This is a genomic window from Fibrobacter sp. UWT3 (assembly GCF_900230125.1).
Taxonomy (GTDB): Bacteria; Fibrobacterota; Fibrobacteria; order Fibrobacterales; family Fibrobacteraceae; genus Fibrobacter.
On record NZ_OCSS01000002.1, the window covers coordinates 169468 to 227138 of the forward strand.

Consider the following 57671-nt stretch of genomic DNA (forward strand, 5'->3'; position numbering starts at 1 on the left):
CTGTTGCTCAATTTGTTCACGATCCTCTTTGCCATAATTATGGTGATAATATAAGAGTTTGGATTTGTAGTTTTTTTAATAGTGGGTTCATGAACGACCATATTCATTACCGGTTAAGTTAAAATATATCCTTTTTTCTTGTTAAGTGGTATACCCTTGTGGTCTAGGCAGCCTGTTTTGACAGCCTATATTCCACCGGTGTCATGTAACCGAGCGAACTATGGAGCCGTTTCCGGTTGTAGAACAGCTCGATGTACCTGAAAACGGCCTCCCGCACGTCTTCGATGTCCTTGAAGTCACGCCTGTAGGCCATCTCCTTCTTGAAGCTAGCGAAGAAGCTTTCCATGCAGGCGTTGTCGTAGGGGCAGCCCGGTGCGCTCATCGAGGGCGTTATCCCGTTCTCCGAGAGCATCGTGCGGTAACCCATGCTACTGTACTGCACGCCGCGGTCGGAATGGAAGATTAGTCCGTCGTGATGGCCGCGTTGCATGATGGCATTGGACAACGCGCGCTTGACAAGTTCCGTGTCGATGTTCTTGCTCACGGCATAACCCACCGCCTCCTTGTTGCATAGGTCAAGTACCACGGCAAGGTACACCCAGCCAAGCGTAGTCTTGACGTAGGTGATGTCGCCGGCCCAGACGGCGTTCAGACTGTCGGGATCGAACTTCCGCTGCACCAGGTTCTCGCTGTACATGGAGTCACATTTGCCCTTGCGGTAGGGTTTCCATTTCTTGAGCGTGACCGGATAGAGACCGTTCTCGCGCATGATGCGGCGCAGTTTCCACACCTTTACCTCGTCACCCTTGTCATGGAGTGCCGCCTGCATCTTCGGGCAACCGTACACGCGGTGGTTTTCTTCGAAGGTGTCGCGGACCTTCTGGACAAGCCGTTCTTCGCGGGCCTTCTTCTCGGCACGTTTTTCCTGCTGGCGCGACCACTGGTAGTAGGAACACTGCGGTATTCCTAGGGCTCTGCACATCTTCCTGACTGAGTATTTCTTGCGGTTCACGTGTATCGCCTCGCATTTCAGTCGTGTGGTCGCATAAAGATGTGCAGGGATTTTTTTAGGATCTCTACCGTCTCCTTCTCGTCCGCAAGCTCCTTTTCACGCTTCTTCAGGAGTTTTTCCAGTTCCCTGTTCTTGGCGGCGAGTTCCTCGACGGACACCTTGCGGATTCGCCGTTCCTCGCGGTAGCTCGGCAGGTTGTGTTCCTTGCGGTACTCGTTTACCCACCGACCGACTGTATTGGGCCCGATTCCGAGTTCCTTGGCTATTTGGTTTGCTGACTTTTCGCCTTTCAGGACCAGCTTGATGACCTGTTCCCTTGTCTCGGAGCTATAGTTGATTTTTGCCATTGTTTTACCTTTTGGGGGTTGCGCAATGAATATAGTAGCTTATGCTACCCTCTTATTAAACTCCTGCATGGTCCAGTTTTATTGGTTCCCTATACTCATCATTCATGTAGGCTTCAAAATTTCTCTTATTTTTTTTGTAACCAAAGCCTTGACCGGGAGCAATTGGCACCCTTGATTTCTTTTGAAGTTCATTTAATTGCCGTTTACTAAACTTAGAAAGGCCATCTAATTCAAAATCCTTTATAACATCGTCTATATTGAATTTTTCATCTCTGATATATACCGCAAATTCCAATAGGCCATTTTCACCAAGAGCGTTATCTGATAAATTTGCGGAACCAATAATTACGCCACGCCCTTCCGCCCAATATATTTTAGCATGCAATTTTTCTTTGAAATATACATTTGCCCCCTTCTCATTTAATGCAACTATTCCATCCGGATTTGTCGCATGGGGCAAAGGCCAGCAGTATATTTCCAAATTATCACGTCTTGGAATATATTCAGCAGCATTACCACCAACAAAGCCGACAATGGCAACTTTTCGTTCATCTGTTTCAAAGAGCCATTCTAACTTATCTTTAATACTTTTTGAATCGGTTAAATATTGGATTCCTTTTTTTATTAATGGTTTTGTCATCTTCATTTCTTTTACTCCTCATTAAAAATGAATTTCACAATTCTGTTTGCGACTTTAGTAGTCGCCATTTCAATATCTTTTTTCTCCCACTTTTTACTTGGATAATCAGCTAAAGACAGAGCTATACCAAATTTGCTGTCCTTATAACCAGTTTTTTCCTTAACGGAGGTTCTCTTTTTTGTTTCAAACCATTCCTTACCAATAGATTTGTTGATATTCTCTTCCAGAAGGATCTTATTTCCAAGAAGATTAACAATATCGTCAAATTCGTCTTTAGACTCAATGCCAGCATCCTTTCGAATAGCCTCCAGATTGTGGCCGCTAGCAGGCATAATATGTTCAACATTCACATTATCGGTGAAATCAAATGGAATACCCTTTGATTTTGCATAAAGATATTCGTTTAAGAATACAAGAATGTTCTTGTCATATTCCATTAACTCTTGTAAAATATTTTCCTTCTTCCAAGTATCTGCAATATGTTTGTTAAAATTATTGATAATTTCTTCTACAGAAATATTCGAATCAACAAGTTTTACATTTTCTCCAAACAGGAATGTTTTAAAGTCGGTACTAGAATATCCAGCCTCAACAAGTTCCAATATAGAGAACAAACGAATTAGAGTTTCGCAAACACCTATCAAATATTCTTCGGGAATACTAATCAAATACAGCATATCGCCATTCTTTTCGTCAATGGCCTTTTGCATTTCAACTCTGTATAAGTACGAAATCAAATACAATTTAGCATTCTCATTAAATTTCAGAAGTAATTTGACAACCGGGTAATCCTTCACAGCATCCCAAATTTTAGCGATTTTCATAAAGTTTTCGCACAATTCTATGGGATTGTCCAACAAATCTTTTTTATATCGGTATAGTAATTTCTTAAACCAGGAGTAGTTACATCTGGTTTATCTGTTTTCATATAATCTTTATCTGCGGCTCGGCGAATATACATGTATTGCTGTAATACAGAATTTATGTCAATGATATTCCGATTATTCAAATCATTCGTCAGAACATTAATTTTTTCCCAAAGTTTATTGAATATTTCTTTCTTTTCACCAGCATTAGAATACAACTTTGCCGAAATAATGTCTGCATCAGAAAGAGGCAATCCTGTTGAATTCAAGGAATTAAACATCGTAATAGCCTGCTCAAACGAAGATGCCCCAAAGTTAGTTGAAATTTCTGCAACCAAAAAGAAAAAGGTGGTCTCCAACTTGTAAATTTGAAGATGCCCCAAAGTTAGTTGAAATTTCTGCAACCAAAAAGAAAAAGGTGGTCTCCAACTTGTAAATTTGGTTCAGCAAAAAAACACCAAGCAAGAGGATAACCACCATGATGAAAAGTACAAAAAGAACCCCCAAACTGTCAATCGTCCGCCGCGAAGAAATCGACATTTCGACCAGTGTCGGGGTGGTTCTGGCCGACCTTGCCGAACAGGGGAAAAGCTGCCTTGACGCGCTGTCGAGGGAGATGGGCGCAAGGCTCGTGGAGGCGATACTCCTGGCCGAAAGGGAACAGCTCGGCGGTGCAGCATACCACCCCAGGAAGGGCTTCAAGAAGTGGTCCAGCCAGGGTGGTTCCGTGTACATCGCGGGTGGCAAGGCGAAGGTGCGCGTACCCAGGCTCAGGGACGAAAACGGCGAGGTCAAATCGCGTATCTACGCCCGTCTGAAAGACCCCGACGCGTTCTCCGAGCACCTGCTGCACGCATGCCTCTCAGGCCTGTCCGGGAGGCGTTACGAGGATGTGTTCTCGACTGCCGGGGAGGCGTTCGGCGTAAGCAAGTCGTCGGTGTCGCGCAAGGTCGTTGCCGCATGCACAAGGAAACTGAAGGAACTGAACGAGCGCAGGCTGGAGGACTTCGAGGCGGTTGCCGTCTTCATGGACGCAATGCATCGCTGCGGCGAGGTCGTGATGGCCGCCATAGGCGTTGACGCGGAAGGCTACAAGCGCGTGCTTGGCCTCTGGCAGGGCAGTTCGGAAAACACCGAAATGTGCCGTTCGTTCCTTTCCGACATGGAGAGCAGGGGCCTCGCCCTGCACCCCGACATCATCTTCGTGACCGACGGCGGGACGGGCCTCAACCGCGCCCTCAAGGACCGCTTCGGCAAGGACCTCAAGCACCAGCGCTGCGTGATCCACAAGAGGCGCAACGTCGAGTCCCATCTGCCCGAGATGTACCGGGCCGAGTTCGACAGGCGCTACAACAACGCCATCGGGATGGTGGGCTACGAGGACGCGAGAAGGGAACTTCTCAAGGTCCACGAGTGGCTCGAAGGCATAAACACGAGTGCCGCCAAATCGCTTTCCGAGGGCGGCGAGAGGCTGCTTACGGTCCACCGGCTGGGCATCCCCGCGCTCCTGCGCAAGTCGCTCATAACGACCAACATAATCGAGTCCACCTTCAACGGTCTCGACGCCATCGAGAAGAACGTGAAGCGCTACAGGGACATTGGAATGTTCAAACGCTGGATGGCCGCTGAGGTCCTCCACCGCGAAAAGAACTGGAGACGGTTGGACGGCTATGCGGAAATCCCCGAACTTGTCGAAAAACTTCGGGAAAAGAGCATGAAATTACTTGACAATGAAGCGCTAATAGCCTAGATTTACACCAGTTGGAGACCTGGATTTTCAACTAAAAAAGGGACAAATTCTGTAAATTTGGTTCAGCAAAAAAACACCAAGCAAGAGGATAACCACCATGATGAAAAGTACAAAAAGAACCCCCAAACTGTCAATCGTCCGCCGCGAAGAAATCGACATTTCGACCAGTGTCGGGGTGGTTCTGGCCGACCTTGCCGAACAGGGGAAAAGCTGCCTTGACGCGCTGTCGAGGGAGATGGGCGCAAGGCTCGTGGAGGCGATACTCCTGGCCGAAAGGGAACAGCTCGGCGGTGCAGCATACCACCCCAGGAAGGGCTTCAAGAAGTGGTCCAGCCAGGGTGGTTCCGTGTACATCGCGGGTGGCAAGGCGAAGGTGCGCGTACCCAGGCTCAGGGACGAAAACGGCGAGGTCAAATCGCGTATCTACGCCCGTCTGAAAGACCCCGACGCGTTCTCCGAGCACCTGCTGCACGCATGCCTCTCAGGCCTGTCCGGGAGGCGTTACGAGGATGTGTTCTCGACTGCCGGGGAGGCGTTCGGCGTAAGCAAGTCGTCGGTGTCGCGCAAGGTCGTTGCCGCATGCACAAGGAAACTGAAGGAACTGAACGAGCGCAGGCTGGAGGACTTCGAGGCGGTTGCCGTCTTCATGGACGCAATGCATCGCTGCGGCGAGGTCGTGATGGCCGCCATAGGCGTTGACGCGGAAGGCTACAAGCGCGTGCTTGGCCTCTGGCAGGGCAGTTCGGAAAACACCGAAATGTGCCGTTCGTTCCTTTCCGACATGGAGAGCAGGGGCCTCGCCCTGCACCCCGACATCATCTTCGTGACCGACGGCGGGACGGGCCTCAACCGCGCCCTCAAGGACCGCTTCGGCAAGGACCTCAAGCACCAGCGCTGCGTGATCCACAAGAGGCGCAACGTCGAGTCCCATCTGCCCGAGATGTACCGGGCCGAGTTCGACAGGCGCTACAACAACGCCATCGGGATGGTGGGCTACGAGGACGCGAGAAGGGAACTTCTCAAGGTCCACGAGTGGCTCGAAGGCATAAACACGAGTGCCGCCAAATCGCTTTCCGAGGGCGGCGAGAGGCTGCTTACGGTCCACCGGCTGGGCATCCCCGCGCTCCTGCGCAAGTCGCTCATAACGACCAACATAATCGAGTCCACCTTCAACGGTCTCGACGCCATCGAGAAGAACGTGAAGCGCTACAGGGACATTGGAATGTTCAAACGCTGGATGGCCGCTGAGGTCCTCCACCGCGAAAAGAACTGGAGACGGTTGGACGGCTATGCGGAAATCCCCGAACTTGTCGAAAAACTTCGGGAAAAGAGCATGAAATTACTTGACAATGAAGCGCTAATAGCCTAGATTTACACCAGTTGGAGACCTGGATTTTCAACTAAAAAAGGGACAAATTCTGCTCAAACTGCCAACTTCTAATTTCGATTACCTGACATTTTTTCAAAAATATTTTCGCAAAGGTATTAAGTCTTGATTCGGAATAATCAGAAAGTTTTTCGTAAAAGAATTTGAAATTCTTAAAGAAACTCGTGTACTTGTTGTCTTTTTTCTTTTTATATAATGTTGTAACAGAATTTGCAGCCTCGTCATAATCTTTTGCAGCAAGAATATTGTGCAAATCACTTTTATATGGTTCATTTATAGACTTGTTCTCGAGAAAAACATAATCTTTAACTAATTCCCAGTTTTTCAATATTTTATTTCTATCATCAGATTCTTCAGCTTTATAAAGAATCGCAATAACTTTATTTCGATACTCCTTTAAACTTTCCTCCAGATCTTCCGAAGATTCGTCACGCTTAAAAACTTTCAACACTTCCTGCAAACGAATAAGCAGAGCCTTCAAAAGAATCAAAAAAGTCGTCGTCCTCTGTTGTCCGTCAATCAGACTATACTGGTTATCATTAGAGCAATCTACAATGACTGTCCCAAAAAAATATGGCTCATTCGCATCTGAATTAGTAAAATTCTCAACATCTTGCCATAATTTATCGCACTGGGTTAGCGTCCATGAATAGCCACGTTGATATTCAGGAATGACAAATTTATCATCCTTTCCCAGCGTGAGATATTCACTTATCAGTTTCAGTTTCGGTTCAATTTCTTTTGCCATAAAGCAAGCCTCTTTTTTTACGTTTTTTAATTTTAACACCTAATACCTGCGGCATCCTTTATCATAAGATCTCCGCTATTTAATGCCTCGATTTTCTGTTCAATAACTAATGCAGATAGCACATCTTCCACAAGACTAATTCTCGCATCAATATTCATTGAAGATAATAATTTATTTATTCTTTCTACAATATAATCTGGATTTGTAGGTTTTTTAATAGTGGGTTCATGAACGACCATATTCATTACCGGTTAAGTTAAAATATATCCTTTTTTCTTGTTAAGTGGTATACCCTTGTGGTCTAGGCAGCCTGTTTTGACAGCCTATATTCCACCGGTGTCATGTAACCGAGCGAACTATGGAGCCGTTTCCGGTTGTAGAACAGCTCGATGTACCTGAAAACGGCCTCCCGCACGTCTTCGATGTCCTTGAAGTCACGCCTGTAGGCCATCTCCTTCTTGAAGCTAGCGAAGAAGCTTTCCATGCAGGCGTTGTCGTAGGGGCAGCCCGGTGCGCTCATCGAGGGCGTTATCCCGTTCTCCGAGAGCATCGTGCGGTAACCCATGCTACTGTACTGCACGCCGCGGTCGGAATGGAAGATTAGTCCGTCGTGATGGCCGCGTTGCATGATGGCATTGGACAACGCGCGCTTGACAAGTTCCGTGTCGATGTTCTTGCTTACGGCGTAGCCCACCGCCTCCTTGTTACACAGGTCCAACACCACGGCAAGGTACACCCAGCCAAGCGTAGTCTTGACGTAGGTGATGTCGCCGGCCCAGACGGCGTTCAGGCTGTCGGGATCGAACTTACGCTGCACCAGGTTCTCGCTGTACATGGCGTCGCATTTGCCCTTGCGGTAGGGTTTCCACTTCCTGAGTGTGACTGGATAGAGCCCGTTCTCGCGCATGATGCGGCGCAGTTTCCACACCTTTACCTCGACACCCTTGTCTTGGAGTGCCGCCAGCATCTTCGGGCAACCGTACACGCGGTGGTTTTCTTCGAAGGTGTCGCGGACCTTCTGGACAAGCCGTTCTTCACGGGCCTTGCGTTCGGCCCTTGCCGTTTCCTGTTTTGACCACTGGTAGTAGGAACACTGCGGTATTCCTAGAGCTCTGCACATCTTCCTGACTGAGTATTTCTTGCGGTTCACGTGTATCGCCTCGCATTTCAGTCGTGTGGTCGCATAAAGATGTGCAGGGATTTTTTTAGGATCTCTACCGTCTCCTTCTCGTCCGCGAGTTCCTTTTCGCGTTTCTTCAGGAGCTTCTCCAGTTCCCTGTTCTTGGCGGCGAGTTCCTCGACGGACACCTTGCGGATGCGCCGTTCCTCGCGATAGCTCGGCAGGTTGTGTTCCTTGCGGTACTCGTTTACCCACCTACCGACCGTATTTGGCCCTATTCCGAGTTCCTTGGCTATCTGATTTGCGGACTTTTCGCCTTTCAGGACCAGTTTGATGACTTGTTCCCTTGTCTCGGAGTTGTAGTTGACTTTTGCCATTGTTTTACCTTTTTGGGGTTGCGCAATGAATATAGTAGCTTATGCTACCCTCTTATTAAACTCCTGCATAGTCCAAAAATGGTGCAGCGGTCTTCGCCAATCTGGTGGCTGAGCGCCATGAGCAAGGTTCCGGTGCCTGCACTGGGGTCGTAACATTCTACGTTGTGCAGGTCGGCGTTGTCGCCCACCAAGAGACGCGCCATGATTTTCGCGATGGCCTTAGGCGTATAATATTCAGCATACTTGCCTCCGCCTGCGGTGTTATAATCCTTGAGCAGGTATTCAAAGATGTCCGAGAAAAAGTCGTAATGTTCGGCGAAGGCGTCTTCAAAACTGAAGTTCACCAGTTTATCGACAAGGGCTCGGGCGAAGTTTGCACGCTGGGCATCGTCGGTCACAAAGATGGTCAACTTTTCGAAGATGGGGATTTTCGTTTCTTGCGCGGTCTTGGTGTAGAACACGTCCAGGTTGTCCCTGGCGATGGCGACCATGGTCTCGTCGAAGATGGCGTCAAAATCACCCTTGGCCTGCTTGTTCCAGAGGTTTGCAATCAAGTAGTCGGGCTTGAATACCGGGACTTCGGGCGGCAAGAAGAGGCTCACCCTTTCGCGGTCGGCCTTGGAGAGCTTGGCGTATTCCTCTTCCCACTTGTCGGATTTTTTGAGGGCCTTCAGGCAAGGGTCGTTGATTTTCTTGAGTTCGTAGCCGAACTTGTCGGCCATAAACTTGTACAAGAACACCTGGGTGATAATCTTGTATTCGTTGCCGTCGTTGCCCATGCCATACGTTTGGCAAGTGGCCTTGAGAGAGTCGATAAGGGCAATGGTCTTGTCTTTGATGTTCATGGTATTATTTACCATCCTTTATAATCCAGTGGCCGCCCTTCTGGCTGCCAACATACTCAATTAAGCCGTGTTCCTTAAGAATCGCGAAATGTTTCTTCACGGCCCTTGAAGTAAGGCCAATAATTTTGCCGATTTCTGTAGAAGACGCACTGGGATTCTTTTTTAATTCCTTAAATGTTTTCACAGCCCCTTCGGATAGTGTTTCGGGGAGTTCTGGGGAACTTTTTGGGTGAACTTTTTCGGGGAACTTTCGGGGAACTTTCGGGGAACTTTTGGGGAACTTTTTGCGTCTGCGAATTACAACGGTAAAGAAGTCTTCATCCGCAGAATATTCGACATCGGCCAAGCCATTTTCCTTGCAGAGTTCCCTGACTCGCTTTACTCCAGTCCCCCATTTTTCAACGATTCCCATCTTCAAGAAAATATCGGCAATCAATTCGTTTCGGATGCTCGAAATTCCCGACAGCATCTTTTCCAAGGTCAAACCACCATAAAGGCCTCCCGGATTCGTAATTTCGATACGATCGTCAAAAATGCAAACCTGAATATTCGAATGAGCCAGATAATTTCTGTGCATCACAGCATTTACGATGAGTTCACGAATTACTTCAGTGGGAATTTCCGGAACATCTTTCCGATACAGGCCCTTAATTTCGGCACCGATATTTATATGCTGCAAAATAAAGTTGTAGGCGTTATCGATTTGTTCGTTAAGTGGACCGTCAAATTCCTTGCGGTCGAGAAAATATACTTTGTCAGTTCCCTTGAAAAGTCCGCACTGGATACGGGCAAAATGCAGGTCGTTTTCAGCCAACAGCCTAAAGGCAATAGAGGGAAGTAATTTACCACTTTCCTCTTTAAGGAGTCCCCATCCAAGCATGTTTTCAAGCCGGACAGAGCGTTTATGGCTATACTGCTCGATGACTTTGCAAAGATTTTTTATAGCCTGTTCACTCGCGGGGGCATGCCTTTCGAAAAGCTTGTCGTATGATTTCCCTTCGCCTAAAAGAACCAGTTCCCTTATTTTCTCCCGTTCCGCTTTTCTTGTGGTGGCGGCTACGCGGATATATACACCATCAAGGCTACCTTCGGCTTTAAGGCAATACGGCTGGTTTTGACCGGGCAGAACATCTGCAATTACAATGGTCTTGTCATCAATGGTTTCAAACGTGATACGCGGATTAACCTGCGGATAAATTGCATCGCTAATCATGTTCGCAAGGCCGTCCATAAACTTAAAAACTTTGCTGGCTTCAATTCCAACAATGTCAAGCGTTCTGTTGTCAACACCAAATACAATCCTACCGCCCCTGCCGTTAGAAAAGTCGACAATAGTTTTCAAAAGCTTCGAGTCTTTTGAAGGCATCTCTCTTTTGAATTCAAGGGTATCGGATTCCCCCTGCTTGATTTCATCTATCGTCATCTTTTAATTTCCGTAGTAGGCGTTATACTGGTTAATATACTGCTTGGCGATGCGCTGCTGGATAAACAGGTAATCGGGCATTTCGGGCTTGATTTGCGGGAAATGCGCGAGCCCGTCTGCGATTTCTTTCATCACGGTCTTGCCGAAGTAAGCGTCCTGTTTGAGGATGTCGTTGCGGTCAAAAACTTTCGCGTCAATCGTCCCCTTGATGGTCAAAAGAGCCTGCACAATTTCTTCGTCGAACTTCGAGATAATCGGTGCCTGATGCTTGGGTTCGCGCGCCTTATTCTCTTCGCGAATGCGTTTGTGAACGTAGGCGAATTTCGTGTCGCCGTTGTACTTGCGCAAAAGGGCTTCGTTTGCCTTGCGGAGTTCTTCGAGGCGTTTCAGGATGTCGTTCATCGCCTGGTTCTGCTCGTTATAAACGGCAAGGTTTTCCGGGGTAAAGCCGTGCTTGTCAAAGATGCGCTTGAACTCCTGTTCCAATTCAACAAACACAGGGTCTTCGTGGTCGAAGTTATCCAGAAATCCGCGGAGTGCGCGCTTATATTTTTCTCGCAGTTCCGTGCCGTTATCGATAATTTTCAGTTCTTCAGTGCCAATGCAGCTAAAGTTGAACTCAATGTTCATCATGGCTTCGTTCACGGCAAACTGAGTCGCTTCGCTATTGGTCCACGCCTCTTTCTGGTTAATCATCGCAATGCGGTGGTTCACTTCCGAAAGCATGAGCGGCAACTTTTCGATGTTCAGCTTTTCAAAGTCCTTTTTAAGGGCCTCGTCACCGAAAGTACGCACAAGGTTCATCGCGTCCTTGGCGAGTTCCAAGGCCTTGCGCAGTTCTATCAAAACCTTCTTGTCTTCAAGGCTAGAAATCTCTGTAGAGAAAACTTCCGCATTGTCGGTGGTATAACTGAACAAAGCCTGACGTGCCACCTTCATGTGGTTGATAAGGGCATCCTTGTCTTCCATGACTTGATTGTACATGTCGGGCAAGTTATCGTCCGGGTCAGTATCGGCATCGTTGTAGCGGTTCAGTTCCTGCAAATACGCGGCATTGGTCTCGTCAAAATTCTTCTTGATGTCGGCAAAGTCAATCAAGAACCCGCGTTTCATATTCTTGTACGGGCGATTCACGCGTGTAATTGCCTGCAACAAATTATGATCTTCGATTTTGCGACCGAAATACAAACGCTTAAGACGCGGTGCATCGAATCCCGTCAGCAACATGTTGAAGACAATCAGAATATCAATCGTGTAGTTCTTCTTGAAATCGTTGATAATCTGCTTGCGGGTTTCTTTGTCGTCGCTATCGAAAAGAATCAGGCCCGCTTTCAAGTTGATTTTCTGGATGCGGTTTTCATTGAGTTCGTCCTGAATCTCGTTGAAGAACTTGTACAAGTTTCGAGCCTGTTCCGAAGATTCAGCAATAATCATGCCGCCAAGGTCGTTATCGCCCTGCATGGCACGGAACTTCGCCAAATCGTTGATGATGTAGCGGAGCAACGCCTTAACGTATGTGGGGTGCCGAATAATCATGTCCTTCGAGACAGAACCCTTCTCCACCAGTTTCTGCACGCTTTCGTAAGCATCGTTCAGTTTTTTGCGGTAACTTGTTTCGATATCTTCGCGGATAATCTTTAACGTATAGCCGTCTTGAATGGAACGGTCGTAATAATACGTGTGGAAGTAATCGCCAAAGACCTTGCAGCTCGCCTTTTCGCTCCCGATGAGCGGTGTGCCGGTAAGTGCAATCTTGATGGAGTTCTTGTCGGCATTGAAGAGGTTCGAAAGGAAACATCCGCCCGGTTTGTAGCCGCGATGCGCTTCGTCCATAATGAACACGCGTTGCAAATTCGTGGCGTAATTCGGGATTTCCACTTTCTCGGTGTCATTTTCAAACTTCTGGATGTTCACCACGGTAATTTCATCGACACCGGCGTTGCCCTGCAAGGCCTGCTGTGTGCGGAACTGTTCCATGAGTTCCGTGCGGGAATTCGCCGTAGTCACCTTGAGGCCACGATTGCTCAATTCTTCGGTCGCCTGCTCCAGCAAATCCAGGCGGTCCACAATAAAGTAGAATTTCGCGACTTTGTTCTGCTTGGCGTAATAGTCCTTGAGGACTTTGCTCAAGTGGAAAGAAAGCGCCGTCTTGCCCGAACCCTGCGTATGCCATACAATGCCGGACGTCGCACCCGCTGCCAGTTTTTCACGGATAATCATGGCCGCAAAAAATTGCTGGTAACGCATGATGTGCTTTTCGTGGCGGCTCTTGATTTGGCCATCCTTCTCTTTTTCGACATGCAAGTAAGCGATGCCGTACTTAAGCAAAAAGAGCAAACGCTCCGGGCTCACCATAGAAGTAAGCACGCGGTTCGTGGGTGTGTTGATATCGAGATTCGTCTTGTATTCCGGATTCTCTTTCAATACCGGAACATTGAAATCCATCAGGACTCTCTTTTCGAGATCCGCAGGAATTGGTAGATAAGGATAATTGGCGTGGAACGGCGCGATTGCCGCACGCTTTGGGTTCTCTTCCCTAAAGCAATTGAAACGCGCTTCGTTTTTCGCAGCCGTGCAATAGAACACGCCTTCAATCGGGACAACGCCACCCTTGGCATCGTACTCCATATTGTTGGAGAAAATCATCAACTGCGTGATATTGATAAAGCGACGGAACTTTTTCTTCGGAAAACGCTCATCGTTCATCCGCTTGCTTTCGGCGACCATGCCGCCCACATTATTCGGCTTCTTGACCTCGATAAAAATAAGCGGAAGCCCGTTGATGAACAACGTAATGTCTGGGCGGAAACTTTCATCGCCATTCTTGCAAGTGAATTCAGCCGTGCAATGGTATGTGTTATTTTCCGGGTGTTCGAAATCAATCAAGCGAAGCGGAGAATAGCTGGTCAAGCGCTTGTAGAACTGCTGGCCCAAATCGTCGTCATCCAGTTCCTTTTGAATGTCCGAAAGCACGCTCTGTGCAGAAACAGTCGCAGCCGGATTCAGCTTCTTGAACTGTTCCGCAAAAATATCTACAAGGATGTTCGTCTCTGGGTCGTAGGGAATCGCCGGCGTTGCGCCAGACTCTGAAATTTTTCCCAAATACGTATAGCCAATGCGAGCCAAATGCTGAATCGCAGTCAGTTGAACGCGCGTCGCTTCCGTAAAAAGACCTGGCATAAAAACAATATCGCTTGTGTGTATAAAACGCTCTTCGAGAATATAAGTTTTTATGCTGTCAGTAAAGTGTCATCGTGAAAAAAATATTGACTTTCGACGCATTTGAAAAAAAAGTCAATCTTACCTCTTGACAAATAGTGCACAAAAGTGTAGTTTTAGATAGTCTTTGAAAAACATCTGCGTTTATAAAGCTTGTACGCAGAAAGGAGCACAAAATGTACAGCACCGCCAATGGCACCGTTACCGACGCCGAAGCCGCCGAAATCGATTCCCTCAACAACGAAATCTGGAAAAACTTTTGGAGCATCCCCCGCGAAAAACGCACCAAAGCAGATTGGGAAAAGCTGCTCGACATCCAAATATTGGTGAAAAAGGGGTGAAAATAGAGCTTTTGCGCTCTATTTTATAAATAAATATATTGACAATTAAATAAATATATTGTATTTTAATCTATGAAGTTTAAAGAAATCTGCGATTACGCAAAGAAAAGAGGTTGGACCCCACAACCTATGAATTACGCAGCGAAAATTGAGAAAGACAAGGACATGGGCTTCGTGGTTTCGTTCCCCGATCTGCCCAACGTGAATGCGTTCGGCGACACGCAGGAGGAGGCCCTCAGGCAGGCGAAGGATGCCCTCGACGGCGCGATGGAATGCGACCTGGATCTCGGCAACACGATGATTCTCCCCAAGACAATGCCCGATTCCGACAAGGGGCTCTACCCGGTCGAGCTTTCCCCGCGAATCGAGATTGCATACAAACTATTCGAAGCGCGCAGGGGACAAAAGAAGAGCGATGTGGCGCGTCGCGCAAACATCACCCCGCAAGCGTACCAGCGTTTCGAGACACCGAAGGGTTCGCCTTCCGTCGAAACGCTTTACAAGCTGGCGCACGCCCTAGGCAAACAACTCATAGTCGAGTTCGTGTAATTACGGCATCTGAAACATCATCCCTATTGCACTCTGCAGAGAGATTATTTATATTTATCTCGATAATTCGACAATCCTCGTGACAGTCGGCATAGGCCTCTGGCCCGTACGTGCATCCGCGACGAGGCGCATCAACCTTCTTGTCGATGTTGTTGGATAGCTGGCAGGAACACGACCTGCTTCTCGCCTACAAATTTACTGTATATGAAGAACTTTTACCTCTTGTACCAATCTTTCGTTGAATTTACTCCCCAAGTTGGGGAGCAATTGTATCAAGTACCCTGGGGACACCACAAACTTCTAATAGACAAATTTAAGCAGGTCCCGCAAAAAGCCCTTTTCTTCGTCCAACAAACTGTAGAAAAAGGCTGGAGCCGCTCAACACTCCTGAATATGCTTTCGACCGACCTGTACGAAAGGCATGGGAAGGCTTTGACCAATTTTCAGAGGACTCTCCCTGCCGAAACAAGCGAATTGGCACAGGAACTGACGAAGGATCCCTATGATTTCGCCTTCACGGGCATCACGGGGCGGCACAACGAAAAACTGTTGAAAGATAAATTGCTTGACAACATCACGAAATTTCTTGTTGAACTGGGAACGGGTTTTGCTTATGTCGGCAGGGAATTGAGTCAAGCACACAGCCAATCAGTATTTCAGAATACGAACTAGAACGCTTCTACCCCGAAAAGATTGAAGGGACTATCCCCACCATTGAAGAACTCGAAATGAACCTGACTTCGGGGTTTTAGGGGGCAACTTGCCCCGTCCCCTTGACATTCCCCCGCAAATAAGCGATATTAAAAGTATGCAGAACAGAATCGATTATAGAGGATTGAATGTCACCGTGTTCAACGACACGGCGGAACGTTGCCGCACAAATGCGCGGCTCCGCGAATCCATCGCGCAGTCAAGGCGGGCGCAGAAATTCACGGGCGAACGCGAGGGCGTCGCTGTCGAGAGCCGAAATGTCTATGCGGAGCGGGCCAAGGTCGTCGTTTCGCAGAAGCGCACGTTCGAGGCGGCGCAGGCGTATGCGGGCACCAGGGTCGCAGTACTCAACTTCGCATCGGCATCGAACCCGGGCGGAGGTGTCACGACGGGGGCGGGCGCACAGGAAGAATGCCTCTGCAGGTGTTCCACCCTGTACAGCTGCCTCACCGACCAAAAGATGTGGGAACTCTTCTACGAGCCGCATCGCCGCAACAGAACCGCGTTGCATACCGACGACTGCATCTATACGCCGGGAGTGACCGTGTTCAAGACCGATGTCTCGGCCCCCGAACTGCTGGGCGAAACGGACTGGTACAGCGTGGATGTCATCACGTGCGCGGCACCGAACCTGCGCTATGGAGATGTCAGCATTACGGACGAGGCGCTCAAGCAGCTACACATCAAGCGGCTCCGCCGCATCCTGGATATCGCTATTTTGAACAAAGTAGAAAATATCGTGCTGGGCGCGTTCGGCTGCGGGGCGTTCATGAACAACCCGAAGGTCGTGGCGGCCGCCACCGCCGAGGTCATCAAGGATTACCTTTTCGCCTTCGAGACTATCGAGTTCGCGGTATTCTGCCGCCCCGGATTTGAGCAGAACTACAGGGAATTCCGCAATTATCTTGGGTCGGAATAGCCGACCCTATAACAGCGCCCCTACCTCATCTGCGTTCATGACGCAACGAAGGTTGTACAGGTTATCCTTTCTTGAATTCGGGAAATCATCCACCCAAATTGACCCTCCCCAGAAAGTCACCGCACTTGCGATAGTGCAAGTAAAGGGATCGTTGTCTTCTTCAACGAGCCAGAAACCGCTTCGATCCCCAATCAAATGCATGTTGAAGCCATTGGAAAGGCCGTCAGCACCGTAAGCTTCACAATAGTTATCACGGCTTCCGTCTTCTTTTAACATATCCTCCTGAACCACCGAAGAACAGAAATACTCGCTTTCGTATCCATGTTCCAGAAGTCTGCGCAAACTTTTTTCCAATGCCAAAGCTTCTTTTGCGGAAGGCACATGCCACCCGGGCGGACAAAGCCCCTGGAATCCTGTCGTATCTCTGATGGCCAGCCACTTGCGATCGTAGTCGTGTCCTTTACCCATCGCTTCGGACCAGGTATAAAGGCATTCATCCCCAATCCCTTTTTCACAGAGGGTGTCTTCGGGCGAATACTTCATGTTCTCCGCCATCCAAATCTGATCTCCGAATTTAATGACTTTATATGTACTAGAATCGCGCGGATCGATAATGGTCGAATCCTCGTTGATTATAGTAGAGAGCACTACAGACGAACTGCTTTCTGGCACAGTCTCGCTAGACGTGATTTCTTCTGAAGAAGAACTTGGCAATGGTTCTTCTTTTGCGCCCGATGACGAATCGTCCCCGCACGCAATCAGGGTAACGGCCAAAATGGAGCAAGCGGCAAATAAAGGATAAAATTTCATCTGTAACTCCCTATGTTAAAGCGTTTAGTATTTTAAATATACATTCTTGTCGGGGACAAAGTCTACGCCATACTCAATCGGCACCTTTCCAAGGAAACGCCCCTGCAAATCGAAAGCCTTCACCGAGCGAGACTTGAGGTCACGAGAATTGCGGACAACTTTCCTGAAAAGCGATGTCGTGCTACTCGAGCTCATCCCGTATTCGAAAGCGCCGAGGTCAGGCGCTTCGCCCACAAACGGGAATCCCAAATCTTCGCCCTTGTCGATGGCGCGACTCCCCTTCTTGAGTTTCAAGAAGCCCACGTCGGGCAGGCTTCCGTCGGCGTTGCGCGGGCCCAGGATTCCCGGAATCGTGGAAAGGTCTTCGCCGGTGACGGTCATGCTCGGGTCGTCAAGACTTTCAAAATCGTCGACCGTCAAGTCGAGATTCAGGTTCCATGTGTTGTTCTCGCCGGCGGGGCATTCCACATAACGGTCGATGTTCTGGCTCGGTATATACTCCCAGCACTCCCCGACTTGCGAATTCTTGTTCGGGAAGGCAATGTTGTTCTTGAGCACGTGCGCGTTGTCGCCGGTGAGGGGCGCTACCTCGGCAATGCGGTTCCCTTCGGAATCAAAGAGTGTCGATGCCATGGAGAATTCGCGGTCCTTGTTCATGTACGACGTATTGTTGAGCCACTTGCTGCCGGCACCGGTGTAGTTCGCGTAGAAGCCCGTGGACTTGTTTTTCCAGGCGGCGCAGAACTTGATGGTATGCCGCCCGCCACCGAGGGTGCTCTCGCCCATCTTGATGCCATGCCCGTTGCCGTTCTTCGGGTTACCTAGCCCGTAATCGCTGTAGCCGTTCCCCATGGCGTAGCAGTTTTCCAGCACCACGGGGAATTCCTGGTTGATGAAGTCGAAACCGTCGTCGCTGTTCCACCAGGCGCGGCACCCGATGAACTTGGTGGTATCGCCCTCGCCGGGTTTCTGGTAATGCGCGCCGAAGCCGTCGGCATTTTCGCCGTCGCCCTGCCATCCGGTGGGGTCGTAGTTGTCGTGCGCGTCGCAGTTCAAGAAGATGTGTCCGCCGCCATCTGGCGCGCCGTCGTTCGCGAAGAATCCGGGGCCCGCGTTGTGGTGGCTGTCAATCTGCTCCAAAAAGATGTGCTTGCTCGCGTAAAGGAAAACGCCGGAATTCGAGTTGTGTTTCATGGGCGTATTGCGGACCTCAAAGCCCTTCAAATGCAGGTACTTTGCCGATATCACAATCGGCGAGGTGTACATCGCTCCCTCGGGAGTGCCGTCGCTGTGTTCCCCGCCAGCAGCCACGGGCAAGTTCGCGCCGTCAAAAATCGGACGCTCGCCCGGATAGGCCAGGTAATGGATGCGGTTGTTGTCGCTCTCGCCACTTGCCGTGAGGAGAATTGCCGCAGTCATCTTGTACCGCGCGAAAAAGACGGTGTCGCGCAGGTCATAGATGCCGCCGCGAACCCACACGGTATCACCCGCGTGCACCACGGTATTCGCCTTGTTGAGCGTCGCGAAGGGCTTGTCCTTTGTGCCCGCGCTGGCATCGTTGCCATCGGGTGCCACGTAATACACGGCACCGAAGGATTGCAGCGCCGCGAATGCAAGCGAGAATGCAAATACTCTACTGTTCCATTTTTTCAGGCGCATGTCCGACTCCGCGAATTGTCCTAATCCACAAAAAAAAGCACGGGCAAAGCCCGTACTCATGAATATACACTAATTTTCGGCAACCCGGTACAGCGCCGCAAAAGAAATGGTAAAATTACTTGAGAATGGCCTCGATTTCGGCGCGGCTCAGGTAGGCCCGCTCGTTCAGGGCCTCTGCAATCTTGCAGAGTGGCTTCTGGCAGGCCATCAGGATGTTGTAATCCTGCTCGACCACGTTCGTCTCGGCCAGCTGAAAATAGTAGCACGCCGCCTGGAACTTCTGGTAATCCGGATCGCTCTTGTAGAGTTCCATGGGCAGTTCCTTCATGACGGTATCGAGGTCGCACTTGAATTCCTTGCGCATCAGGAATTCCGCGATATGGCCCGCCATCGCGATATGCGCGTCGCCCTCGAGTTCCGTACCCGCGATATGCGTGGTGCCCGGCTGCTCCCTGGAATTGTTCATCTTCACGTAATCCAGCGGGCGCTTGAATAAAAACGCGACAAGCGCGTGGCCCGCCTCGTGATTGCAGAACTTCTTGAATTCTTCTTCCCCGAAAAACTGCACCAGCGATTCACGCGTCAAGACTTGTTCCGGCATTGCGAAACTCCTTTTTAGCCGGATAAAATATATGAAAAACTCTACACTTTTTCTACGGCATTCCCACAAGTTCCTTCAATCCTTTCACGATACCCTTCTCGGTTTCGCCGTCGTTGGGGAGGCGCAACCTGAGCACAAATTCTCGTACCAGGTAATCCACGAAGCGTGCATCGGGAATCCCTTCGGAGCCGGGATTCTCGAGTTCCGCATAGTCGCTGTATACCGTTTGCGCTGCAGGAGAATTTTCGGCCTTCTCGTACTCCCCTGCAAAGAAATCCTTGTACGTTTCTAAGGTATACTCCGGGAATGTATCGGCAAAGCGGTCAACACATATATGGGCCATGAGTTCAAAGGTCACATCCAGGAATTCCCCCTTGGTCTCGTAGAACTCGTCATCGAAAAAATAGCCTTCGTTCTTTTCGCCTTCGGAAGAATACATATAGCAAAGCCCGTTCAGACGGTTACGGTAAAATACGGCTTCGTATTTCACGTTGCCATCGAGATCGGTAAGAACGCTTCTATTATTCACATACTCGATATAGCCGTCAACAGTTCCGTCTTCCGCGTAACTTTCGTACTTGCCATCTACAGCCATTCCTTTGCTGTACTGGATTCTCGACTGGACCGTACCGTTTTCGTTATAGTTCACTTCTTCGCCGTCAGGAAGTTCATAATTCATGTCGCATTCGGAGCGGAGTATGCCCTCATCATAATCCAGAGACTTTCCGCCACAGTACTGGTCATCCACGTACAACGATTTCCTGTACACAGTTCCATCCGGATTGTAGAGCCGCTCGTAACCCTGGCGCATCCCGTTTGCATATTCGGTTTCGCTCACGAGAACCCCCGACCTGTCGAACTGGCGGAGCTTTCCATACCGTCGGCCCCTCCAGTAGAATTCCTCCCGGCGGAGGCTCCCGTCCGGATTGTATTGCTTCTGGATGCCGACACTCTCGTGATTCACGCGGGCGCCTTCGTACATAATACGTCCATCGCGATGGAACGCACGACAATACCCGTTCCTCCACTTCTCGGTATTCCTCAGATTCCCCAACTCGTCGTAAACGGGAATGTCGGAATCCACGACCATCCCATCAACATACTCGGTCACCTTCATCAATCGACCATTCTCGTAATAGCCGTATTCCTTGCCCGTGACAAGACCCCTGCGATATTCGCAGCGCCACTGGACCGCTCCGCTCTCGTAGTAAATTCGGGATTCGCCCTCCAGCAGCCCGTTGCAGAAGTTGTCCTCGCTCCGATGCGCACCACTCCTGTAGAATAGAACGCTCTTGCCGTGATTCACACCGTTCACGGTTTCCGTCTCTTCGAGCAGTTCCCCTTCGGGGTAGTATCTCCTGAACAATTCGACCTTTTCCATATTCCCTCACCGCATTGTGGTTCAACCATAAATATACATTATATTTATGCCATAAAATGACAGAAATAATATTCTTTCGTTCCTGCCTACCTAAAAAATTATTGCATAGATAAACAGGAACGCTAAGAATATCCCTGTAAGGCAGCCGCCGCACATGGCTATTTCCCGTTGCAGTTGCCGCGCTTTGCGTAGTCGGCGTCGACCTTTGCCTTCCACTGGCGGGCGTTCTTGCGGTTGTTACGGATGTCGCTCATCAGGCAGCATTCCGCCTCGTACATGACTCCGATTCCGGATTTGTCGTTCACGAAGTTTGCGGCGCGATCCTCGTCGATGCCGAAGTTCCTTGCGGTCTCGATGGCGTCGATGTTTGCGCCGAGGAAGATGAATTCCCAGCCGTACTTCTGCTTCTGGCGTTCAATCATCTGCTTCACGCGTTCGGCGGTGTACTTGCGGCTCGAATTCTCGTAGCCATCGGTGGTGATGACGAAGATGGTCTTTTCGGGGCGGTCTTCGTCGCGGGCGTACTTGTGCACGTTGCCGATGTGGTGAATTGCCCCGCCGATGGCATCGAGGAGTGCGGTGCAGCCACGGGCGTAGTATTCCTTTTCGGTGAGCGGCGCAATGTTTGCAAGCGGGGTGCGGTCGTGGAGCACTTCCATTTCGGTGTCGAAGAGGACGGTAGAGACATACGCCTCGCCCGTCTCCTGTTTCTGCTTGTCGATGGTGCTGTTGAAGCCCCCGATAGTATCCTTTTCAAGCCCGCTCATGGAACCGCTGCGGTCCAGGATAAATACGATTTCGGTGAGTCCCTGTTTCATGATTGCCTCCGTGCCGCTATTCGTGCGGCTTAGGTAGTGGTCACTGGCTTGGCGCGTCCGCACCTTCGCGTTTGCGACCGGTTAACGATGGCAATAATAGATGTTACAGGAGGCGATTTGGTCGCCTGGCAGGCGACATTTTAAATTGTCGTTTTTGAGCGATTTTTGGCAGTTATACGCCTAGAGTCGGCAGCCCGAACTTGAAAAGCATGTTATTGATTTCCCAGATATCGTACATTCCGCGCTCGATAAAGTACGAAACGACCAGGTCGCCCCTGTTGGAGGGCGAAAGCGCGAGTTCCGCGCGGGCGAGCAAGTCCTTTGTCTCGTCCATGTTCAGGTGGAGCGCGATGGCAAGCGCGAGGGCCGTCTTCTTGGTAGGCTTGTACTTTACGTTGCTGCGTATCTTGGAAAAATGCTTGCGGTCGAGATTCGCCTTCTTGTATACATCCACGTCGTCCAGGTTCTTTTCGTGAATGAGATTGAAAAGCTTGTCGCAGAAGGTTTCGCCGGGTTTCGCGAGAATGTCATCGAGGGAAATGGAGCATTTTTCAGCCAGATTCTCCACACATTCAAGATTGCGCGGCGATTGCAAAACCAGTTTATCGCATTCTTCGGCGGGCCATTCTTCATAATCGGGAGTGTTGCGACCTTGCCAGCGCCGCCTTGCATACCTGCGCACGTCGCCGTATTTATCTTGTACGTAATTGTCGTCGATAAACGCCTGGATGTCGCTGTACAAATCCTCGGAAACTTCGAACGCCTTGCGGTCAAAAACCACGAGGGTCACCAGCATTTCGTTTGTCTGCAAGAACTCGCCGATGGCCTGCGTTGCAATCCTTACGGCATAATCCTTCGGGAAACGGAACACCCCGCTGGAAATAAGCGGGAAGGCGATGGATTCGCACCCCAGTTCCTTCGCCATCTCAAGGGCATTACGGTAGCAGCCCGCAAGCGCAAGCATTTCGCCGGACTTGCCGCCCATCCACTTGGGGCCCACGGTATGGATGATGTACTTCGCGTCTAGCGCGAACGCGGGCGTCACCGCCACCTCGGCAACATCCAGCGGGCCGACCTGCTCGCGGGCCTTCAGCAAATCCTCGTGGCCTGCGGCCTCGTAAATCTGGTATTCGGTACCGCCCCCGCAAACAGGTTGCCTATTCGCGGAATTTACGATGGCGTCGGCCTTGACCTTGGTAATGTCGTTGCGTACAATCTCGAGGGGCATTACTTACTTTTCTTGTAGCGCTCGATGCATTCCTGGTAAAAGTCGTACGTCTGCTTGGCGATAGACTTCCAGCTGAACACATCTACGGCACGCTTGCGGCTCACCTCGCCCATCTTCTTCGCAAGTTCCGGGTCTGCGAGAACCTTGTTTAGCTTGTTCGCAAAGTCGGTCTGGAAGGCCTTCGGGTCGGCAGGCTCGAAATCCGTCTCGGACACGTGCTTGAGCGGCACCAGGAATCCGGTTTCGCCGTCCACGATAATCTCGGGAATCCCGCCCACCGCAGAACCCACCACCGGGGTCCCGCAGCTCATCGCCTCGAGGTTGATAATCCCGAACGGCTCGTAGAGCGAGGGCGTGGCAAACACGGTCGCATGGCTGTAGAGCACGCGGAGTTCCTCATGCGGGACGGCTTCCTGAATCCACACCACGCCGTCGCGGGTGGCCTGGACCTTTTCGATAAGCGACTTGCATTCCTCGGCGAGTTCCACCGTGTCGGGAGCACCCGCGCAGAGCACCACCTGTGCGCTCTTGTCGATTTGCGGAATGGCCTGGATAAGCTGGCTAATGCCCTTCTGGCGCGTAATGCGGCCCACGAACAGCACGTAGGGGCGGTTCGGGTCCACGCCCCACTTCTCGAGGATGCCCGCATTGAACGTCGGCGCGTAGAATTCCGGGTCGATGCCGTTGTAGATAACCTTCACACGGTCCTCGGGCACGCCGTAAAGCTTCATCACGTCGCGCTTCATGCCCTGGCTCACCGCAATCACGCCATCGGCGGCCTCGTATGCGGTGCGTTCGATCCAGCAGCTCATGGCATAACCACCGTCACCGAGCTGTTCCGCCTTCCACGGGCGGTGCGGTTCCAGCGAGTGCGTGGTAAGGATAAGCGGGCACTGCAGCAGGCGGCTCGCGAGCACTCCACCGAAATGGCTGTACCAGGTGTGGCAATGGATTACGTCGATATCCTTGAGGGTAGCGGCCCACTGCAGGTTGATATCGAGCGGCTTGAAAATCTTCTGGAAGCGGTCATCGGCCGGGTCCAGGCCCAGCTTGCGCGAAAACCCGATTGCACGGACATTGTCCTCGTCCACATCCTGGCTCCCGAAGCAGCGTGCCTCGATGTGGCAAAGCTTTGCGAGTTCCTGCGTAAGGAACTTGACGTGGATACCTGCGCCGCCGTAAATTTCCGGCGGGAACTCGTTAGTAAGAATAGCAGCGTTCATGAAGGAACTCCTTTTACACCAATAATTATACAAAAACACCCCGCCTGTGGGGCGAGGTGCTTGGAGTGAGTGTGGAAATTCCTAGAAGTTCTTGCACTGGCCCTTCCACTTGCCGGGCTGGCCAACGATAGCGCCATCGATGTACTTGCCGCTCGTACCGACGAAGTCATCCTTGCGCCAGTCTTCGCCACCGAGGTGCCAACGCATCCAGGCAACCGTAGCAGCCATGCCGCCCCAGGGTCCCGAACCGTGACCCCAGCCGCATTCACCGTTATAGCATTCATTGCCCTGGCCGCCCGTCATCTTGAGGAGGCAAGCCGGAATCCTGACGTTATTGTTGTTGTAGTCGCCTTCGGCGTTCGGGCGTTCCATGCCGCCTTCACCGTAGACGATTGCAGCAGTCTTGCCCTGAGGGACATTCGTCAGTTCCGCATGGTTGAACGCGCCGCTGTTGTTGAGTACGGCAGTAATCACGCGTTTGTCGTTAATGAGCATCTTTTCGGACTGCAGGCCGCCCATGGAGTGGCCGGAAGCGCCAACCTTCGTCATGTCGAGCTTCTGGTAAAGCGGGTCACTCGGATTATTGTTCTTATTCTCGAGCCAGTTGAGAGCGGGAATACCGCGGTTCGTGCCATCCGGAGATTCGCTGGTGGCAACCACCACGAAACCGTGGGAGGCAAGGCGGCGAATGATACCTTCATAGTCGTTGGGGCTGGAACCGCCACCGGGACCCCACAGGATAACGCCGTGCTTCTGGTCGTTGGAGAGGCGCTTCGGGTAGCAGAGGACACCGCCACCGTTATCGGCGGTATTCCTGATATATTCAACTTCCATGTAGTTCTTGTTTTCGTCGGTATCGGTCGCAAGGAATATTCCGGCGGGCTTCACTTCTTCGCTGGAAGAAGAAACGACCTTCGCTTCGCTAGAGCTAGATGCGGGTGCAACCTCGGCACTGCTTGCCGGATCGACGGTAGCACTGCTGGTCGGGTCGACAGTTGCGCTGCTCGTTGGGTTTGCAACCGGATTTGTTCCGGGGCCGCAAGCATCGGGCAGGCTGGAAGACAAACAGGAATCGTCGCCGCCAACGTCGACATTGCCGCCAAGCGGGTCAACGACTTCGCCACCTAGCATTTCGGTAGAGCTGCTGGATGCGAGCGTGGGATCAACGACACCTTCACCACCAATGGCAGGGTCGGCCATGCCCGAGGAACTGAGCGCGGCAAGCGGATCGTTCGGGTCGTATTGCTGCTGGGCAGCGGAAACGGTAGATTCGTCGCAGTTGACAACGGCAAGGGCGGCGCCAACAACAACGAGGCCCTTCGCCAGATTCTTGAAGAATCGAGATTTCATTGTATTACTCCTTGATTTACTCCGTAACCGCATATAAAGATACCTTGCAAAAAAAGGAAAAACTCGCGGTTTTCGCGAGTTTCTATGGACAATAAATCCAAAAGGGGCTGTTTACCGGGGGGCGTAGATGCGCGACATGAACTCGGCGCGGGTCTTCTCGTCGGTCTTGAACCTGCCCAGAAGCTGGGTCGTGACCATCGTGGCACCGGGCTTCTTTACCCCGCGCATGGTCATGCACATGTGGGATGCCTCGAGCACCACCGCGACTCCCTTCGGATTCAGTTCCTTCTGGATGAGTTCGGCAATCTGGCGGGTCATGCGTTCCTGGATTTGCGGGAAGCGGGCATAGAATTCAACGACGCGCGGAATCTTGGAAAGGCCCACCACGCAGTCGCCCGGAATGTAGGCCACGTGGGCCTTGCCCGTAAACGGCAGAAAATGATGTTCGCACATGCTCGCGAACTCGATATCCGGCACGATAATCATCTCGTCGTACTTCTCGTGGAAACGCGTCTTGAGAATGTCTTCAGCACGCATCTCGCCCGAAAGGCCGGTCATGAGTTCTGCATACATCTTCGCGACACGCTTCGGCGTATCGAGCAAGCCTTCGCGGTTCGGATTCTCGCCCATGCCGGTGAGAATCATCCGGAAGCCGTCTTCCATCATCTTCAAGTTCATGCGGGCAAAGATAGAAAAATTACCGGATATCAACCCTCACCAAGGCGCCAGCGCCCTTGGCAATATATATACCATGCGGAATGTTTTCGAGCGACATGCCGTTTATCGCGGTGCGGACAAGCGTTCCGTTCAGGTTGAACAGCTTGATTTCGCCCGCAGATTCCAGGCGGTTGCCCACGCGCAGAATCCCGGGGGTCGCACGCGCCAAACCCTCACCCAACTGCGCGCCGTTCACGATTCCCGTCGTTTCGCCGCCGGCTTTGAAATTTTCCACATGCGTAATGCCATTGTTCACGTAGTCGCCGAGCCCGTAGGCGCTGCGCATAATCTTCAGCACATCCATGTCGAACACGGAGCCGTCCGGGGCAGACTGCCTGCGGATAATGGTCATGTTGTTTTCGCCCTCGTGGCCCGTATCCCAGGCGATGGGCACCACCTTGTTCTGTTTCGCGAGCTTCATCACGGCGTCGTAATAGGCAAGGCGGCCCTTGCGGTGCTTCGCGTAGTTATCGCCCGTCAGCACGCCCACGCGGTCGTTCGCGCCGAACTCTCCGATAATCACGGGCACGCCCTTGTCCACAAAGTTCGTCTTCATCTTGCCGAACTGGTCCTGAATCTGCGCGCTGGTGCACTTGTCGCCCATCGCGCCCGCCCAGGCGTTGTAACCGCAGTTGTGCACGATGTCTGCACCGGTTGCGAGGTCATCGCCCCAGTAGTATTGCGGATAAACTTGCGCGCCCCAGTCGGCAATGTCGTTCATGAGCGTGTAGGTGTACGGGTCATAAAAATGCACCTCCACCATCAGGCGGTTTTCAGTCACGTCCTTCGGGAGTTTCGAAACCGGCATCACCTCGGTCGTGCGGTCGATACTTGTGGAAGGCCCCTGGATTACAAGAGTACGGCTCGCATTGTTCCCGCCCGTCGCGCGCACGGCATCCACGAACGTCTGGTGGTACACCATCAGGATTTCCGTCTCGTGCCTGTAATTGTCGTCGGTAGTCGCGGGCTCGTTCGCGCTCGCAAAGAGCAGGTTCTCGTTATAGTCCTTGAAACGCGTCGCAATCTGCGTCCAGTAGCCCTTCTGCTTCGCGTTCACCTCGTCCTTCTTTTCGTCCTTCAGATTCTCTTCGAGCCAGCCGCCATCCCAGTGGATGTTCAGGACCGTCACGAGGCCTGCGCGCATGCACATGTCTACGACCGTCTGCACCGAGTCCATCCAGCTTTCGTTAATGACGCCGTTACTCGCGTGGCTGTCCCAGGCGCAGGGAATGCGGATGGTGCTGAACCCCGTCGCCTTCACTGAATCGATGTAGGCTTCTGTCGGGAACTTGTTGCCCCAGCCCGTCGGGTTGCCCGGAACTTCCATCGTGTTGCCGATGTTTATCCCGAAGCCCATTTTGTTGAACATTTCGCCCGCAGTCGGGAGCGTTTCGGCATTCGCGAGCACAGCAAGCGACGCCACGGAGAAGGAAGCGGCCAGCGCCGCAGTCCTGAGTCTGCTTTTAAGCATAACATCCCTTTAAGGCGCGAAGGCGCCTTCACTTCAAACAACACTTGAAATATATATGGATTTACGACCCGCAGGCACCCATCCGGATGCATTTCCCGTTGACAAAATGTCAACCACGCGCACAAATAAATGTATTTTAGAACTATGACAACGCCAAAGAACATTCCCGACCCGATGGCAGTACACCCGATTGCGGGCTACGACAAGGAAATCTACGTGAAGCCGACGCTCAAGAATCCGAACATAGTCGTGGGCGACTTCACCTACATTGCCGACAGCGAGTTCGAAAGCCACGTGACTCACTTATACCCGTGGACCAACGACAAACTGATTATCGGCAAGTTCTGCCAGATTGCTGCGGGAGTGGAGTTCGTGATGAACGGGGCAAACCACCAGATGAACGCGGTCTCGACTTTCCCGTTCTACACGCTCGCAGGCTGGGACATGAAGGCGCCCGCACCAGCGGACATGCCGCTAAAAGGCGACACGATTATCGGGAACGACGTGTGGATTGGCCAGAACGTAACGATACTCCCCGGAGTACATATCGGCGACGGTGCGATTATCGGTGCAAGCAGCGTCGTTGGCAGCAATGTGGAGCCCTACACGATTGTCGCAGGAAACCCGGTGCAATTTATACGCAAGCGTTTCGACGAAGAACTCACAAACCTGATGCTCGAATGGCGCTGGTGGGACAAACCCATCGAAGAAATAAACTCGCTTATCCCGGTACTCACGAGCACCGACTTGACAGAAGTCAAGAAGAAAGTTAAGGAAATGCTCGGGAAATAGCCCGGCACTAATTACACGAACACGACTTCGTTGCCGGTGCGTTCGGTGATATTCCGGTTCGGGAGTCCGCTCTCCGTATCGGCATAGCCAATAGCGACGGAGGCGTACACGCGTTCATCATCGCGCAAGCCAAGGCCGCGCAGGTATTCGAGGAGCGTCGGGTCTTCGTTCAGCCACTTGAGCTGGTTGATGTAGCAACTGCCCAGGTCGAGCTCGTTCGCCGCAAGCATCATGTTCTCCACAGCGCAGGCGACATCGGCCATGTTGTTGCCGTAGTCTTTCTTGTTCGCGACCACAATCAGCACAGGCGCCGTATAGCAGAAGGAATAGTTCCCCTTGCGGGCGAGCGTGATGGAATTCTTGAGGCTCTTGTACAGGTCTTCGCGGAGTTCCATCTTCGCGAACGCGGCCTGCACCAATTCCTTGAGTTTCGCAATCACCGAAGCATCCGAAATCACGAAGAAATGATTCGTCTGAGCGTTGCCGCCGGTAGGGCCAAAGCGCCCCGCCTCGACAATCTGCTTCAACTTCTCGAGTTCCACAGGCTGTGCCTTGAACTTGCGAGTACTGCGACGCGTGCGTATTGCTTCGAGTGTGTTCATACTACTTGTCCAGCGGGAGCACGAGAATACGCGAGTTGCGCTTCTGGTTGTAGTGGTCACGCTTGCTCTTGGGCAAATCCTCGACCGTACCATCCTCGAATCCGAAGTGGTAGAACCAGTCGAGAGCCTGCGTGGTCAGCAAGAACAGCTTACTGTAGCCTTTCATGCGCCCGACAGAAATCAGGTGCCGCACGATGGCGTCGCCGATGCCCGACTTGCGGTAGTTCGCACCCACCGCGATGCCCGCAACTTCGGCCATCCCGTCTTCGAACTCGTGCAAGGCGCCACAGCCGTGAATGCTGTTGTCGATGCTGTACACCACGTAATCCTTGAGCTTCTCAGAAATGCTTTCCTGCGTACGCGGCACCAGGTAGCCCTTCGCGATGTAGTCCTGCATGATGCGCAGGATATCCGGAATATCCTCGATGTTCGCGGGCCGGATACTCGAGTACTGGTTCGCGTACACCATGGTACCGTCGCCCCGCGCGCTGAATACTTCCTGCAGCACGCTGCCCTGGAATTCACCGCTCAGCAAATGCACGCGGTTCGCGCCCGCCTCGCACGCCCGGATAGCGTTCATCAGGTAGTCCATCTGCGCAAAGTCGAGCACGTCGGAATTGAGTTCCAGGAGTTCCTTCGCCTGGTCCACATCCAATGCAGAAATCACACCCGAGTCCGTCGGCTCCAGGTACTTCGTGTTCTTGCCGGTCACAAGCCCCTTGAGCTTGATGCCGTTCTCGTTACCGATAAAGAACAGCTTGCCCACCTGCATGTACTTGCAGATTTCGGTCGCGAGTTCCGTAGAACTGATATTGTAGGCATGCCCGATCTTGTTCCAGCCGATAGGCGGAATGATAGGCACGAAATTCTCGTCAAGCAGCTGCTCCAGGATATCGCGCTGGATCCGCTCGATCTTTCCGGTGCGCATGTAGTCCACTCCGCCAATCACGCCAAGGCTCCGGGCCAGCACCCAGTTGCCCTGGATACCGCTCAGGCCGCTCGCCGTGAGGTGGCTCATGATGCGCTGGGCAACCCCGAGACTCGCCTGCTCAATGAGGGGCAGGGCCTCCTCGCTCGTAAGCCGGACGCCACCCTCGAACTTGCTTTCAAGTTCCCAGGCCTTCAACTGCGCGTCGATACTGTTTCGCGTACCCGGCACGATAATGATGCGGATACCCGCCTTGTGCAGCAGGGCGATATCCCGCATGAGCACGGGGAACAGCGGATGGTCCATCAGGCCGTCGTCAATCTTCAAAACGAACAGCTGGCCCTTGAACCGGTCCATATAGCCGAACACTTCCCGGATGAATCCGGCAACTTCGAAGTGCTGGGAATAGAAATCGGACGCAGTGTTATTCATGACCATAAACATAAAAAAACGCGACCCCGTCAAGGGCCGCATCCACAAATTTTAGCCTTTTCAGGCCTGCAATTTCGCGTTACTTCTTCGCAGCGGGCTTCTTTGCACCCTTCGCGGCAGGTTTCTTGGCACCGGTTGTCGAGTTTGCCGAAGCATCGGCGGGTTCGGCCTTCTTGGAATCCTTTGCCTCGGCAGGTGCAGCAGCGGGGTCAACAGCCTTAGCGGCGGCAGTATCGGCCGGAGCAACGGCGGCATCGGTTGGCGAGCCCGTCGAACCATCGACAGCCGGGGTTTCCGCGTACACCTTCAGGAGTTCCACCTCGAACACGAGGAGCGCATTCGCGGGGATCATCGGCGGGACGCCCGCCTCGCCGTACGCAAGCGCGCTCGGAATCCAAGCCTTCACCTTCATGCCTTCCTTCATCACCTGGAGCAAGTCCTGCCAGCCCTCGATCACGGCATTCACCGGGAACTCGAGCGGTTCGCCACGTTTAACGCTGTTGTCAAATTCCGTACCGTCCAGGAGGGCGCCAATGTAGTGGACCTGCACCTTGTCGCTCACCTTGGGGGTAATGCCCGTGCCTTCCTTGATAACCTTGTACTGCACGCCCTTCGTGGTAACCTTCACCGTGGAATCCAGCACGTTCTTCGCGAGGAACTGCGCCTGCTCCTCAAGCGACTTCTGGGCGGCAGCCTTCGCGTCGGCCTCCTTCTTCTGCTGCATCTGCAAGAGCAGGCCCTGGAGCGCCTTTTCCGCCGTAGTATCATCCATGAGAACCTTGCGGGTCGTGTCCACCTCGTCCTTGATGGCGGCGATAATCACGTCCAACTTGAGGGGAACGTTTATGTTGGCAATCGCCTTGCCGAGGTCCATACCCAGCGCGTAGCTGTAGCGGTCGACCGTGCTATCGAGGGAAACCTTCACTTCGGGAGCAGGGGCGGGTGCAGCCGCGGGAGCGGGGGCCGGAGCCGGGTCCGTCGCGGGGGCGGCATTCTTGTTCCCGCCGCAGGCAAGCAGGGCGGCGCAGGAGGCTGCAAGGAGGGTAAAGCGGGTCAGATTCATGGCGTTCCTTTCCGTAGTGTGATGTTCAACACACAAAAAATTAGGAATTTTCGTTCCAGTAGACCAACTTTTTCGGGCAAAAACGGGCATTTCCCAGTGCAAGTTTGGACAAAACCCGCTTTTTCGCACCATTTCGGGCATTTTTTACCCGATTTGTGAGGTGATTCACATTATGGACAATTTGTAAACGCCAAGTTACAAGAATACTTGCATTCCATGTAAAACGTTTCTATTTTTATACACGAGGGATGGAAAGAGAGAATAACATGAATAGCAACTTTATGAATATAGTGGCGAAAGCCGCCGAAAATAAGAGCCTATTCGACTCCTCTGTCGAAAACATCAAGGTCGCACTTGATGACTCCATCAAGGTATCCACGCAAGCCGTTCCGCACATGGCGCCCAAGTCCGGATCTACCGGCTGGCTCCCCGGCGCGCTATCGTACCCGTGGGCAATATTCTGCCTGGTCATCCCCGCCATTCTCGACGTGGTCGTGTAAAGCAACCCCTGCCATCCAGCGCAGGGTTTTCTTTTTATTTCTATCTTTACTCCGTAATTTTCGCGCATCCCGCGCACCGGAGACATTATGGCAGCACTCATCCTCGACGGCAAGGCACTCGCCAAGACCACTGAAGAAGAACTCAGCGCCCGCGTGGCAAAACTCAAGGAAAAGACGGGCAAGACCCCCATCCTCGCCACCATCCTGGTGGGCGACGACCCGGCGAGCGCCACCTACGTGAAGATGAAGGGCAACGCCTGCGCCCGCGTGGGCATGGAAAGCATCCGCGTGGTACTCCCGAAGAACACCACCACCGAGGAACTCCTCAACAAGATTCAGGAACTGAACGACAACCGCGACGTGCACGGCATTTTGCTGCAACACCCGGTTCCGCGCCACATCGACGAACGCGCCGCGTTCGAGGCCATCGACGCCCGCAAGGACGTGGATGGCGTGACCTGCCTGGGCTTTGGCCGCATGGCGATGGGTGAACCCGCTTATGGTTGCGCGACTCCCGCAGGCATCATGCGCCTCCTGAAGGCATACAACATCCCGCTCGCGGGCAAGCACGCCGTTGTGGTGGGCCGTAGCGCGATCCTCGGCAAGCCCATGGCCATGATGCTCCTGAACGCGGACTGCACAGTGACCATCTGCCACAGCAAGACGCAGAACCTCCCCGAATTTGTGGGTCAGGCCGACATCCTGGTGGGTGCGGTCGGCAAGCCCGAGTTCATCAAGAAGGAGTGGCTCAAGCAGGGCGCGGTCGTGGTCGACGCCGGCTACCATCCGGGTGGCGTGGGCGATATCGAGAAGGGTCTCGACGACGTGGCGAGCGCATACACCCCGGTTCCGGGCGGCGTGGGCCCCATGACCATCAACACGCTCATCTACCAGAGCGTGGAAAGCGGCGAAAAGTACCTGGGATAAGCTCTACGCTTTCCTCTTATACCCGCTCAGGCCCAGCAGAATCAGGGCCGGCGTGTAGAAGTACCACACAAAGTTATTTGCAACCGTAGCGACAATTTCTTGGACGCTATGGTCATCGCCCGTAGCAAGGGAAATTCCGACGCAGGCATCGCAGCAGAAGAACAGAATCATGCCGCGCTTGATATTCCGCGCGTTCTTTTCGGGGAAATACCCCATCTTGGGCACCTTGCACGCGACAATCAGCGAGCAGATGAGGAAGGCGCCGTAGGTGGCGACAATCGGGACAGTCGGCCCCTCGAAAATGCGGAACAGGTGCAGCGCATTCGCGACGAACATCACCCCGAACGGGATGCACAGAATCCACGGGGAACTCTTGTCCGTGTCGCTCATACGCGTATGGCGGTAAATGAACAGGGCCTGCACCACCATGAAGAAGCAGATACCAAGCAACGTGTAGTCGCTGCGGTGGTCCAGAAAATGGGAGTAGTTGTGCAGAATCTTGAGGCAGAAATCTGCACACAGGGCCATCGCGAAACCGGCCTGCAAGAAATTGCGGTCCCTCCGGCAGAGGCAATTTTTGCCGATAAAGAACACGATGACCGTCATGATGGCAGTAACCGCGAACTTGGCGATATTCTGGTAGTTGCTGCTTTCGACGAGGCACTGTTCAACGGCGCCGCAACGGTAGAACACAAGCCAGTCCATCACGAAGAATGTTATCATGAGGATGCCGACGATAACTAAAAGCATGGTGATAAGTTTTTTCTTGTTCATACAACTCAATATAGGCAATTTATGCCTAACATGCAACAAGAAAATTGCAAATAACGTAATTTTTACAACTACGTAGGCTAGCGCCTGGTGCGTTCAAGTTCGACCGCATCGGCTTCGGCGGAATTGGGCGAGAGCGTGTTCTTCATGATCTGACCGACATATTCCGCGCCAATACCAATCAGCGTTCCCGTGAGGGAATCGTTCGAATAATTGAGGTCCATCGCGGCCTTCGCATCGGAAGTCGCACGTTCGTTACGCAGGGTCGCGCTATCCGAATAAACTAACGGTCTGTTCTTCGTCGCCCCCGGAATGACGACCGAATCGACGGCATCGTTCTGCGCGGAAGCCTTTTTTTGCACGAGTTGCGCAAAAGGAAGCGACACGCACAACAAAAGACACGCTAAAACAAATTTCATACGGACAAATATAGTTTTTGCAAGAGTTACTTGTCCTTGACGCAACGTATTCCAAAGCGGTAACGGTCACTATCAATGGATCTCTTGTAGACGTTCTTGCGCACGCTATTGACTCCGTTCGAAGACATGATGTAGTAGTAGCCCTTCTTGTTCTCGACATCTTCTGCACCAATGCACGCCACGGCCTCGTCCCTGACATTGACAATATCGTAGCCGGAATTATCCTGATAGCAGGTGTTCGGAATAACACCTAGACCGTACTTGTCGGTACCCTGGTTGTATGAAGGCCACCTGAACGTGTATCTCAAATCAAGGGCGTATGTCGCCGAATCGTTCGCACGGACAAAGGCAAGCAGGCTATCCCAATCCGCAGTGGTCGAGATATGCCAGCCATCCGGGCAGAGGGGGTCTATGACAAGGGAGGTGAACGGGAACGAGTAGTGCAGCCCGTAGATGTCGCAGGAATCGCGCTTGCAGGTACTATTTTCCGATTCGTACTTGAGGTTTTCCGCCATCCATGTTGTGCCGTTGATTTCTATGGTCCTGTATTCATGGCCATCGCGTTCATCGACAAGCGTACCGTACGTTCCCTTATACCCGTACACCACTTTTTCTTCGCTCACGCAGCGGACATTTATCTTCACTGCGCTATTAAACCTCTGCTTTGCGACATATGCGGTATCGCCGATACCGTTACCATGATAGATGTCAAGGATGTACGCAACGGAATCATTGTATTGCGTACCAGACCATATATAGCCGCTTTCCATCTCGGTATTAAAATTGCCATTCCAAACCTGATAGCCCGCAGTTACGAACGAAAAACCAGAAGCGTTGTTCCCCTTATATTTAGGATTCTCCGCCGAGACAAGGTTATAGGTACTCTTATAAGGAGCCCCGATATATACTAGGGTATCCAGTTCTTCCTTTGTGGGTAGGCGCCAGCCTGCGGGGCAGGCCGTCAAGGCATCTTCATACCCATAGAACTTTCCATAGCGCACACACGAGAATGTCGTGTTTCCGTGATACCCTCCAAAACAGACACTGCTGTCCGTCTCGAAATTCAGGTTCTCCGCCATCCACTTGGTATGCCCGATGTTTATGGTCTTGTACGTCCTGTTATCGCGGCTGTCGGTAAATTCCCCGTACTCGAGTTCAGGGTTCATGTAACTCAAGGTATCGTCCTCAAGGCGGCCCTTCATGCAGAGCAGCCCAGACACATTCGCGGTATCGTCATCGAATACAGCCATATTCGATCCCTTCGCAAATAAGACTCTACCCAGAATCTTCCCTTTTTTAGAGCCTCCAACAAAGAAACTTGCACCCTTGTCATCCGTGGGTTTCATGCCGACACCAAACGCATCGAGGGCATAATCGTCGCCCCACCCCTCCTGCGCCTTGAGCGTGTACCCGGCATAACAAGCCCCTCCGACAGTATATAAAAAATCATTCCATTCACTTTTAGTGGGAATGTGCCATTCAAAGGGGCATGCCTTCTTGCCATTTTCCTCAAAGAGTAAATAAAATGGACCATAGTCAGTAGTGTGCCCGTCAAAACTATGCGACCATCCTGAAACATAGATACTGCCGTCGTCTTTTAACCTACTTCCACAATTATTTTCTCCTCCTTTATTGCAGGCCTGCGTGCTAATAAAAGATTGTACTTCAACGCCGTTACATGCCTTGCGGTCTTCGCCACGAACACCAAATGTAGCCTGCGGTCTAGTTACATCGGGTATCAAATCTCCCTTTATACATCGCAACGAAGCGTGCATTGTATCTTTTGCGGGGCCATAGTCATCGACATCCCTATAGGAGAACCTAATCATATCAGGCCGACCTGACGACCATTGATCAGTCGTAAAGAAATCCAGGGCTGCCTGGTCGTTTCTCTCCGGGACAGCGATCGACAATCCGTACGCATCTATCCCCTCATAATACTCATTATCCTTGGAAAACAGATACGGAGCCAAGCCATCCCAATCATTGAATGTAGGTGACGACCCATACAACTTATCGAGTAGTTTTTTCCATTCCGATTCAGCCGGGATTCTCCATCCATCTGGGCAAATTCCCTGTAGAGGCGGACTGCACATCTTCCCGATTCCACAGAACGATTTAGTAGAATCAATAACTTCTGCCCACGTATATTTTCTTCCATACTTGGTGCAGTCCTCGTTATCGCCCTTATGGCAACCGCGGCTAGATGCCGGCGCATAGTTCAGGTTCTGCGCCATCCAGGTTTGTCCCTCAATGGTAACGGTCCTGTATTCATGTCCATCGCGCTTGTCGGTAAACGTTCCCTTCTCAATCTTAGAGACGTCGTAGGTGTATCTCGACGAAGAGGACCCCGCGCTAGAAGATGACCCGCCGGAACTGGAACTGGAGCCCTTCTTGCTGGAACTGGAACCGCTTTTGGATTCGCTAGAATCCTCATCGCCGTCGGAATCACTCGAATCGTCTTCCAGGGAGGAACCGTCGCCACGGGCGATAAAGCCGGAATCGTCGTCGCCACAGGCAAGAAACACCTGCGTCAAAACCACAATCAAGCCAATCGAAAAAAGATGCTTCATGTTCCCTCCTACTTAATCGTCGTTCTTTACGCAACGGACAGAACTATGCCTATGCCGGGAACTGTTGTCGTAACTTCCAATGCCCGTAAAGCTCGCGCTCATGGTAATTTCAGTGTGTAAATGGTATCTTGGCGTGGCGGCAAAATACGCCCTGGAGCCCCAGTTGTCAAAAGCCCACCCCATATTCGAGGAATTAAAGTATATGCCGCAGGGCAATGCCGAAAAACCTACAGGGTCCTTGTCCGGGACCGACTTGCCCCACCCCTGCCTAGACCTCAGCATATCAGCAGTCTTGTCTGTAGCGCTGTTATAGTATTCCGTAACGATATGCTCAAATTCATCCATACTGGGGATATGCCAACCGTCGGGGCAAATGCCCTGGTGCGGGTCTACAATCATCGCCTTCGCCGTAACGGAATCCAAAGATTCGTTGAGGTTCATGACGGCAGCCCAGTCGTACAGCCTTCCGCACACATCGCAGTGCGCTTCCTTCTTGCTATTGCAGATGTGGCCGCCGCTCAGGTTCGCAACAAGCGTACTGTCCTCGTCTTCCTTGTTCTTGTAGCCCTTGAAGTTCAGGTTCTGTGCCATCCATACCTTGTTCCCTATTTTCACAGTCGCGTATGTCTGCCCATCACGCGGGTCGGTCATAGTCCCGTAGTCGATATCCGGATTGAGCCGGAACTTTACCGGGACGTCAATTGACCATTTATGAGCATCAATCCACGTTCCCTTCCCATTGCAATAATATTCAAACTTAGAGGCGCCAATAACCGTCTTTTCCGTATTCCCACAGGCGGGGAAATCCAGCTTGTACATGTCCCTTTCCATAACGGTAGAACGGTCCCAGTTCTTTCCATCGCAGGTATAGAAACCGGACGAGGAGGTATCGGAAGCGACCCTGAAGACATCCCCTGCACGCTCCGTAGTGCAGGCGCCGCGCCCACTGACCGTATCGAAGAACTTTATCAGGTTTACCCTTATGGGGTCACGGTTCACATGCCTAACATAGACATCCCCCAGGCAACCTAAACCGGTACAGTTGTAGAACGTGCTGGCTAGTTCGGAAGCAAGTTCATCACCCAGTACAAGCGTTCCCTCTGTAACAAATGCATCCGACCAGAAATCAATCCGCAGTGTACTTCCCAACCCAGTGATGGATTCTACCGTCGCAATTGTTGCCGCCCAGTACCCACCTTCCGTCTCGTCATGCAGCACATCAATCCTTTCCAGGTCATGGAAGGCCTCTTCGACATAGAAGGCCTTTCGCAAGTCGCTTTCCGCCTGCGCCTTGGCTTCGTCAAACGACAAGCCTTTTTCGCGCACCAGGTACTTTACCCTCTTGTAGATAAAGTTCATCGCCGAATTCACATACAGGGAATCCACCCCCTTCAGGTTGACAACCGCATACTCGTCTACGTAGTACCTTATCGTAGAGTTCGTGCCGTCATTCACCTTAACGTGTATCTCGGCGTACTCGATATCTTCGGGGAGCCCCCGGACACTGAACCGGTACTCCATAGAGTCAATCTTTCCCACGTACGAAACCGTAGAATCCACATATTCCAGTTTGCTTGTCAGCGCACGTACCTCGATGGTAGGCATTACCACATGCCCGACAAAGCCTTGGTACACGCCCGCAATCGCCTTCCCGGGAATATCCTCGTAAGCGGTGGAAGAGGAACTTGCACGCGATGAACTGGAGGAGTTTCCGGAAGAAGAACTACGTACACTCGAAGAACTGGACGAGCGGGAGGACGAATAACCGGACGAAGACCCGTCGCCGCTGGAACTCGAGCCTTTCTTGCTGGAACTGGAACCACTCTTGGAATCAGCAGAATCCTCGTCACCTTCGGAATCGCTTGAATCGTCTTCCAGGGAGGAACCGTCGCCACGGGCGATAAAGCCAGAATCGTCGTCACCACAGGAAGCCATGACGAACAGGAACGCCAATACAAGAATCTGCAGGAGCAATTGTTTTTTCATAACCCGAAGTTTCCTCCTACTTATTATAACACAATAATAAATAATTTACCGGTCACGGCGCGCAAAGAACTCCGCGACAATCGTGCCGCTTATGGAATGGTACGCGCAGCTGATGGCACACGGGACCACGCAAATCGCAGCCTCCGGGTGTGCCGCCACGTTCTCGGGGTTCGCGAAGAAGGCAGCCGCAAGCACGGTCGCCATGCCCGCATTCTGCACGCCCACTTCGATAGCGATGGTGCGCTTCTTTGCGGTATTGAACTTGAAGATGCGCCCGACGGTATAGCCCAGCACGTAGCCGAGCCCGTTGTGGAAAAACACCACCGCAAGCACGAGGAACAACAGCGAAAGCCCGTTCGTAAGCAGGTGCGGGCGCACCGTCACGATGACACCGCCCACGATCAGCGCAAGGCCAATCACGCTAACCGCAGGCATATTCGCACGCACTTCCTTGAACACCGGGTTCTTGCCCAGGAAATAGTTGCAAATAAAGCCAACCAGAATCGGCGCAACCGTCACGTACAGGATATTCAGGAACATCCCCTTCGCGTTCACGTCGATGCTCGTATCGGCAAGCCAGAGCACGAGCAGCGGGGTCATGAGCGGGGCAAGGAGCGTCGAGACCATCGTCATGCTCACGGAATACGTCACGTCCCCTTTGGCAAGGAAACTCATCACGTTGCTCGAGACGCCACCCGGGCAGCAACCCACGAGAATGATGCCCACGGCCAGGTACGGGTCGAGCCCGAAAACCTTGGTGAGGGTGAAGGCCACCAACGGCATGATGGTGTACTGCGCGCACGCCCCGAGCAGAATGTGGAGCGGCTGCTTCATGAGGTTCTTCACGTCGTCGACGGTGATGGTAAGGCCCATGCTGAGCATGATGATGCCCAGGATGATGGAACTCGTGTTGCCGTGAACCCAGCCGAACGCGACCGGGAGGAAAAAGGCGACCACCGCGGCGCCGATGACGACCAGAGATGTATAGGTAGAAAGGAAACGGCTGATAGCCCTGATAATCTTGAGCATGTGCAAAATATAGCATTGTGGCGGGTCAGTGGCTCCCCATTTTACAAAACCGCGCCAATTGACGATATAATAAAAGAATTTTCGGATTGTCATTTTACTGACATTTTTTTTGAGTATATTAAGCCTATGCTACATCTTAAATTTGCATTGAATCTGGAACATCTCGCCGACGAGATGATCGACACGCTCACAGCCGCCTGGACCGACCCGTTCAACGCCCCGGTCGTGATATTCCCGGACCCGAAACTGGAACAGTGGTTTCGCCTGCGCTGGATGAAGAAGAAGGGCGTGCTCGCTAATTTGAATAAGAGTACCATTGACAGGTTCCTGTTTGATATTCTGGTGGGGGAAGGTGTCGTCAAGGACAAGGAAGGTAAAACAACCCGCCTCTGCAAACTCTCGGCGGATATCCTGATGAACGTGATTCTCGCCTACCTGACGAGCGAAACGGACGGTATCCCGAACTACAAGCGCATCGACGACGAAGTGACCCGCTACCTCACGAACGCGAACGACCCGGAGGGAGGACTTGACGAAAACCACCTGTTCGATTTTGCCCTGAAGATGGCGTCACTCTTCCTGGAATACGAGACGAGCCGCCCGAGCGGCTTTGCAAAAAATGCAAATGGCGATGTAGATGGCATTCTCGACCACTGGAAAGCGGGAAAACTGCAGCCGTTCTTTGCGAATTTCAACGGCAAGCTCGCGGGGCGCGAGGCATGGCAGCAAAAGCTGTATTCGGCCATTTTCCACAAGCAGGGCGACAATGTATCGCTGTTGACCCGAGCTTTCAAGGAAATGTCCCAAAAATTGCACGAAAATCGGAATTACCTTACCATCCCGTACCTCTTCGAGGCTCTTGAAAACGGTAAATTCAACGAAGAAAAACTTCCGCACGGTAACAACGGCAAGGTTCTCCCCGTCTTTATCTTCGGACTTTCGGGTATGGGGCAGTTCTACCGCGTCATATTGCAGAAATATGCTAGCGAGCACGACGTGTACGCGTTCATCCAGAATCCGTGTATGGAATTCTGGGAAGACGCGTTTACCGCCCCTGAGAAGATTTGCAGGAATTGGGAAGTTTCCAAGACCGGTGAATGGAAATCGGGTACCGGCGATGCCGCGCACATCAGGGACAAGATGAAAATCATGGAAACGGGAAATCCCGAATCCGGCGACCCGACGACGGACATCGAGGATATCTCCGAATATGCTGGCAACGGCACGCAACCTGCAACGCAACCGGCAGAAAACGACCTGCTCGTAAACTGGGGCCGTTCCGGACGCGACAATATAAAACTCTGGTGCCAGGCGACCAACTACGATTTCGACTTCAACGGCATTTTCGACAAGGACGGCGGCGAAATTGAATTGCCGCAAGACACCCTCCTGCACAAGGTACAATACGCCGTCGCACATCGCGAAAACAACATGGACGGTCTTGAATCCTGCGCAGGCGATGGTTCCCTCGACGTGACCGCGGCACCGACCCGAATCCGCGAGATCGAGAACCTGCACACCCAAATCTGCAAGCTGCTCAGGAAGGGCGCACGCGTCGAGGATATCCTAGTGGTATCGCCCTGCCTCGACGATTACCGCACGGCAATCAACATGGTGTTCGACCAGAGCGAAAAGATGCGCATCCCGTTCTCGATAGTCGATTCGCCCGCAAGGAGTTCCCTGACCGAAAATGCACTCGCGAGCCTGTTTACCGTCCTTGACCAGAAGGGGATTTCCAGGCCCGACTTCTTTGCGCTGGTCCGCAATCCCGTTGTGCAGGCGGTCCGCAAGATTACCAACGAGGAGGTGGACGCCTGGCAGAACTGGGTATCCGAAACGAATACGTTCCGCCCCCGCGACAAGCAGGATGACTGGGACAAGGTCAAGAACCGCCTGCTGATGGCCCAGATGACGACATACGACGTCAAGTTCAAAGGCGATACGCTCCGGCCATTCTCCGACATGGCCTGCTCCGACAAGGCGTCGCTCTGCAAGTTTATCGACTGCATCGAAACGCTCGAAGATTGGGTGCAGTTCGGCAAGAACAAGTGCAGCGACCTGGACGAGCTCGCAGAACATCTCGACAAGTGGATTGCCATGCCGCACGTTCCCGATGCACTCAAGAGCGAATCCATCGTCTACAGGCGCGTCGCCGACGCAATTGCGCTTCTCGGCTGGCAGAATGCGGCAGGCCAGAACGAAATCTCGATGAAAATCGTGGAACAGACCCTCCTTACCGCCGCACAGGGAACCGAATACAGTTGCGGGAACATTTTCGTGAACGGGATTACCTTCATGAAGTTCGCCCCGAACCGCACTCTCCCCGTAAAGCACCTGTTCTTTATCGGCGCCGACGCGATGTCATTCCCGGGGGCAAAACAGCACAATACGCTCGACCTGCGCAAATCCTGCAGGCCCTGGCCCGGTGACGATTCGCCCGTACTCAAGAACCGCTATGCGTTCCTGTGCCAGCTCATGAGCACGGGGGAAGGTTTCCACCTGAGCTACGTGAACAAGGATATCAAGAAGGATGCGGAACTGTACCCGTCGTCGGTGGTAAACGACCTGCGGAAATTCATCGCCGTGGAATGGAAGGAAACGGAGATTAAGCTCGACGAGACGCGCGATGTAACCGAACTGTTCACGCCCAAGAGCCTGCGCAACAAGGAAGCGTACGAATGGATGCGCCTCTCCGAAGAGGAACACCAGGAAAAAATCAGGAAACGCCGCAGGGAACGGCTCGGAAAACTGGACAAAAACAAGCAGAAGGAATACCTGGTGCGCATTCCGGAACGTGTGGGTTTCTACACGCTCGCAAGCTTCCTGAAAGACCCGTTCCAGTTCCGCATTTCGCTGATGCTGATTGACGAAGATGACGAGGATGTCGAGAAGGAACTTTTTGAACCCGTCTATTTTGACCATCTGGATACAAGCATTGTGCTGAAGAAGGCGCTGGCCGCCGAACTTTCGGGAGAATCGGAAGAACTCGAAAACTTCAAGAAAGACCTCGAACTGAAGGGAAAGACGCCTAACGGCGAATTCGGGACAATCCAGTGGCAAACCATCGACGCCAAGAAAAAACTGATTCTGGACCAGATGGGTGGCACTCCCGAGGCGCCCGGCCTCGTGCAGAACATTCAGGCAAACTGGTCGTACGGCCAGAAAATCCAGGATTTGCAATTTGCACGTACCGACGGTTCCCAGTGGCTCCTCTCCGGCAAGCTGGACTGGAGCAACGCAAAGAAAATCGAAGACGTGACGGAAATAATCGAGGTCAGCTCGACTAGCAGCAAGAACGAAAAAATTTCCTTCGACAAGTACATGTCCCCCTATATCAAGGCGCTCGCCGTCATTGCATACAAGGGCTCCGCCAAACCCGAACTTGAAAATACACCGCAGACAATCGGCATTTCCATCTATTCCTGCGACAAGGAGATGAGCGGCCCCGCAAAGACGAGCGTAATCATGACTCCCGCAGACGCCCGCAAGAAAATCGAGACCATATACGCCACCGCGTTCGGTGACGAGGCGACAAAATCCATGCCGTTCAGCAAGGCTGTCCCTGCCGACCTCATCGGTGAACTCAAGGAAAAGAATATCTTCAGCTATGCCGAAAAACTCCTGGACGATTCATGGAAGTATTTCGACAAGAAAAGCCTATTCAACCCCTTGACCGATGTCGGATTCTCTCCCGATAATTTCGCAAGTGAATGGGACGAGGCGACCGATAAAATGAACAGGCTCATCGCCATCAAGAAGTACGTAAAGCCAAAAGAGCAGAACAATGCGGCGACAACAAGCAAGCCCGCAACAGACAAGACGGCTACGGCTAAAACCGCCGCCAAGAAGACTACGGCAAAGAAAGGCAAGGCAAAGGAGTAGAGGTGAGTATGTCCGAAGAAATCAATGAATTCAAGATAAACAAGTTCACTCCTTCCAAGAGCATCTACATCGAGGCTTCCGCAGGCACCGGCAAGACCTATACTATCCAGCTGATAGTCGCGCGCATGCTTGCCGAGGGCACCCCGCTCAAGAAAATCCTGATCGTGACCTACACCGAAAAGGCGGCAGGCGAACTGAAGGACCGTATCCGCAAGAAAATCGACGAGGTCCTGCAAAAGGGCAGAATCGACAAGAGCGAACCCGAACTTTCGCCCGAACAGATGGCGAATTTCCGCAAGGCCTACCAGGATGTGGACAATGCGGCGATATTCACCATCCATTCCTTCTGCCAGAAGGCGCTCAAGGAGTATGCCTACGATGCGGGCAGACCGTTCGACATGGCGATGGTCGACGATTCCGCCGTCGAGGACATGGTAGACCAGTACATTCGCGACAAGTGGATTGAGGATGACGAATTCATCGCCATGCTGAGAGAAGCCGAAAGCACTTCTACCCTTATCGGGAACCTGAAAAGCTATTTCATCAAGGCTGTCGATATGTACAAGGGAGTCGACGCAAGCGGCAAGGAAATCGTCACGATTGACGAAGTCGAAATGCCCAAGTTGGGCGAGGCAACGCTGTCGCTGGAAGAACTGCAAAAGATTGCGCAGGCGAAGAATTTCGAAGAACTCGTGTCAACCCTTCATCTGGAAGGCCATCTTAAAATTTTTGAAGAAAACACGGGCAAATGTTTCACGAAGAAAGGCACGGGAACAATACCCGAGTTTCTCGCAAACTTGAAAAAATGGAAAAAGGGCTCTCCGTTATACGATGGTTCGTTCAAAGATGGAAAATGCCCGCAAGAAGACTGGCCCAAGGACATGTATGCGTCTTTTTGCTACCTAAAGGAACTCAAGGGATTCCTTTCCGACATCGACAAGAAGGTTGAAAAGGTCAAGCTCCACAAGTTCCTTATCGCCCATACGCCGCAACTTTTCGACGCATGGCAGGCATACAAGGCCGAAAACAAGTTGCAGTCGTTCAACGACATGATTCTTTCGGTCCACAAGGCCGTCATGGAGCCCGGCAGTGCGCTCAAGGAACGCCTCAGCGCGCAGTACACCTACGCCATCATCGACGAATTCCAGGACACGAACCAGCTGCAGTGGGATATCTTCAGCAATGTGTTCCAGAACTTCGTGGTAGGCGACCCCAAGCAGTCCATCTACAGTTTCCAGGGCGCCGACGTGAACGTGTACAAGAAGGCGACAGGCGAAATCGGCAAGAAAATCGACCTCGTGCATAACTTCCGCTCCACGGACGGAATTATCAACGGCTGCAACGCGCTATTTTCCGGCAATTATTTCGCACCCGCAGAAGGGATGCCCGAACTCGTGAAGTTTACGGATTCATACCCTCCCGAAGGCGAGAACGCAGGCCAGAAGAAGAAGGCGCCCGAAATCGACGGCAACGAAGTCCGCTCCATCTGGCTCAGCGAGAAGGACATTTCGGCAGACAGCTTCGCCGCAACGGCAGTCGCGCATATTATCGACTGGTGTTCCTTCCGCGAAGACGGCAAGACGACGCGACTTCAGGTGTTCGACAAGGATTACGGCAAGCCCGGTCACGATTCGGTACTCAAGAACGTGACGTTCAAGGATTTCGCCATTCTCGCAAAATCCCGCAGTGAGATGGAAAACATCGAAAGCATCATGCGGAGCGTGGGCGTACCCTACACGCAATACAAGGAAACGAACCTGTTCCGCAGCAGGGAATGCGCCGAATGGATTTCGCTCTTCCGCGCGATAAACGCCCCCGATTTTTCTTCATGGAACAGGCAGCTGCTCAGCGAAGTGCTCATTACCGACTTCTTCAAGGATGTCGTCGCTGAAAGAGAACGCGCCACCCGCGGCTCGGAACAGTCCAGCGGCCTCGAGGAACTGCACTACGCCGAAAGCAAGGAATTTGACGACCCGAACAACCCGGAACGCCTGCAGATTGCCTCCTGGAGGACCCTCGCGCTGAAACGCCGTTACGCCGAGATGCTGGAACGCATCTACGACGACACGCAAATAGAATACCGCCTGATGGATGTCTCCCGGTTGCAGAGCATGGCCCGCCTGCGCCAAATCGGCAACTACGCCATCGACTACCTGTACAATCACAGGTGCTCGCTCGACGACCTTATCCGCCACCTGCAGGGGCTCGCCCGCTACGAGGAATCTGCCGACGACGAGAACGGCGACCTGGTCGAAAAGGGCAGCGACTTCAACGCCGTGCAGGTAATGACCATCCACGCGTCCAAGGGGCTCGAATTCCCGGTAGTCATTTCGGTCGCGGGCTTCAAGCAGTTGCCTAATTCCAAGCCGCCCTACATCACCCACGGCAAAGACGAGTCGTTGCATCTTGGCTTTGGCGACACGGCGAAGGAATGCCGCCAGCGCGAAGAGATGGAAGAATGGAAACGCCTGTTCTACGTGGACTTCACGCGCGCATCTTCGCTGTTGCTTATCCCGCGTTACGACGTGTGGTACAAATCCGGTGGTGAAAAAAGCGGACACTTCAAGCATGTCCACTTCCTGATGGACGCCCTCGAGAACTTCGCCGAAAACAGCACGGACCTGTACGACAGCCTGCTGAAAAAAGACCAGTGGGTCACCGCACAGGAAGGCATCGCCGAAAAGGCGAACCTCGTCAAGGACATTCTCGCCAGGACAAACGAGGCAAACAGCAATACGGTCGACCTCGACAAGGCCATCACGGAACAGAAGGTGGAAATCGCTTCCCTGCAGGGCAAAATTGCAGGCGCAAGCATAATGCAGTATTCATACTCTTCGCTTTCCGGCCGAGCAGAGACGCCCATTGCCGAAGCCGACGACAGCCGTACCGAAAAGGAAGGCGAATCTACGGCAGAAGAAATCCCCGTACCGGGTATGGAAAACTACCCGCGCGGGACAAAGGTGGGCGACGCGCTCCACAACATCCTCGAACGCATGCGCTTCATGGCATTCGGGGAAAGGTTCAAGTCCCTCGAAGATGCGCTCGGGCACAACCCGAATATCGAAACATCAGAACTCGAGAATGTCATTGAGGAAGAATTCAAGGCGCAGTCGCTCCCGATAGCCGCCCACAAGAAGGAATGGACCGAAATCACCGCGCGCCTCGTGTGGAACACGCTGCACGCAAGCCTCCCCGTAATCGAGGGTGCAGAAATCCACCGCGACGCAACCTTCAGGCTGGTCGAACTCCCCCGAAACGACCACAAGCCCGAAGTGCAGTTCGACATAAACGCCTATGCCGGGAACCCGGAGGATAGCGGCACGGACGCGCCCCCTGCAGAAACCGAGGCGCTTGCGATTCTGCACCGCGTGTGCAAGGGTTTCATCGATCTGCTTTTCGTGCGCGGCAACGACGACGATAAGCGCTATTCCATCCTTGACTGGAAATCGGACTCGCTCGAAAACTACAGCGACGCAGAAATCAAGAAAAAGGTGGACGAGGACTATTCCGTCCAGCGGGTGCTCTACAGTTACTGCCTTATCCAGTGGCTCAAGCAGTTCTACAGCAAGCGCGCCGACGGATCGGGCAAAGGCCTCGACGAACAGCAGATTTTCGAGCAGCACTTCGGCGGTATTTACTACGCGTTCCTCCGCGGTACGGACGGTGCCACGAGCAAGGGAATCTATGCGCACACCTGGAAGGATTACGCATCCCTTGAAAAGGCATACGGAGAAGTCAAGAAGCTGATGAGCAAGAAAAAGAAGGACGAGGGAGAAAACTAATATGGACACAAAGATGATAGATACGTTCTTTGGCACGCTCAAGGATATGCGCGGCATCGCCGAGCTCGACAAGCACCTCCTTCACGCACTAATCCGGATGCAGCCCGACATCAGTGAATCCACACAGAAATTCCTGTGCCTCTGCTTTTCGCTCTGGGACGACGGCAACACGCGTGTGCCGCTAGATGCAGGCGAATTTTCAAAACGCTGGACGCGCAAGTGGAACGGATTGCTCCTCCTGAAGGAAACTGCCGGCAACGCGGCCACTTCCACAGACGGAATTGGCGATTTTGAACAAATTATCAGTACGGGTGTAGAGGACATTCTCCACAACTGCGCCAGCAAATTTACAAGCATCATTTCTACTCTCGAGACAAGCGAAGTCAGCGAAGGCGCCATCTCCACCCCGCTCATACTGACACGCGTCGCGGGCGAACTTCCCTACCTGTACCTCGACAGGCTTTTCCGGGCAAAGATCCTCATCGAGAAATACGCCGGCACGCTCTTCAAGGACGGCAGCGACAAATTGCCGAGCGAGGCGGATATCGAAAGCATCCAGAAAAAGATTGCAGGCATCGCCACGTACAAGAAGGGCGGGCAAGTTTTTCCGCTCGAACTGAACGCAGAACAGGCGCAAGCCGTAATCCGCGGGCAGCGCGAAAACCTCATCATCACGGGCGGCCCCGGCACCGGCAAGACAACTGTCGTGCTTTACATCCTGTGGGGCCTCCTGACCCAGGGCGACCTGAAGACGCCCAACGACGAAACATGCAGCTGTTCCATCTACCTCGCGGCACCCAGCGGCAAGGCAGCCGACCGCATGCAAGAAAGCCTGCAGAACGGGCTCAAGGGCATAAGGGATGAATTCAAGTACGAGGCCGGTTCGGGCAACACCGCCGAGAAGAAGGAATCAAGAGTCTACAAGAAGCTCAAGGATCTCGAAGGTTCCACCATCCATCGCCTGCTCAAGTATTCCAGGAGCAACAACGGATTCTCGTACAACGCGAAGGAACAGTTCTCCGAAAAATCCATCTTCGTGATTGACGAAGCGAGCATGATTGACATCAACCTGTTCGCATCGCTCCTGCAGGCAATACCCGAAGGTGCCAAGATTTTCATTCTCGGTGACCCGTACCAGTTGCCTTCCGTTGACGCGGGCGCCGTGCTGGGCGAAATTCTCAAGCCCAAGTCAAAGAAGGATTTTACCGTCAGGCTCACAAGGTCGAACCGCTTTACCGACGATTCCGTCATCGGGAACCTCGCAAAAGAAATCAAGGCATGCGCCGAAAATGGCACCGCCATGACCGCACCCGCCTTTGCCCCGCATCCGGCGCTTGATAGTGCCGTAGCGCCGGACGCTCCCGCGAAAAACTCCAGCACGGAAGTTCCCGCGCAAAGCGAGAACCTCCCGAAGGACGCGGTATTCTACTACTCGCTCCCCGCAGGTACGCAAACCAAGAAACAGGAAACCGAAACGCTCGAAAAGATTCTGCATTCCTGGATGGGCGATTTCTATAAACTTCCGCAGATGGCGCTCGAAATCGACCCGGAAAATCCAAACCAGGGCAAGTGCGAGGAAATCTGGGAACTCTCGCTTAAAAAGAGAATCCTCTCGGCGGAACGTCGCGGAATCTACGGTGTAGAACAAATCAACAAGTCTGCGTGCAAGCTCATTCGGGATTACGGCGCCAAGAAATTCACCGATCGCTATTTCCCGGGAGAGCTCCTGATGATAACCCAGAACCAGGCGATGTACAAGCTGTACAACGGCGACACGGGTATCGTGGTGTACAAGGATTCCACGCCGTACATCATGCTCAGGAAGGTGAGCGAGAACGAAACTGGTTTTGTATTCTACCCGCTTTCATGGTTTCCGACCGATGCCATCGAGCCCGCCTTCGCGATTACTATCCACAAGTCGCAGGGTTCCGAATACAATCACGTGACGATGTTCCTGCCCAAGCAGGAAGGCCACCCGCTCCTGAACAACCAGATTCTCTACACCGGCATCACGCGCGCCAAGCAGTCCGTGACCATCATCGCGACTCCCGAGACCTTCAAGGCGGCCTGCAAGACGCTCATCAAGCGCGACACAGGAATTGAGCTGTAACGGGAGCCGCATCCCGTTTATAAGCGGCGCCGTTTACCGATGTCTGCGGAAATGCTTGCGCAGGTACGCCACTAGGAACCTATAGAAATTTTCCGTATTGCGGTTGTCCGCCTTGTTCCTGCGCAGCGTCACCAGCAGGTCGCGCCGGAACGGGGCATCCACAATCCTGAGCAGGCGAATCTTGCGCCTCTCGGCACGGCCCCACGTGAATTCGGGCCAGAAGCACACGCCGATTCCCGCGGCAACCGCATCCTTGATGGCCGATGTATTGTCGCTCTCGAACGAGATGTCGGTGCGCACCCCGAGCCCCCTGCAGAACTCGTTGCAGATGCTGCGTAGCTGCTTGGTACCCGCAAGCCCGATAAACTTCTCGCCTTCCATCTGGCGGAGCGATATGCGGTCCACTTTCCTGTACTGTTCCATGTTCGGCACGGCAAGGAATATCTCCTCGTCAAAGCGGGCAACCTCGTCGTCGTCCGGCTTGACCTTGCCCGCATCGGCATACGTGAACACGCCCACGTCGTACAGGCTCGACGACTCGTTCTGCGTCAGGTCGAAGTTTATTTCGGGGTGCAGGCGCTTGTAGGCAATCACCGCAGAAGTTATCAGCGAAGATGCCGCCAGCACGTTCAGGCGAATCTTTACCGAATCGTCGCTCGCCATGCTGCGTAGTTCCTGCGGGAGTCTCTCGATTTCCTCGTACAGGGGCTGCACACGCGAAAGGAAATGTGCCCCGTATTCCGTCAGCTTGATGTTACGCCCGCTCGACTTGAAAAGCGGCACCCCGATTTCTTCTTCCAGCTTGTGTATCGCCATCGTCAGCGCGGGCTGGACAATGCACAGGTTGCGCGCACTCTGCGTTATGTGTTCGGTGCGTGCGACCTCCAAAAAGTACCTGAGGTGGGTCAATTCCATGACGATTTTCCTTTGGCTTTTGCAAATCCATAAAAAAAATTGATGAATTCAATATAAATAATATATTAGACAATATGAATCTACGGTTCTAAATTTGCACGCGAAAACAGGATTATTCCGCATCAAAAGGAGTTATTATGAACCGGATTTTAAAGACAGCCCTCGCAACGCTCGCCGCCACGGCAGCCCTCGCCCTTACCGCCTGCGAACAGGCCAACACCTGCACCTACGACGAATCCGCGGGCACGCTCTCTTGCTCCGAAAAAGCATACAAGACAGTGAAAATCGGCGGAAAGGTCTGGATGGCCGAAAACATCGACATCTACACCCCCGATTCCAGCATCTGCTACGGGAACAACCATGCGAACTGCGAAGCCATGGGCCGCCTCTACACATGGAACGCCGCCACCACGGGCCTGTGCCCCAAGGGCTGGGCGCTCCCCACGCAGCAAGATTTCAAGGAGGCCTTCGGGAACGCTAACGCCTCCGCCCTCAAGGAAGGAGCCTCCTTCGGCATGAAATTCGCCGGCTTCCGCTATTTCGACGGCAAGTTCGCCGACAAGGGCACCAGCGCAAGTTTCTGGACCAACGACAGCTACGACGATTCCAGGGCATACCTCGTCCGCGCCACGGATACAAGCATCACCTACGAGCACTTCAACAAGAACATCTTCGCCTCGGTCCGCTGCGTAAAAGAGTAATCCATGAACTGGCTAATCGACTTATTCACAAAATCCTCCGTCGCGCAACAGGTCATCGCCATCGCGCTTACCGCGGCTCTCGGGCTCATGCTCGGCAAGGTTAAGGTCAAGGGAATAAGCCTCGGGGGTGCAGGCGCACTTTTCGTGGGCATCGGCCTCGGGCACATCGGCCTGCGCGTTGACGGCAACGTGCTGCACTTTATCCAGGAATTCGGCCTGATACTTTTCGTGTACACCATCGGCATGCAGGTGGGCCCGGGATTCATGGATTCCATCCGCAGGCACGGCCTCGTGCTCAACGTGCTCTCGACCAGCATCGTGCTCCTCGGCGTGGCGGTAACGCTCTGCCTGTACTTCTTTACCGACATGCACAGCAATGTGCCGGTACTCATCGGCATGCTCTGCGGCGCCGTCACGAACACGCCCTCCCTCGGGGCTGCGAACTCCGCATTTGCCGCGGCCGGGGTTGACACGTCCCTTACGGGCATCGGGTACGCGGTCGCCTACCCCTTCGGCGTCATCGGCATTATCCTCGTGATGCTCCTCGTACGCATCGTCTTCAGGCAGAACCCGGACAAGGCCGCCAAGGATTACGCCGCAGATATCGCGGCGAGCACCAAGGAAATCGAATCGTGCAGCCTCACTGTCGATAACCAGAATCTCTTCGGAACCATGCTGAAAGATATCCCGAACCTGATTTCGAGCGGCGTCGTTGTCACGCGACTGATGCGCGGCAGCGATATCTTCACGCCGAACGGGAAGACCATATTGCAGGAAGGCGACAAGGTGCATATCGTGGGCATGCCCGATGCAGTCACCAGCATGGAAAAGATTATCGGAAGGCGCCTCGATGCACCCATAACGCAGGTCACCGCTGCGGACGGCAAGGGCGCCATCCTGGTAAAGACGGTGCTAGTCACGAACAAGAAGGTGCTGGGCAAGACCATCGGCGCGCTTGCCCTCGCCGAACGCTACGGCGTCAACGTTAGCCGCGTTGTCCGCAGCGGCTTCAAGTTCACCGGCCGCCTCGATCTCCGCATCAAGTTTGCAGACAAATTAAGGCTTGTCGGAACGCAAGAAGGTATCGAGGCCGCCGCCAAGGAACTCGGGAACTCGCTCACCGCGCTCGACCATCCCGAAATCCTGCCCGCGTTCCTCGGGATCCTTCTCGGCGTCATCGCCGGAAGCATCCCCATCGCCATCCCCGGAATGCCCACGCCGCTCAAGCTCGGGCTTGCTGGCGGCCCGCTCATCGTCGCAATCCTCCTGAGCCGCAAGCGCAAAATCGGCCCGCTCAACTTCTTCATGGCGAACAGCGCAAACCTTATGCTCCGCGAATTCGGGCTCACGCTCTTCCTCAGCTGCGTGGGGCTCAATGCGGGCATCAAGTTCTTCGACGTGCTCCTGAACGGCGACGGCGTCTACTACATGGGGCTGGCCGCACTCATCACGTTCATCCCGCTCGCCATCGTCGCGACCGTCGGGCACCTCGCCTTCAAGGTGAATTACCTCTCGCTCTGCGGTGTGCTCGCAGGTGCCACCACCGACCCGCCCGCCCTCGCGTTCGCCAACAGCCAGGCCGACAGCGAAGCCGTGAACATCGGGTACGCCTCCGTCTACCCGCTCACCATGCTGCTCCGCATCCTGAGCGGCCAGGTCCTCGCCATACTGCTGATTTCGTAATGTTACCTATTGACTTTTAAAAAGAATTATTGTATATTATTGGTGAGCTGGTCGAAAGACCCAGGTTCAACCTAACTAGGCGGGCAAACTGTCCGCCACTTTTTTTGAGGGGAGCATCGAATGAGTTGCTTAAGTATCTTTGTGGACGAAAGTGGAGATTTTGGTCCCTACAATCCTAAATCCCCATACTATATTGTGACCCTTATTATCCACGATCAATCAAAAAATATAAGCAAACAAGTCCAATCATTAAATGACAAAATTCAATCTCTTGGCTTCAACAATGATTTTGTTATTCATACGGCACCGCTTATCCGTAGGGAAGAAATTTTTGCCAACGAATCACCGAACAAAAGAAGGTCTCTATTTATAAGTCTATTTTTCTTTGTCCTTAAATCCCCAATCTCTTACAAAACATTCGTTTTTGAAAAAAGGCAAGGAGAAGCGACTTTGGCCTTAGAAGGCCGAATGGCACGCGAGATGTCTTTATTTATTCGTCACAATCTACAGTTTTTCCAAAATTTCGAAGATGTGGTCCTGTATTACGATAATGGCCAACATGAGTTGAACAGAATCTTAAATTACATTCTCTCTACGGAGTTATCTACATATTCTCTTCGAAAGGTTTTACCAAAAGACTACAAGTTATTCCAAGCCGCAGATCTCATTTGCACATTGGAACTTCTCGCCCAAAAATATGAATATGGAGAGCTTTCTAAATCTGAGCAAATCCTATTCCACAACAAACGTGAATTAAGAAAGACATTCCTCCATCCCATACAAAAGAAACGATTTATATCATCCTAAGGGAAGATTCTATAACGAAAACCGCCCGCTGCGTTTGCGGCGGGCGTTTTTATAGGTGTATTTTCTAGAAACTCAGATGAGTTTTTCCACTTTGGCGCAGAGTTCTTCCGCTTCTGCGGCCGTCGGCGCCTCCGCAATCACGCGAATCACCGGCTCGGTATTGCTCGCGCGCACGTGCACCCAGGACTTTTCGCTCCCGAGCCACAGGCCGTCGCGCTCGTCGCTCTTCCAGCCGGCAAATTCTGCTTTCACCTTCGGGAGGATATCCGCCACCTTCTTGTCGCCGAGTTCAAACTTCTTCTTCGGCATCACGTAGGCGGGGTTTTCAGCCACGAACTTCTCGGGGCCGCCGTCATGGTGCGCCATCCAGCTGAGCACCAGCGCCGCCGCCACAAGGGAATCACGCCCGTAGTGGAGCGCCGGCAGAATCACGCCGCCGTTGCCTTCACCGCCGATGATGCAGCCGTTCTCGATCATCTGCAGGCTCACGTTAATCTCGCCCACCTTCGCGCGACTAAATTCGCAGCCGTACTTCGTGGCAACATCTTCGTTCATGCGGCTCGTAGAAAGGTTCACGCAAACGCTCCCCTTCTTCTGGCTCAACACTTCCTCGGTCGCAATCGCAAGCGTGTATTCCTCGCCGATACTTTGTCCTAAACCGTCCACGAGAGCGCAGCGGTCGGCATCCGGGTCCACCGCAAAGCCGAGCGCGCAGCCGTTCTTCTTTACGGCATCGCGCAGGTCACCCAGGTTCTCGGGAATCGGTTCCGCACCGCGCGGGAACGTGCCGTCGGGTTCGCAATGCACGCGCACCACCTCGCAGCCAAGCTGTTCCAGCAAGCGCGGCACAATATAGCTGCCCGCACCATTCACGGCATCTACGGCCACCTTGAACTTCTTCGCGCGAATCGCCTCCACGTCCACGAACGGAATCTTGAGCGTCCCGTCGATGTGGATGCCGTCGGCATCGGGCGCCACCTCGTACTTGCCCATCGTGCGGTAGTCGGGGTAGCTGAAGTTGTCCGCATCGGCGAGTTCGAAAAGCTTCTTCACGTCGTCGGGCCCGAGGAAGAGGCCCTTATTGTTAAGGAACTTGAGCGCGTTCCATTCGAGCGGGTTGTGGCTCGCGGTAATGATGATGCCCGCATCCGCCTTGAAGTGCACCGTCAAGAGTTCCACCGAGGGCGTCGTCGAAAGGCCAACATCCACCACGTCAACGCCGGAAAGGCGGCAGATACCCGCGACAAACTGCACGATGGCATCGCCGGTGGGGCGGCTGTCACGCCCGATGACCACACGCCTGGCCTTCGTAATCTCGAGGAAGGCGCGCACGTGGCTCTTCAAGACCTGCGGGGTGAGGGTATCGCCCACGATACCGCGGATACCCGAAATAGAACGCATCAGTTTAGACATCTTGTATACTCCGTTTTTTTTAATCGTTGCGTGGCCCAAGGCCACTGAGCTTGCCGAAGTGGGGTCGCGGCAATCTCAAACCTTAATTATCCCAGTTCCGGAACGCACGCGTAGAACACGAGCGGCTCAGGATTCTCGTTAATCAAGCTGTGGCTGTGACCCTTCGGGCAAAAGTGGCACTGGCCCGCTTCCACGTATTCTACGCCGTCGTCGAACAGCACCTTGCCCTTGCCCGCAAGGAAGAACATGATTTCGCTGTTGGTCTCGTGCTTGTGGTAGCCGATGGATGCCCCCTGTTCGAGCGTCCCGTGCATAATGCGGGTCGTCCCGTCAAAGTACATCTTTGCCTTGTATTCCTTCTCGCCGCCCTTGAAGTTCGGCAGCACCGTCGTTTCCATGCCTTTCAGGTCGATAATCATCTTGAGCCCTCAAGTTAAATTTTCCGCATTGAAAAATAGCATTTTCACGGCAGTTCTCGCAGTCACTTCCCGGTGCCGGATTCCGCCTGAAGCGCCTCATCGATAAACCGGAACGTCTTTACATACGCCTCATCGCGAACCGCCTTGCGCGAGAGGAACAAATCGTGCAGGCCACCCGCCACCGTTTCCGTCTTCACGTTCGGCCCGACTTTCGGTGCCCACTTTTCGATATGTTCCACGTCGAGCACGCCGTCGCAGTGCATGTAGTTCTCGGACCATTCCTCGCCCTTCTCGGTGCAGTCACCGTGCATCACGAGTGTCGGTGAATTTATATGAAATCCCCTGTGCAGTTCCTGTTGCGCCTTGTGAATCGCACGTACCCAACCCAGGAACTGTTCCGGACGGCTTTCGCTTTTCCATTCCGTATTGTACAGCCACTCGCCGTAATATTTCTTGTCGAGTGAATAGGCGTAATTCGGGTTCCCGCTCGAACCAATCGAAAAATCCGGCAGGAGTATCGCTATTTCCGAAACAACAGGAATCGCGAGATTACGCACGAGCCAATTGAAGTTGAAATCGAAAAAAGGACTGTTCAGGACAAGCGCCGCAAATTTCTCTTCCGGACGATGGTCCGCATAGAATGCCGCCAGCAAGCCGCCCTGTGAATGCCCCATCAAGACCATCGGGAGCGAATCCGCATGCCGCGACACATCAAGGAGTCTCCGCTCGCGACCCGTCGTATCGGCGATATCAGCCAGTTCACTCATCAAGGCAAGACTCTCCTCGCGTTCCTTCGTTATGACGCGGGCAAGTTCCACGGCATAGTCAAGTTCCGCAAAGAACTCGCGCATATTCCGCATGTCGCCACGAGCATCGCCGGGCATAAGCGAGCGCCCGCAATAGTGCAAGTCTATCGCAAAGAAGGCGTATCCCGCCGAATCCGCCTTCTCGGCAAGTTCCTTCTGGAAAAAATAGTCGTTGTACCCATGCACATACAAGATAATTCCATGTGCAGGCTTTGCCGCAAGTGAATCCGTGCGTTTGGAACTTCCATAAGGATATTCTATGAGCGTCGAGTGAAACTCCTTCCCGTAAACAGGCATCGTGTGCATTGCATACCGGCGAAAAGGAGTACCCAGCGAGCTATCCACGGAAGCATTCGCATACGATTCCCGCAAGTCCTGCATTTGCGCCAGCACCTTAATACCGGAATCGAGAGATTCCTCTTCGTAAACAGCAGTCTTGCTAAGCTGAATCTCGAATATGGATACCAGAGAAACAACTAGAACAGCGACATACAACTTTAAATACTTTTTCATCATCATTACAAGTTACTGCATCGCTTCCATGACATCGACAGTCATAACGAGCGCCGAATAAATCAGGCCCACGATAATGGCAATCTTTTCTTTGTGGCGGAATTCTTCCGCATCGTACTCGGGCGCATCAATCTTCATCCTCCACGCGCCAGCCTTCCCCAGCACACAGATACGCGCCACCCAGTAACCAAGGAATACCGGGATTTTCAAAAGCGGATACTGGTCCCAGTCAAGGCTCCCTATCAAGAGCTTGTCGCCAAGATTGAGCAGCATGTTTATGCAAATCAGGGTGACAACGAACTCGGCTCCCACCTTCTTGCGGTGCACAATGAAGGAAATAACCGGGCTACCCACAGCCACGCTCCACATAAAGTTACCGACCGGGTGCTTGTCGGCAACTTTCTGGCCTTCAACTTTTTCGCTATCGCGCAGACGCTCTGTCATAATACAGGAAAAATAAAAAATTCTAAATTTGCACGCGTGATCCAGATTCAGAACGTCTCCAAATCATTCGGCGTACAAGTTTTGCTCGATGGCGCGAGCCTGCTCGTGGGCGACCATGAGCGCGTAGGGCTCGTAGGCCGTAACGGTTGCGGCAAGTCCACGCTGTTCAAGATGATTCTCGGGCAGGAATGCCTCGACGGCGGTTCCATCGACATTCCCAAGAAATACACGCTGGGCTACCTGCAGCAGCACCTGAACTTCACGCACGCGACCGTGCACGAAGAGGCCTGCAGTGTCTTGAAGCCCAATGAAGACGGCTGGCTGGAAGAACACAAGGTAGAAGCTATTTTGTTCGGTCTCGGGTTCGACGAGGAATCCATGCACAAGAGCCCCTCGCTCCTCTCGGGCGGTTTCCAGATTCGCCTGAACCTCGCGAAAGTCCTCGCGAGCGAGCCCGACATGCTCCTGCTCGACGAACCGACGAACTACCTCGACATCGTGTCGATGCGCTGGCTTAGCCGCTTTCTGCGTAGCTGGAAGGGCGAAGTGCTCCTGATTACGCACGACCACCACTTTATGGACGAGGTCTGCACGCACACCGCCGGGATTTTCCGCCACAAGATCCGCAAGGTAAAGGGCACGGTAGAAAAGCTCCGCGAGAC

49 protein-coding genes and 2 pseudogenes (1 of these 51 running past the window's edge) are annotated in these 57671 nt (G+C 52.8%); 16 read left to right on the forward strand and 35 right to left on the reverse strand.

Translation table 11 applies throughout. The features are described 5' to 3' along the window. Positions 1–163: 163 nt before the first annotated feature. Genes CRO08_RS08365 through CRO08_RS08385 form a run of 5 tightly spaced genes read right to left on the reverse strand, consistent with a single transcriptional unit; the run spans position 164 to position 3203 of the window. On the reverse strand, positions 164–1012 hold the full coding sequence (locus CRO08_RS08365) for an IS3 family transposase (RefSeq protein WP_176495013.1): 849 nt from the start codon (positions 1010–1012) through the stop codon (positions 164–166). Between the two features lie 17 nt (positions 1013–1029). Continuing rightward, positions 1030–1359 carry a transposase gene (locus CRO08_RS08370; RefSeq protein WP_097034692.1) on the reverse strand — a complete coding sequence of 110 codons (330 nt, stop codon included), beginning with the start codon at positions 1357–1359 and terminating at the stop codon, positions 1030–1032. Positions 1360–1414: 55 nt separating this feature from the next. Continuing rightward, positions 1415–2005 carry a phospholipase D family protein gene (locus tag CRO08_RS08375; RefSeq protein WP_217990579.1) on the reverse strand — a complete coding sequence of 197 codons (591 nt, stop codon included), beginning with the start codon at positions 2003–2005 and terminating at the stop codon, positions 1415–1417. 5 nt (positions 2006–2010) lie between these two features. After that, the gene (locus tag CRO08_RS08380; protein ID WP_141398289.1) at positions 2011–2823 is read right to left on the reverse strand and encodes an HNH endonuclease family protein; all 813 of its coding nucleotides are present in this window, start codon (positions 2821–2823) and stop codon (positions 2011–2013) included. Between the two features lie 17 nt (positions 2824–2840). Further along, positions 2841–3203, reverse strand: coding sequence for a hypothetical protein (locus CRO08_RS08385; RefSeq protein WP_141398290.1), 363 nt, complete (start codon positions 3201–3203; stop codon positions 2841–2843). A 140-nt stretch (positions 3204–3343) separates the two neighbouring features. Here CRO08_RS08385 and CRO08_RS08390 point away from each other — a divergent pair, with 140 nt between their 5' ends. Then, entirely contained in the window at positions 3344–4615 is a 1272-nt protein-coding gene (locus tag CRO08_RS08390) for an IS256 family transposase (RefSeq protein ID WP_097034567.1), read from the forward strand. A 97-nt stretch (positions 4616–4712) separates the two neighbouring features. Beyond that, positions 4713–5984, forward strand: coding sequence for an IS256 family transposase (locus tag CRO08_RS08395; protein WP_097034567.1), 1272 nt, complete (start codon positions 4713–4715; stop codon positions 5982–5984). Positions 5985–6015: 31 nt separating this feature from the next. Here the strand turns inward: CRO08_RS08395 and CRO08_RS08400 are convergent, their stop codons facing one another. The 7 genes and pseudogenes from CRO08_RS08400 to CRO08_RS08425 all read right to left on the reverse strand — a co-directional run bounded on the left by CRO08_RS08400 (position 6016) and on the right by CRO08_RS08425 (position 13695). Further along, positions 6016–6750, reverse strand: a complete 735-nt coding sequence (locus CRO08_RS08400) for a DUF262 domain-containing protein (RefSeq protein ID WP_097035876.1) — start codon at positions 6748–6750, stop codon at positions 6016–6018. Positions 6751–6782: 32 nt separating this feature from the next. Beyond that, entirely contained in the window at positions 6783–6995 is a 213-nt protein-coding gene (locus tag CRO08_RS16715; protein ID WP_141398291.1) for a hypothetical protein, read from the reverse strand. A gap of 56 nt (positions 6996–7051) precedes the next feature. Further along, the gene (locus tag CRO08_RS08405) at positions 7052–7900 is read right to left on the reverse strand and encodes an IS3 family transposase (protein ID WP_176495106.1); all 849 of its coding nucleotides are present in this window, start codon (positions 7898–7900) and stop codon (positions 7052–7054) included. 17 nt (positions 7901–7917) lie between these two features. Beyond that, the gene (locus CRO08_RS08410; RefSeq protein ID WP_073321178.1) at positions 7918–8247 is read right to left on the reverse strand and encodes a transposase; all 330 of its coding nucleotides are present in this window, start codon (positions 8245–8247) and stop codon (positions 7918–7920) included. Between the two features lie 74 nt (positions 8248–8321). Beyond that, positions 8322–9092: pseudogene (locus CRO08_RS08415) on the reverse strand (N-6 DNA methylase); the annotation flags it as partial. A gap of 4 nt (positions 9093–9096) precedes the next feature. Next, positions 9097–10515 (reverse strand): helix-turn-helix domain-containing protein, encoded by a 1419-nt coding sequence (locus CRO08_RS08420; protein WP_097035878.1) that lies wholly within the window; start codon positions 10513–10515, stop codon positions 9097–9099. Positions 10516–10518: 3 nt separating this feature from the next. Further along, positions 10519–13695, reverse strand: a complete 3177-nt coding sequence (locus tag CRO08_RS08425) for a type I restriction endonuclease subunit R (protein WP_097035879.1) — start codon at positions 13693–13695, stop codon at positions 10519–10521. Between the two features lie 215 nt (positions 13696–13910). On the opposite strand from CRO08_RS08425, the gene CRO08_RS17005 reads away from it, so the two are divergent. The 4 genes and pseudogenes from CRO08_RS17005 to CRO08_RS08440 all read left to right on the forward strand — a co-directional run bounded on the left by CRO08_RS17005 (position 13911) and on the right by CRO08_RS08440 (position 16254). Next, positions 13911–14075, forward strand: coding sequence for a hypothetical protein (locus CRO08_RS17005; RefSeq protein WP_173381350.1), 165 nt, complete (start codon positions 13911–13913; stop codon positions 14073–14075). 129 nt (positions 14076–14204) lie between these two features. Beyond that, complete coding sequence (locus CRO08_RS08430; RefSeq protein ID WP_176495107.1) at positions 14205–14624, forward strand: type II toxin-antitoxin system HicB family antitoxin; 420 nt, start codon at positions 14205–14207, stop codon at positions 14622–14624. Between the two features lie 183 nt (positions 14625–14807). Continuing rightward, positions 14808–15376, forward strand: a pseudogene (locus CRO08_RS08435) (PDDEXK nuclease domain-containing protein); the annotation flags it as partial. 56 nt (positions 15377–15432) lie between these two features. Continuing rightward, positions 15433–16254 carry a TIGR02452 family protein gene (locus CRO08_RS08440; protein WP_097035881.1) on the forward strand — a complete coding sequence of 274 codons (822 nt, stop codon included), beginning with the start codon at positions 15433–15435 and terminating at the stop codon, positions 16252–16254. Positions 16255–16260: 6 nt separating this feature from the next. On the opposite strand, the gene CRO08_RS08445 is transcribed toward CRO08_RS08440, so the two are convergent. The 10 genes from CRO08_RS08445 to CRO08_RS08490 all read right to left on the reverse strand — a co-directional run bounded on the left by CRO08_RS08445 (position 16261) and on the right by CRO08_RS08490 (position 27512). After that, positions 16261–17064, reverse strand: coding sequence for an FISUMP domain-containing protein (locus CRO08_RS08445; RefSeq protein WP_097035882.1), 804 nt, complete (start codon positions 17062–17064; stop codon positions 16261–16263). 24 nt (positions 17065–17088) lie between these two features. After that, complete coding sequence (locus CRO08_RS08450) at positions 17089–18723, reverse strand: right-handed parallel beta-helix repeat-containing protein (protein ID WP_097035883.1); 1635 nt, start codon at positions 18721–18723, stop codon at positions 17089–17091. Positions 18724–18838: 115 nt separating this feature from the next. After that, entirely contained in the window at positions 18839–19324 is a 486-nt protein-coding gene (locus CRO08_RS08455) for a hypothetical protein (RefSeq protein ID WP_097035884.1), read from the reverse strand. 52 nt (positions 19325–19376) lie between these two features. Then, the gene (locus tag CRO08_RS08460; protein WP_097035885.1) at positions 19377–20705 is read right to left on the reverse strand and encodes a toxin-antitoxin system YwqK family antitoxin; all 1329 of its coding nucleotides are present in this window, start codon (positions 20703–20705) and stop codon (positions 19377–19379) included. Positions 20706–20863: 158 nt separating this feature from the next. Beyond that, positions 20864–21523 carry a vWA domain-containing protein gene (locus CRO08_RS08465; protein WP_097036318.1) on the reverse strand — a complete coding sequence of 220 codons (660 nt, stop codon included), beginning with the start codon at positions 21521–21523 and terminating at the stop codon, positions 20864–20866. A 172-nt stretch (positions 21524–21695) separates the two neighbouring features. Next, positions 21696–22751 carry a macro domain-containing protein gene (locus CRO08_RS08470; RefSeq protein WP_097035886.1) on the reverse strand — a complete coding sequence of 352 codons (1056 nt, stop codon included), beginning with the start codon at positions 22749–22751 and terminating at the stop codon, positions 21696–21698. Then, positions 22751–23974 (reverse strand): glycogen synthase, encoded by a 1224-nt coding sequence (glgA, locus tag CRO08_RS08475; protein ID WP_097035887.1) that lies wholly within the window; start codon positions 23972–23974, stop codon positions 22751–22753. The genes CRO08_RS08470 and glgA overlap by 1 nt, the downstream gene beginning before the upstream one ends. Before the next feature lie 81 nt (positions 23975–24055). Further along, complete coding sequence (locus tag CRO08_RS08480) at positions 24056–25324, reverse strand: esterase (protein WP_097035888.1); 1269 nt, start codon at positions 25322–25324, stop codon at positions 24056–24058. Positions 25325–25435: 111 nt separating this feature from the next. Beyond that, positions 25436–26002, reverse strand: coding sequence for a GTP cyclohydrolase I FolE (folE, locus tag CRO08_RS08485; RefSeq protein WP_073116020.1), 567 nt, complete (start codon positions 26000–26002; stop codon positions 25436–25438). 19 nt (positions 26003–26021) lie between these two features. After that, the gene (locus tag CRO08_RS08490; RefSeq protein ID WP_255252298.1) at positions 26022–27512 is read right to left on the reverse strand and encodes a glycoside hydrolase family 5 protein; all 1491 of its coding nucleotides are present in this window, start codon (positions 27510–27512) and stop codon (positions 26022–26024) included. Positions 27513–27656: 144 nt separating this feature from the next. Here CRO08_RS08490 and CRO08_RS08495 point away from each other — a divergent pair, with 144 nt between their 5' ends. Then, positions 27657–28304 carry a CatB-related O-acetyltransferase gene (locus tag CRO08_RS08495; RefSeq protein WP_097035889.1) on the forward strand — a complete coding sequence of 216 codons (648 nt, stop codon included), beginning with the start codon at positions 27657–27659 and terminating at the stop codon, positions 28302–28304. A gap of 11 nt (positions 28305–28315) precedes the next feature. Here the strand turns inward: CRO08_RS08495 and CRO08_RS08500 are convergent, their stop codons facing one another. From CRO08_RS08500 to CRO08_RS08510, 3 genes are all read right to left on the reverse strand, one after another. Beyond that, the gene (locus tag CRO08_RS08500; RefSeq protein WP_097035890.1) at positions 28316–28906 is read right to left on the reverse strand and encodes a nitroreductase; all 591 of its coding nucleotides are present in this window, start codon (positions 28904–28906) and stop codon (positions 28316–28318) included. Position 28907: 1 nt separating this feature from the next. Further along, the gene (gene argA, locus CRO08_RS08505) at positions 28908–30266 is read right to left on the reverse strand and encodes an amino-acid N-acetyltransferase (RefSeq protein WP_097036320.1); all 1359 of its coding nucleotides are present in this window, start codon (positions 30264–30266) and stop codon (positions 28908–28910) included. Positions 30267–30345: 79 nt separating this feature from the next. After that, the gene (locus CRO08_RS08510) at positions 30346–31329 is read right to left on the reverse strand and encodes an FKBP-type peptidyl-prolyl cis-trans isomerase (RefSeq protein ID WP_097035891.1); all 984 of its coding nucleotides are present in this window, start codon (positions 31327–31329) and stop codon (positions 30346–30348) included. Between the two features lie 266 nt (positions 31330–31595). Between CRO08_RS08510 and CRO08_RS08515 the strand changes: the two genes are divergently transcribed. Both CRO08_RS08515 and folD read left to right on the forward strand, forming a co-directional pair. Then, positions 31596–31829, forward strand: coding sequence for a hypothetical protein (locus CRO08_RS08515; protein WP_141398293.1), 234 nt, complete (start codon positions 31596–31598; stop codon positions 31827–31829). A gap of 87 nt (positions 31830–31916) precedes the next feature. Continuing rightward, on the forward strand, positions 31917–32756 hold the full coding sequence (folD, locus tag CRO08_RS08520; protein ID WP_097035892.1) for a bifunctional methylenetetrahydrofolate dehydrogenase/methenyltetrahydrofolate cyclohydrolase FolD: 840 nt from the start codon (positions 31917–31919) through the stop codon (positions 32754–32756). Positions 32757–32759: 3 nt separating this feature from the next. Here folD and CRO08_RS08525 read toward each other — a convergent pair whose 3' ends face one another. From CRO08_RS08525 to CRO08_RS08545, 5 genes are all read right to left on the reverse strand, one after another. Beyond that, positions 32760–33530 (reverse strand): lysoplasmalogenase family protein, encoded by a 771-nt coding sequence (locus CRO08_RS08525; protein ID WP_097035893.1) that lies wholly within the window; start codon positions 33528–33530, stop codon positions 32760–32762. A gap of 77 nt (positions 33531–33607) precedes the next feature. Further along, positions 33608–33946 (reverse strand): hypothetical protein, encoded by a 339-nt coding sequence (locus CRO08_RS08530; RefSeq protein ID WP_141398294.1) that lies wholly within the window; start codon positions 33944–33946, stop codon positions 33608–33610. 26 nt (positions 33947–33972) lie between these two features. After that, a complete protein-coding gene (locus CRO08_RS08535; protein WP_097035895.1) occupies positions 33973–36519 on the reverse strand; it encodes an FISUMP domain-containing protein in 2547 nt (848 codons plus the stop codon). A 12-nt stretch (positions 36520–36531) separates the two neighbouring features. Further along, complete coding sequence (locus tag CRO08_RS08540) at positions 36532–38505, reverse strand: FISUMP domain-containing protein (RefSeq protein WP_097035896.1); 1974 nt, start codon at positions 38503–38505, stop codon at positions 36532–36534. A gap of 45 nt (positions 38506–38550) precedes the next feature. Further along, positions 38551–39534: a bile acid:sodium symporter family protein gene (locus CRO08_RS08545; RefSeq protein ID WP_097035897.1), complete on the reverse strand. Its 984-nt coding sequence runs from the start codon at positions 39532–39534 to the stop codon at positions 38551–38553. A gap of 126 nt (positions 39535–39660) precedes the next feature. Between CRO08_RS08545 and CRO08_RS08550 the strand changes: the two genes are divergently transcribed. The 3 genes from CRO08_RS08550 to CRO08_RS08560 are packed head-to-tail and all read left to right on the forward strand — an operon-like array spanning position 39661 to position 49308. Beyond that, positions 39661–43416 carry an exodeoxyribonuclease V subunit gamma gene (locus tag CRO08_RS08550; protein WP_097035898.1) on the forward strand — a complete coding sequence of 1252 codons (3756 nt, stop codon included), beginning with the start codon at positions 39661–39663 and terminating at the stop codon, positions 43414–43416. Positions 43417–43424: 8 nt separating this feature from the next. After that, positions 43425–47198, forward strand: coding sequence for a UvrD-helicase domain-containing protein (locus tag CRO08_RS08555; protein WP_255252299.1), 3774 nt, complete (start codon positions 43425–43427; stop codon positions 47196–47198). A gap of 1 nt (position 47199) precedes the next feature. Then, on the forward strand, positions 47200–49308 hold the full coding sequence (locus CRO08_RS08560; protein ID WP_097035899.1) for an ATP-dependent RecD-like DNA helicase: 2109 nt from the start codon (positions 47200–47202) through the stop codon (positions 49306–49308). 33 nt (positions 49309–49341) lie between these two features. Here CRO08_RS08560 and CRO08_RS08565 read toward each other — a convergent pair whose 3' ends face one another. After that, the gene (locus CRO08_RS08565; protein ID WP_097035900.1) at positions 49342–50223 is read right to left on the reverse strand and encodes a LysR family transcriptional regulator; all 882 of its coding nucleotides are present in this window, start codon (positions 50221–50223) and stop codon (positions 49342–49344) included. A 137-nt stretch (positions 50224–50360) separates the two neighbouring features. On the opposite strand from CRO08_RS08565, the gene CRO08_RS08570 reads away from it, so the two are divergent. From CRO08_RS08570 to CRO08_RS08580, 3 genes are all read left to right on the forward strand, one after another. Next, positions 50361–50924, forward strand: a complete 564-nt coding sequence (locus CRO08_RS08570; protein ID WP_097035901.1) for an FISUMP domain-containing protein — start codon at positions 50361–50363, stop codon at positions 50922–50924. Between the two features lie 3 nt (positions 50925–50927). Beyond that, entirely contained in the window at positions 50928–52607 is a 1680-nt protein-coding gene (locus CRO08_RS08575) for a putative transporter (protein WP_097035902.1), read from the forward strand. Positions 52608–52727: 120 nt separating this feature from the next. Continuing rightward, on the forward strand, positions 52728–53414 hold the full coding sequence (locus tag CRO08_RS08580) for a DUF3800 domain-containing protein (protein WP_097035903.1): 687 nt from the start codon (positions 52728–52730) through the stop codon (positions 53412–53414). Between the two features lie 72 nt (positions 53415–53486). Here CRO08_RS08580 and glmM read toward each other — a convergent pair whose 3' ends face one another. From glmM to CRO08_RS08600, 4 genes are all read right to left on the reverse strand, one after another. After that, complete coding sequence (glmM, locus tag CRO08_RS08585; protein ID WP_097036322.1) at positions 53487–54827, reverse strand: phosphoglucosamine mutase; 1341 nt, start codon at positions 54825–54827, stop codon at positions 53487–53489. Between the two features lie 86 nt (positions 54828–54913). Then, a complete protein-coding gene (locus CRO08_RS08590) occupies positions 54914–55246 on the reverse strand; it encodes a cupin domain-containing protein (protein WP_097035904.1) in 333 nt (110 codons plus the stop codon). A 62-nt stretch (positions 55247–55308) separates the two neighbouring features. Continuing rightward, entirely contained in the window at positions 55309–56565 is a 1257-nt protein-coding gene (locus tag CRO08_RS08595) for an alpha/beta hydrolase (RefSeq protein WP_255252300.1), read from the reverse strand. A gap of 12 nt (positions 56566–56577) precedes the next feature. Continuing rightward, on the reverse strand, positions 56578–57009 hold the full coding sequence (locus CRO08_RS08600) for a hypothetical protein (RefSeq protein ID WP_097035905.1): 432 nt from the start codon (positions 57007–57009) through the stop codon (positions 56578–56580). A 36-nt stretch (positions 57010–57045) separates the two neighbouring features. On the opposite strand from CRO08_RS08600, the gene CRO08_RS08605 reads away from it, so the two are divergent. Further along, positions 57046–57671 carry the 5' end (the start) of an ABC-F family ATP-binding cassette domain-containing protein gene (locus tag CRO08_RS08605; protein WP_097035906.1) on the forward strand. The gene runs 1273 nt beyond the window's last position, so 626 of the gene's 1899 nt are visible here — the first part of the coding sequence; it begins with the start codon at positions 57046–57048; its stop codon lies beyond the right edge, outside the window.

Coding starts and splice junctions, on each gene's coding strand:
- CRO08_RS08370 (WP_097034692.1), bottom strand. CDS start 1,359: ATGGCAAAAATCAACTATAGCTCCGAGACAAGGGAACAGGTCATCAAG.
- CRO08_RS08375 (WP_217990579.1), bottom strand. CDS start 2,005: ATGAAGATGACAAAACCATTAATAAAAAAAGGAATCCAATATTTAACC.
- CRO08_RS08380 (WP_141398289.1), bottom strand. CDS start 2,823: ATGAAAATCGCTAAAATTTGGGATGCTGTGAAGGATTACCCGGTTGTC.
- CRO08_RS08390 (WP_097034567.1), top strand. CDS start 3,344: ATGATGAAAAGTACAAAAAGAACCCCCAAACTGTCAATCGTCCGCCGC.
- CRO08_RS08395 (WP_097034567.1), top strand. CDS start 4,713: ATGATGAAAAGTACAAAAAGAACCCCCAAACTGTCAATCGTCCGCCGC.
- CRO08_RS08400 (WP_097035876.1), bottom strand. CDS start 6,750: ATGGCAAAAGAAATTGAACCGAAACTGAAACTGATAAGTGAATATCTC.
- CRO08_RS16715 (WP_141398291.1), bottom strand. CDS start 6,995: ATGAATATGGTCGTTCATGAACCCACTATTAAAAAACCTACAAATCCA.
- CRO08_RS08410 (WP_073321178.1), bottom strand. CDS start 8,247: ATGGCAAAAGTCAACTACAACTCCGAGACAAGGGAACAAGTCATCAAA.
- CRO08_RS08420 (WP_097035878.1), bottom strand. CDS start 10,515: ATGACGATAGATGAAATCAAGCAGGGGGAATCCGATACCCTTGAATTC.
- CRO08_RS08425 (WP_097035879.1), bottom strand. CDS start 13,695: ATGCCAGGTCTTTTTACGGAAGCGACGCGCGTTCAACTGACTGCGATT.
- CRO08_RS17005 (WP_173381350.1), top strand. CDS start 13,911: ATGTACAGCACCGCCAATGGCACCGTTACCGACGCCGAAGCCGCCGAA.
- CRO08_RS08430 (WP_176495107.1), top strand. CDS start 14,205: ATGAATTACGCAGCGAAAATTGAGAAAGACAAGGACATGGGCTTCGTG.
- CRO08_RS08440 (WP_097035881.1), top strand. CDS start 15,433: ATGCAGAACAGAATCGATTATAGAGGATTGAATGTCACCGTGTTCAAC.
- CRO08_RS08445 (WP_097035882.1), bottom strand. CDS start 17,064: ATGAAATTTTATCCTTTATTTGCCGCTTGCTCCATTTTGGCCGTTACC.
- CRO08_RS08450 (WP_097035883.1), bottom strand. CDS start 18,723: ATGCGCCTGAAAAAATGGAACAGTAGAGTATTTGCATTCTCGCTTGCA.
- CRO08_RS08455 (WP_097035884.1), bottom strand. CDS start 19,324: ATGCCGGAACAAGTCTTGACGCGTGAATCGCTGGTGCAGTTTTTCGGG.
- CRO08_RS08460 (WP_097035885.1), bottom strand. CDS start 20,705: ATGGAAAAGGTCGAATTGTTCAGGAGATACTACCCCGAAGGGGAACTG.
- CRO08_RS08465 (WP_097036318.1), bottom strand. CDS start 21,523: ATGAAACAGGGACTCACCGAAATCGTATTTATCCTGGACCGCAGCGGT.
- CRO08_RS08470 (WP_097035886.1), bottom strand. CDS start 22,751: ATGCCCCTCGAGATTGTACGCAACGACATTACCAAGGTCAAGGCCGAC.
- glgA (WP_097035887.1), bottom strand. CDS start 23,974: ATGAACGCTGCTATTCTTACTAACGAGTTCCCGCCGGAAATTTACGGC.
- CRO08_RS08480 (WP_097035888.1), bottom strand. CDS start 25,324: ATGAAATCTCGATTCTTCAAGAATCTGGCGAAGGGCCTCGTTGTTGTT.
- folE (WP_073116020.1), bottom strand. CDS start 26,002: ATGAACTTGAAGATGATGGAAGACGGCTTCCGGATGATTCTCACCGGC.
- CRO08_RS08490 (WP_255252298.1), bottom strand. CDS start 27,512: ATGCTTAAAAGCAGACTCAGGACTGCGGCGCTGGCCGCTTCCTTCTCC.
- CRO08_RS08495 (WP_097035889.1), top strand. CDS start 27,657: ATGACAACGCCAAAGAACATTCCCGACCCGATGGCAGTACACCCGATT.
- CRO08_RS08500 (WP_097035890.1), bottom strand. CDS start 28,906: ATGAACACACTCGAAGCAATACGCACGCGTCGCAGTACTCGCAAGTTC.
- argA (WP_097036320.1), bottom strand. CDS start 30,266: ATGAATAACACTGCGTCCGATTTCTATTCCCAGCACTTCGAAGTTGCC.
- CRO08_RS08510 (WP_097035891.1), bottom strand. CDS start 31,329: ATGAATCTGACCCGCTTTACCCTCCTTGCAGCCTCCTGCGCCGCCCTG.
- CRO08_RS08515 (WP_141398293.1), top strand. CDS start 31,596: ATGAATAGCAACTTTATGAATATAGTGGCGAAAGCCGCCGAAAATAAG.
- folD (WP_097035892.1), top strand. CDS start 31,917: ATGGCAGCACTCATCCTCGACGGCAAGGCACTCGCCAAGACCACTGAA.
- CRO08_RS08525 (WP_097035893.1), bottom strand. CDS start 33,530: ATGAACAAGAAAAAACTTATCACCATGCTTTTAGTTATCGTCGGCATC.
- CRO08_RS08530 (WP_141398294.1), bottom strand. CDS start 33,946: ATGAAATTTGTTTTAGCGTGTCTTTTGTTGTGCGTGTCGCTTCCTTTT.
- CRO08_RS08535 (WP_097035895.1), bottom strand. CDS start 36,519: ATGAAGCATCTTTTTTCGATTGGCTTGATTGTGGTTTTGACGCAGGTG.
- CRO08_RS08540 (WP_097035896.1), bottom strand. CDS start 38,505: ATGAAAAAACAATTGCTCCTGCAGATTCTTGTATTGGCGTTCCTGTTC.
- CRO08_RS08545 (WP_097035897.1), bottom strand. CDS start 39,534: ATGCTCAAGATTATCAGGGCTATCAGCCGTTTCCTTTCTACCTATACA.
- CRO08_RS08550 (WP_097035898.1), top strand. CDS start 39,661: ATGCTACATCTTAAATTTGCATTGAATCTGGAACATCTCGCCGACGAG.
- CRO08_RS08555 (WP_255252299.1), top strand. CDS start 43,425: ATGTCCGAAGAAATCAATGAATTCAAGATAAACAAGTTCACTCCTTCC.
- CRO08_RS08560 (WP_097035899.1), top strand. CDS start 47,200: ATGGACACAAAGATGATAGATACGTTCTTTGGCACGCTCAAGGATATG.
- CRO08_RS08565 (WP_097035900.1), bottom strand. CDS start 50,223: ATGGAATTGACCCACCTCAGGTACTTTTTGGAGGTCGCACGCACCGAA.
- CRO08_RS08570 (WP_097035901.1), top strand. CDS start 50,361: ATGAACCGGATTTTAAAGACAGCCCTCGCAACGCTCGCCGCCACGGCA.
- CRO08_RS08575 (WP_097035902.1), top strand. CDS start 50,928: ATGAACTGGCTAATCGACTTATTCACAAAATCCTCCGTCGCGCAACAG.
- CRO08_RS08580 (WP_097035903.1), top strand. CDS start 52,728: ATGAGTTGCTTAAGTATCTTTGTGGACGAAAGTGGAGATTTTGGTCCC.
- glmM (WP_097036322.1), bottom strand. CDS start 54,827: ATGTCTAAACTGATGCGTTCTATTTCGGGTATCCGCGGTATCGTGGGC.
- CRO08_RS08590 (WP_097035904.1), bottom strand. CDS start 55,246: ATGATTATCGACCTGAAAGGCATGGAAACGACGGTGCTGCCGAACTTC.
- CRO08_RS08595 (WP_255252300.1), bottom strand. CDS start 56,565: ATGAAAAAGTATTTAAAGTTGTATGTCGCTGTTCTAGTTGTTTCTCTG.
- CRO08_RS08600 (WP_097035905.1), bottom strand. CDS start 57,009: ATGACAGAGCGTCTGCGCGATAGCGAAAAAGTTGAAGGCCAGAAAGTT.